61 protein-coding genes and 4 pseudogenes (2 of these 65 cut by a window edge) are annotated in these 56394 nt (G+C 49.7%); 44 read left to right on the top strand and 21 right to left on the bottom strand.

Going from position 1 to position 56394, the window contains the following annotated elements; all coding sequences use genetic code 11:
* A protein-coding gene (locus tag B9T62_RS30840) for an SDR family oxidoreductase (protein WP_087918759.1) crosses the window boundary here: on the bottom strand, nt 1–339 show its 5' portion. 528 nt of this gene lie to the left of the window's left edge; only the first 339 of its 867 coding nucleotides appear in the window; the start codon lies at nt 337–339; its stop codon lies off the left edge, out of view.
* A 97-nt stretch (nt 340–436) separates the two neighbouring features.
* Here B9T62_RS30840 and B9T62_RS30835 point away from each other — a divergent pair, with 97 nt between their 5' ends.
* Nucleotides 437–643, top strand: coding sequence for a hypothetical protein (locus B9T62_RS30835; RefSeq protein ID WP_087918758.1), 207 nt, complete (start codon nt 437–439; stop codon nt 641–643).
* A 195-nt stretch (nt 644–838) separates the two neighbouring features.
* Here the strand turns inward: B9T62_RS30835 and B9T62_RS30830 are convergent, their stop codons facing one another.
* Entirely contained in the window at nt 839–1633 is a 795-nt protein-coding gene (locus B9T62_RS30830; protein WP_087918757.1) for an AIM24 family protein, read from the bottom strand.
* Between the two features lie 457 nt (nt 1634–2090).
* On the opposite strand from B9T62_RS30830, the gene B9T62_RS30825 reads away from it, so the two are divergent.
* The 4 genes from B9T62_RS30825 to B9T62_RS30815 all read left to right on the top strand — a co-directional run bounded on the left by B9T62_RS30825 (nt 2091) and on the right by B9T62_RS30815 (nt 3974).
* Nucleotides 2091–2903, top strand: a complete 813-nt coding sequence (locus B9T62_RS30825; protein WP_169834456.1) for a DNA-binding protein — start codon at nt 2091–2093, stop codon at nt 2901–2903.
* A gap of 12 nt (nt 2904–2915) precedes the next feature.
* Complete coding sequence (locus B9T62_RS39615) at nt 2916–3065, top strand: hypothetical protein (RefSeq protein ID WP_157794076.1); 150 nt, start codon at nt 2916–2918, stop codon at nt 3063–3065.
* A 232-nt stretch (nt 3066–3297) separates the two neighbouring features.
* Entirely contained in the window at nt 3298–3561 is a 264-nt protein-coding gene (locus B9T62_RS30820) for a hypothetical protein (protein WP_087918755.1), read from the top strand.
* A 155-nt stretch (nt 3562–3716) separates the two neighbouring features.
* Nucleotides 3717–3974 (top strand): hypothetical protein, encoded by a 258-nt coding sequence (locus B9T62_RS30815; protein WP_087918754.1) that lies wholly within the window; start codon nt 3717–3719, stop codon nt 3972–3974.
* A gap of 221 nt (nt 3975–4195) precedes the next feature.
* Here the strand turns inward: B9T62_RS30815 and B9T62_RS41000 are convergent, their stop codons facing one another.
* Nucleotides 4196–4396 (bottom strand): hypothetical protein, encoded by a 201-nt coding sequence (locus tag B9T62_RS41000; protein WP_245864159.1) that lies wholly within the window; start codon nt 4394–4396, stop codon nt 4196–4198.
* A gap of 109 nt (nt 4397–4505) precedes the next feature.
* Between B9T62_RS41000 and B9T62_RS30810 the strand changes: the two genes are divergently transcribed.
* The 7 genes and pseudogenes from B9T62_RS30810 to B9T62_RS30780 all read left to right on the top strand — a co-directional run bounded on the left by B9T62_RS30810 (nt 4506) and on the right by B9T62_RS30780 (nt 10959).
* Nucleotides 4506–5120, top strand: a complete 615-nt coding sequence (locus B9T62_RS30810) for a hypothetical protein (protein ID WP_245864157.1) — start codon at nt 4506–4508, stop codon at nt 5118–5120.
* A 70-nt stretch (nt 5121–5190) separates the two neighbouring features.
* Nucleotides 5191–5886, top strand: coding sequence for an MBL fold metallo-hydrolase (locus B9T62_RS30805; protein WP_087918753.1), 696 nt, complete (start codon nt 5191–5193; stop codon nt 5884–5886).
* A gap of 416 nt (nt 5887–6302) precedes the next feature.
* Nucleotides 6303–6485 (top strand): annotated as a pseudogene (locus B9T62_RS30800) (aldehyde dehydrogenase family protein); the annotation flags it as partial.
* An 18-nt stretch (nt 6486–6503) separates the two neighbouring features.
* Nucleotides 6504–7199, top strand: coding sequence for a response regulator transcription factor (locus B9T62_RS30795; protein ID WP_087918751.1), 696 nt, complete (start codon nt 6504–6506; stop codon nt 7197–7199).
* On the top strand, nt 7192–8283 hold the full coding sequence (locus tag B9T62_RS30790) for a HAMP domain-containing sensor histidine kinase (protein WP_087918750.1): 1092 nt from the start codon (nt 7192–7194) through the stop codon (nt 8281–8283). Before B9T62_RS30795 ends, B9T62_RS30790 begins: the two co-directional genes overlap by 8 nt.
* A gap of 674 nt (nt 8284–8957) precedes the next feature.
* Entirely contained in the window at nt 8958–9821 is an 864-nt protein-coding gene (locus tag B9T62_RS30785) for a M15 family metallopeptidase (RefSeq protein WP_087918749.1), read from the top strand.
* Between the two features lie 148 nt (nt 9822–9969).
* Complete coding sequence (locus B9T62_RS30780) at nt 9970–10959, top strand: effector binding domain-containing protein (protein ID WP_087918748.1); 990 nt, start codon at nt 9970–9972, stop codon at nt 10957–10959.
* A 358-nt stretch (nt 10960–11317) separates the two neighbouring features.
* Here B9T62_RS30780 and B9T62_RS30775 read toward each other — a convergent pair whose 3' ends face one another.
* From B9T62_RS30775 to B9T62_RS30770, 3 genes are read right to left on the bottom strand one after another with little or no spacing between them, the layout of a single operon-like run.
* Nucleotides 11318–11818: an SH3 domain-containing protein gene (locus tag B9T62_RS30775; protein WP_157794075.1), complete on the bottom strand. Its 501-nt coding sequence runs from the start codon at nt 11816–11818 to the stop codon at nt 11318–11320.
* Nucleotides 11772–11912 carry a hypothetical protein gene (locus B9T62_RS39610; RefSeq protein WP_157794074.1) on the bottom strand — a complete coding sequence of 47 codons (141 nt, stop codon included), beginning with the start codon at nt 11910–11912 and terminating at the stop codon, nt 11772–11774. The genes B9T62_RS30775 and B9T62_RS39610 overlap by 47 nt, the downstream gene beginning before the upstream one ends.
* Nucleotides 11913–11927: 15 nt before the next feature.
* A complete protein-coding gene (locus tag B9T62_RS30770) occupies nt 11928–12800 on the bottom strand; it encodes an AraC family transcriptional regulator (RefSeq protein WP_087918746.1) in 873 nt (290 codons plus the stop codon).
* A gap of 168 nt (nt 12801–12968) precedes the next feature.
* Between B9T62_RS30770 and B9T62_RS30765 the strand changes: the two genes are divergently transcribed.
* The 5 genes from B9T62_RS30765 (at nt 12969) to B9T62_RS30745 (ending at nt 18265) form a co-directional block, all read left to right on the top strand.
* A complete protein-coding gene (locus B9T62_RS30765; protein WP_087918745.1) occupies nt 12969–14027 on the top strand; it encodes a Gfo/Idh/MocA family protein in 1059 nt (352 codons plus the stop codon).
* Complete coding sequence (locus B9T62_RS30760; RefSeq protein ID WP_087918744.1) at nt 14024–14881, top strand: sugar phosphate isomerase/epimerase family protein; 858 nt, start codon at nt 14024–14026, stop codon at nt 14879–14881. Before B9T62_RS30765 ends, B9T62_RS30760 begins: the two co-directional genes overlap by 4 nt.
* Nucleotides 14882–14910: 29 nt before the next feature.
* Nucleotides 14911–15807, top strand: a complete 897-nt coding sequence (locus tag B9T62_RS30755; protein ID WP_087918743.1) for a sugar phosphate isomerase/epimerase family protein — start codon at nt 14911–14913, stop codon at nt 15805–15807.
* A gap of 140 nt (nt 15808–15947) precedes the next feature.
* Nucleotides 15948–16856 carry a hypothetical protein gene (locus B9T62_RS30750; protein WP_087918742.1) on the top strand — a complete coding sequence of 303 codons (909 nt, stop codon included), beginning with the start codon at nt 15948–15950 and terminating at the stop codon, nt 16854–16856.
* A gap of 44 nt (nt 16857–16900) precedes the next feature.
* Nucleotides 16901–18265, top strand: a complete 1365-nt coding sequence (locus tag B9T62_RS30745; RefSeq protein WP_087918741.1) for an Imm51 family immunity protein — start codon at nt 16901–16903, stop codon at nt 18263–18265.
* A 77-nt stretch (nt 18266–18342) separates the two neighbouring features.
* Here the strand turns inward: B9T62_RS30745 and B9T62_RS30740 are convergent, their stop codons facing one another.
* Nucleotides 18343–18750, bottom strand: coding sequence for a VOC family protein (locus tag B9T62_RS30740; RefSeq protein ID WP_087918740.1), 408 nt, complete (start codon nt 18748–18750; stop codon nt 18343–18345).
* A 49-nt stretch (nt 18751–18799) separates the two neighbouring features.
* Nucleotides 18800–19676 (bottom strand): annotated as a pseudogene (locus tag B9T62_RS30735) (helix-turn-helix domain-containing protein).
* Between the two features lie 520 nt (nt 19677–20196).
* On the opposite strand from B9T62_RS30735, the gene B9T62_RS30730 reads away from it, so the two are divergent.
* On the top strand, nt 20197–21555 hold the full coding sequence (locus tag B9T62_RS30730) for an SMI1/KNR4 family protein (RefSeq protein ID WP_087918739.1): 1359 nt from the start codon (nt 20197–20199) through the stop codon (nt 21553–21555).
* A 37-nt stretch (nt 21556–21592) separates the two neighbouring features.
* Here the strand turns inward: B9T62_RS30730 and B9T62_RS30725 are convergent, their stop codons facing one another.
* Complete coding sequence (locus B9T62_RS30725) at nt 21593–22210, bottom strand: class I SAM-dependent methyltransferase (RefSeq protein ID WP_245864151.1); 618 nt, start codon at nt 22208–22210, stop codon at nt 21593–21595.
* Entirely contained in the window at nt 22168–23520 is a 1353-nt protein-coding gene (locus B9T62_RS30720; RefSeq protein ID WP_087918737.1) for a DUF2252 domain-containing protein, read from the bottom strand. The genes B9T62_RS30725 and B9T62_RS30720 overlap by 43 nt, the downstream gene beginning before the upstream one ends.
* Before the next feature lie 102 nt (nt 23521–23622).
* Between B9T62_RS30720 and B9T62_RS30715 the strand changes: the two genes are divergently transcribed.
* Entirely contained in the window at nt 23623–24099 is a 477-nt protein-coding gene (locus B9T62_RS30715; protein ID WP_087918736.1) for a DinB family protein, read from the top strand.
* Between the two features lie 21 nt (nt 24100–24120).
* On the opposite strand, the gene infC is transcribed toward B9T62_RS30715, so the two are convergent.
* Nucleotides 24121–24636 (bottom strand): translation initiation factor IF-3, encoded by a 516-nt coding sequence (infC, locus tag B9T62_RS30710; RefSeq protein WP_087918735.1) that lies wholly within the window; start codon nt 24634–24636, stop codon nt 24121–24123.
* Nucleotides 24637–24761: 125 nt separating this feature from the next.
* Between infC and B9T62_RS30705 the strand changes: the two genes are divergently transcribed.
* From B9T62_RS30705 to B9T62_RS30695, 3 genes are all read left to right on the top strand, one after another.
* On the top strand, nt 24762–25259 hold the full coding sequence (locus B9T62_RS30705) for a hypothetical protein (protein WP_087918734.1): 498 nt from the start codon (nt 24762–24764) through the stop codon (nt 25257–25259).
* A gap of 419 nt (nt 25260–25678) precedes the next feature.
* A complete protein-coding gene (locus B9T62_RS30700; RefSeq protein WP_087918733.1) occupies nt 25679–27136 on the top strand; it encodes an alpha/beta hydrolase family protein in 1458 nt (485 codons plus the stop codon).
* A 24-nt stretch (nt 27137–27160) separates the two neighbouring features.
* On the top strand, nt 27161–27556 hold the full coding sequence (locus B9T62_RS30695) for a MerR family transcriptional regulator (RefSeq protein ID WP_087918732.1): 396 nt from the start codon (nt 27161–27163) through the stop codon (nt 27554–27556).
* A 440-nt stretch (nt 27557–27996) separates the two neighbouring features.
* Here the strand turns inward: B9T62_RS30695 and B9T62_RS30690 are convergent, their stop codons facing one another.
* Both B9T62_RS30690 and B9T62_RS40315 read right to left on the bottom strand, forming a co-directional pair.
* On the bottom strand, nt 27997–28218 hold the full coding sequence (locus B9T62_RS30690; RefSeq protein WP_087918731.1) for a hypothetical protein: 222 nt from the start codon (nt 28216–28218) through the stop codon (nt 27997–27999).
* A 28-nt stretch (nt 28219–28246) separates the two neighbouring features.
* Nucleotides 28247–28462 (bottom strand): hypothetical protein, encoded by a 216-nt coding sequence (locus tag B9T62_RS40315; protein ID WP_087918730.1) that lies wholly within the window; start codon nt 28460–28462, stop codon nt 28247–28249.
* Between the two features lie 10 nt (nt 28463–28472).
* Here B9T62_RS40315 and B9T62_RS30680 point away from each other — a divergent pair, with 10 nt between their 5' ends.
* The 5 genes from B9T62_RS30680 (at nt 28473) to B9T62_RS30665 (ending at nt 31228) form a co-directional block, all read left to right on the top strand.
* A complete protein-coding gene (locus B9T62_RS30680; RefSeq protein ID WP_087918729.1) occupies nt 28473–28793 on the top strand; it encodes a hypothetical protein in 321 nt (106 codons plus the stop codon).
* 150 nt (nt 28794–28943) lie between these two features.
* Nucleotides 28944–29117: a competence pheromone ComX gene (gene comX, locus B9T62_RS39600; RefSeq protein WP_157794073.1), complete on the top strand. Its 174-nt coding sequence runs from the start codon at nt 28944–28946 to the stop codon at nt 29115–29117.
* Nucleotides 29118–29145: 28 nt separating this feature from the next.
* Nucleotides 29146–29697 carry a hypothetical protein gene (locus B9T62_RS30675; RefSeq protein ID WP_087918728.1) on the top strand — a complete coding sequence of 184 codons (552 nt, stop codon included), beginning with the start codon at nt 29146–29148 and terminating at the stop codon, nt 29695–29697.
* 13 nt (nt 29698–29710) lie between these two features.
* Nucleotides 29711–30814 (top strand): IS200/IS605 family element RNA-guided endonuclease TnpB, encoded by a 1104-nt coding sequence (tnpB, locus tag B9T62_RS30670; RefSeq protein WP_087918727.1) that lies wholly within the window; start codon nt 29711–29713, stop codon nt 30812–30814.
* Nucleotides 30815–30970: 156 nt separating this feature from the next.
* Nucleotides 30971–31228 (top strand): response regulator transcription factor, encoded by a 258-nt coding sequence (locus tag B9T62_RS30665; protein WP_245864149.1) that lies wholly within the window; start codon nt 30971–30973, stop codon nt 31226–31228.
* Between the two features lie 24 nt (nt 31229–31252).
* On the opposite strand, the gene B9T62_RS30660 is transcribed toward B9T62_RS30665, so the two are convergent.
* Nucleotides 31253–32167, bottom strand: a complete 915-nt coding sequence (locus B9T62_RS30660; RefSeq protein ID WP_087918726.1) for a phosphatidate cytidylyltransferase — start codon at nt 32165–32167, stop codon at nt 31253–31255.
* Nucleotides 32168–32264: 97 nt separating this feature from the next.
* Here B9T62_RS30660 and B9T62_RS30655 point away from each other — a divergent pair, with 97 nt between their 5' ends.
* Nucleotides 32265–32807 carry a hypothetical protein gene (locus B9T62_RS30655; RefSeq protein WP_087918725.1) on the top strand — a complete coding sequence of 181 codons (543 nt, stop codon included), beginning with the start codon at nt 32265–32267 and terminating at the stop codon, nt 32805–32807.
* A gap of 455 nt (nt 32808–33262) precedes the next feature.
* Here the strand turns inward: B9T62_RS30655 and B9T62_RS30650 are convergent, their stop codons facing one another.
* Nucleotides 33263–34282: an SDR family oxidoreductase gene (locus B9T62_RS30650; protein WP_087918724.1), complete on the bottom strand. Its 1020-nt coding sequence runs from the start codon at nt 34280–34282 to the stop codon at nt 33263–33265.
* A 406-nt stretch (nt 34283–34688) separates the two neighbouring features.
* Between B9T62_RS30650 and B9T62_RS30645 the strand changes: the two genes are divergently transcribed.
* Nucleotides 34689–35222 carry a GNAT family N-acetyltransferase gene (locus B9T62_RS30645; protein WP_087918723.1) on the top strand — a complete coding sequence of 178 codons (534 nt, stop codon included), beginning with the start codon at nt 34689–34691 and terminating at the stop codon, nt 35220–35222.
* Between the two features lie 658 nt (nt 35223–35880).
* The gene (locus tag B9T62_RS30640; RefSeq protein WP_087918722.1) at nt 35881–36135 is read left to right on the top strand and encodes a hypothetical protein; all 255 of its coding nucleotides are present in this window, start codon (nt 35881–35883) and stop codon (nt 36133–36135) included.
* A gap of 147 nt (nt 36136–36282) precedes the next feature.
* Here B9T62_RS30640 and B9T62_RS30635 read toward each other — a convergent pair whose 3' ends face one another.
* A complete protein-coding gene (locus tag B9T62_RS30635) occupies nt 36283–36612 on the bottom strand; it encodes a C40 family peptidase (protein WP_169834455.1) in 330 nt (109 codons plus the stop codon).
* Nucleotides 36613–36755: 143 nt separating this feature from the next.
* Here B9T62_RS30635 and B9T62_RS30630 point away from each other — a divergent pair, with 143 nt between their 5' ends.
* The gene (locus B9T62_RS30630; RefSeq protein WP_087918720.1) at nt 36756–37550 is read left to right on the top strand and encodes a helix-turn-helix domain-containing protein; all 795 of its coding nucleotides are present in this window, start codon (nt 36756–36758) and stop codon (nt 37548–37550) included.
* A gap of 2 nt (nt 37551–37552) precedes the next feature.
* Here the strand turns inward: B9T62_RS30630 and B9T62_RS30625 are convergent, their stop codons facing one another.
* Both B9T62_RS30625 and B9T62_RS30620 read right to left on the bottom strand, forming a co-directional pair.
* Nucleotides 37553–38848 carry a sensor histidine kinase gene (locus tag B9T62_RS30625; protein ID WP_087918719.1) on the bottom strand — a complete coding sequence of 432 codons (1296 nt, stop codon included), beginning with the start codon at nt 38846–38848 and terminating at the stop codon, nt 37553–37555.
* Complete coding sequence (locus tag B9T62_RS30620; RefSeq protein WP_087918718.1) at nt 38848–39525, bottom strand: response regulator transcription factor; 678 nt, start codon at nt 39523–39525, stop codon at nt 38848–38850. The genes B9T62_RS30625 and B9T62_RS30620 overlap by 1 nt, the downstream gene beginning before the upstream one ends.
* Before the next feature lie 236 nt (nt 39526–39761).
* Between B9T62_RS30620 and B9T62_RS30615 the strand changes: the two genes are divergently transcribed.
* The 9 genes and pseudogenes from B9T62_RS30615 to B9T62_RS41905 all read left to right on the top strand — a co-directional run bounded on the left by B9T62_RS30615 (nt 39762) and on the right by B9T62_RS41905 (nt 48648).
* Complete coding sequence (locus B9T62_RS30615) at nt 39762–40505, top strand: polyphosphate polymerase domain-containing protein (protein ID WP_087918717.1); 744 nt, start codon at nt 39762–39764, stop codon at nt 40503–40505.
* Nucleotides 40498–41180 (top strand): annotated as a pseudogene (locus B9T62_RS30610) (DUF4956 domain-containing protein). The gene B9T62_RS30615 and the pseudogene B9T62_RS30610 overlap by 8 nt, the downstream one beginning before the upstream one ends.
* Before the next feature lie 23 nt (nt 41181–41203).
* On the top strand, nt 41204–43369 hold the full coding sequence (locus tag B9T62_RS30605; protein ID WP_087918716.1) for a carbohydrate-binding domain-containing protein: 2166 nt from the start codon (nt 41204–41206) through the stop codon (nt 43367–43369).
* 848 nt (nt 43370–44217) lie between these two features.
* Nucleotides 44218–44353 (top strand): annotated as a pseudogene (locus tag B9T62_RS40990) (transposase); the annotation flags it as partial.
* A gap of 188 nt (nt 44354–44541) precedes the next feature.
* Complete coding sequence (locus tag B9T62_RS30600; protein WP_087918715.1) at nt 44542–45636, top strand: hypothetical protein; 1095 nt, start codon at nt 44542–44544, stop codon at nt 45634–45636.
* Between the two features lie 552 nt (nt 45637–46188).
* A complete protein-coding gene (locus tag B9T62_RS30590) occupies nt 46189–47190 on the top strand; it encodes an HD domain-containing protein (RefSeq protein WP_157794071.1) in 1002 nt (333 codons plus the stop codon).
* Nucleotides 47191–47269: 79 nt separating this feature from the next.
* Nucleotides 47270–48124, top strand: coding sequence for an AraC family transcriptional regulator (locus B9T62_RS30585; protein WP_087918712.1), 855 nt, complete (start codon nt 47270–47272; stop codon nt 48122–48124).
* 24 nt (nt 48125–48148) lie between these two features.
* Entirely contained in the window at nt 48149–48310 is a 162-nt protein-coding gene (locus B9T62_RS41910; RefSeq protein WP_157794206.1) for a homocysteine S-methyltransferase family protein, read from the top strand.
* Nucleotides 48311–48492: 182 nt separating this feature from the next.
* The gene (locus B9T62_RS41905) at nt 48493–48648 is read left to right on the top strand and encodes a response regulator transcription factor (protein ID WP_425436612.1); all 156 of its coding nucleotides are present in this window, start codon (nt 48493–48495) and stop codon (nt 48646–48648) included.
* 113 nt (nt 48649–48761) lie between these two features.
* Here the strand turns inward: B9T62_RS41905 and B9T62_RS30575 are convergent, their stop codons facing one another.
* Nucleotides 48762–50108, bottom strand: coding sequence for an outer membrane protein assembly factor BamB (locus B9T62_RS30575; protein WP_087918711.1), 1347 nt, complete (start codon nt 50106–50108; stop codon nt 48762–48764).
* Nucleotides 50109–52004: 1896 nt separating this feature from the next.
* Here B9T62_RS30575 and B9T62_RS30560 point away from each other — a divergent pair.
* Nucleotides 52005–52739 carry a hypothetical protein gene (locus B9T62_RS30560; RefSeq protein WP_087918708.1) on the top strand — a complete coding sequence of 245 codons (735 nt, stop codon included), beginning with the start codon at nt 52005–52007 and terminating at the stop codon, nt 52737–52739.
* A gap of 15 nt (nt 52740–52754) precedes the next feature.
* Nucleotides 52755–53414, top strand: a complete 660-nt coding sequence (locus B9T62_RS30555) for an ABC transporter ATP-binding protein (protein WP_087918707.1) — start codon at nt 52755–52757, stop codon at nt 53412–53414.
* Between the two features lie 11 nt (nt 53415–53425).
* Here B9T62_RS30555 and B9T62_RS30550 read toward each other — a convergent pair whose 3' ends face one another.
* On the bottom strand, nt 53426–54319 hold the full coding sequence (locus B9T62_RS30550; RefSeq protein WP_087918706.1) for a diacylglycerol/lipid kinase family protein: 894 nt from the start codon (nt 54317–54319) through the stop codon (nt 53426–53428).
* Nucleotides 54320–54488: 169 nt separating this feature from the next.
* On the opposite strand from B9T62_RS30550, the gene B9T62_RS30545 reads away from it, so the two are divergent.
* Nucleotides 54489–55505: a YdcF family protein gene (locus B9T62_RS30545; protein ID WP_157794070.1), complete on the top strand. Its 1017-nt coding sequence runs from the start codon at nt 54489–54491 to the stop codon at nt 55503–55505.
* A gap of 70 nt (nt 55506–55575) precedes the next feature.
* Nucleotides 55576–55917: a zinc ribbon domain-containing protein YjdM gene (locus B9T62_RS30540; RefSeq protein WP_087920489.1), complete on the top strand. Its 342-nt coding sequence runs from the start codon at nt 55576–55578 to the stop codon at nt 55915–55917.
* 168 nt (nt 55918–56085) lie between these two features.
* On the opposite strand, the gene B9T62_RS30535 is transcribed toward B9T62_RS30540, so the two are convergent.
* A protein-coding gene (locus B9T62_RS30535) for a DUF4352 domain-containing protein (RefSeq protein WP_087918704.1) crosses the window boundary here: on the bottom strand, nt 56086–56394 show its 3' portion. Its footprint extends 267 nt past the window's final position; the window shows 309 of its 576 coding nt (coding positions 268–576); the start codon falls outside the window, past its right edge; its stop codon occupies nt 56086–56088.

The following is a 56394-nucleotide window of genomic DNA, read 5'->3' as shown; positions in this document are numbered from 1 at the left end:
GGAACTCTCGTCCGCATGTCCCACACTGGTGTATACAATGAAGCCTACCCCTGTGCGGACAGCGGCATCCACTGCCGCTTTATGTTGGCGGATCCGCGTGTCATTGTCGCCGTCTGAAGAGATGAGCAGCAGCCGATCTACACCGGCAAAGGCGGTATCCAACGTTTCGGGCTGGTCGAAATCGCCATGCCGCACGTCCACTCCCTGGGCCTTCAAATGTGCAGCTTTCTCCGGGTTTCTTACACTTACCGCCAGATTATGGGCGGGTACCGACTTCAGCAAAGCTTCTGCTACAAACGAACCGAATTGTCCGGTTGCTCCTGTTAATGCAATAGTCATCTTGACACCTCCGCTTGGATTTACATACCTGTACTCTTGAAATTGAGATGATTATTCTATCTGTAACCATTGTAGTTACAATTGGGGGGATTGTCAAATGCTTAAGAGGAATTCCTGGCAGGGCAGATCTTCACTTATCCTTCCATCTGGATGGCTTGCCTATTCCACATCACCAGATGTGCATCCATGGTTCAAGCCGGACACCATGCACATCGCCAAGTTTATCAATCAGCAAGTGTTCGATTATGACGGACTATGCGGCCGTCTGCGTTCGTCGTCCTATACACCTGCCCGGATGCTCTGAATTACGATTTGATGATGAAGGAGCTTCAGCACTTATTTGAACGGAACCAGCAAGAGGACAAGGTATTTTTTGAATATGAGACGGAAGTATATTGGGGCGAGCTTTAACACGGCGGGCTGTGCAGAGCAAAGAGCCGATCGCTAAGGGCGAACGGCTCTTTATACGGTATGGCGGGGTCATACGATGCCCGGTATCTCACTGTGTAGCTGGATCAAACAGACTATTTCTGTAATTCATAAGTGGTGCCAGCCACACCATGCCGGTGCCCCGGTATACATTGACCAGACCCTCACCGGAAGCGGCAGAGCCCATGCGTGTTTTGCCCGATTTCTCGACGGTGAAGTCGAGGGAGTTGGACCACATTAAGGCAAAATTGCCATCGACCTTCAGCACATCATTCTGCAGATCGACCACAATGGCCTCTTCTGAAGGAACAGGTGCCTCCAGTGCCAGAATGCCTTTCCCCTTGGCACTGAGGCTAAACAGTCCTTCGCCGCCAAGGGCGGCAGAGGACAGGTTCTTGCGTGCGGCGACAGCGACATCCAGCGTAGTTTCGCATGCCAGGAATAAGCCATCCTCCATTACAATATGGTCGTTGTCGACATCAATTAACCATATATATTTATAGGTGGTTTCCAGCAGGATCGTTCCCGTACCTTTATAGAGCGGTTTGACTGCACTGGTGCCGGTCGCCGCGCCGGCTATAATATTACGCATCAAACCGCCGACCCCCTTGATGCCTGAGGTCATTTCAATATTGCCAATCATATATTGCATCGCTCCGGCGCTCAGCATCACCTCGCTGTTGTTCAGCTCCACCATCAACTGCTTGTTGCGCATATTGCTTTTGCTCATGAAGAAGTTAGCTTGCGCTTCCGACATGGTGGTACTGCTTAAATCCTCTTTGTATTCGATGACCGAAAATCCGCCAAGCTGTTCTTTAATTACAACATTGTTGTTATCCTTCAAGTTATGGATCGTGAAAGCCATAGTAATTAGTCCTCCTTGGCAGGCAATATTGTGAAGGAAGCGTTCCTTCAACGCCTACATATTCGACGTTAGAGGCTGGTTTCCTTTAGATTGCACGGGCTCCCCTATGCAGCATTAATTATGTTGTGGGGGAGAGAATCATGGATACTTATATAAATATTAATAGAGATGATAGAAGTTTGCTCAAAAAACCGCCAACTCAGAGGGCGGTTTTTTAATTACTCGCACTTTCACTTGAGAGTACGTGGGCACAAATCGAATTAGGTATACATGATTAGATACTGCATTATTTCTATATTATATTATTTTTGCATAAAAAAGACTTAATTAGTGATGTTTCTCACATAATTAATTGGTGAAATAAGGAAAAATGTTATAAAAGAATCTAATTTTTATGTATCTAGTGGAAGATCAACAAATTAAGTTTGTGCTATATTTGACGGAAGGATGGATCATATTGGAGCTGGATCTAAACGGGATCAACGTGGATTCACTGGTTCAAATGCTAAAAGCTTCTTTTACTTTGGACAATTGGGACGGTATCCTCCAGATCGCCGATAGACTATACACCGAGATAAATACTTTCTATAATGTCAATCAGCAGGAGCACGCCCGCGGTCAGAAGGTGAGTCGCCACGGATTAAAACGGAGTATCGTATATTACTTTGGATATAGTATGTGCCTAAAGGGGATCGCTCTTGAAAAGCTAGGCCGCTATAACGAGGCAAGAGAGTGTGTAGCGATGTATGAAGAACTAGGTTGGATCAACGGAATGGATGAAGAGAGATGGGCTGAAGTCGAATACTATCGCGAGATCGCCAAGGCCAACCGGTATATCATTGAGCTGCGTGAAGGAAACATTTCTGTATTACCTGATTACCTAGTGTTCCTACGGAAAAACGAAGAGGAAGTCCTGCCGGGTGTGCTTTACATCCTAGATTCAGCAATAAAGCACGGATACAACGTCGATCACGTCCTGGAAGAGTTTCGAGAGCAGATCGACTCAATGGGCGAGTATTACGAGACAAAAAGGAACGTTCGTTATTACATAGATTACATTTACCAAGAAGCGAGATATTATTCGATACAAGGGAAAATGGAATATGCTATTGACACACTATTACGATCTTTAGAATCATCAGTTAAACTAAAGGATGATACGGGTTTCAGGAAGTCAGCAGCCCTTTTTGAGTTACTCCGGAATCAGAATCAGGCAACCTCCGACCAACTGGACAAGTATCTAAGCTTAATGGAACAAATACTAGACTAGGGAGGATTTAAAATGAAAAAGACGTTTGCACTCATCGTGGTTGTTATTACCCTGCTCGGACTCAATGTTGCAGCAGTTAGCGCGGACGGCGCGATCACCGGCACGGCCACGGTATCAGGTGGCGGCGTGTTCGTACCGCTGGGCCATGGGGTAGACCATTAACTAAAGCAAGAATCGGACGAGCCTCTGCAGCAATGCAGGGGCTTTTTCTTTATGTGGAATCTATCATAAATAAGAAATTTTTAGGAGAAAATTAGATAAATGCTTTAAAAAGTTATATTTTGTAATATTCTAATTTTGGAGACATTTAGTGAAAGAAGGTGTTAAATGGAAAAAATGAATTGTCAGCATGATTTATTAATTTTTAAACAATAGAGCGAAGGAGTTGTTATTCATGATTAAGTCAGGTAAAATTTTCTTTAAAAGTATGGCCGTTATTGCTGTTTTGTTACTTACTTTTGCTGCCCCTACTAAGGTTACTTTCGCCAAGGAAGTTTTAACGGTACCGGAACCTACAAGCATATCCATACTTCCGACTGAAACTTCTGCTGATTACCTCTCTGATGTTAAGGAAATGCTAATTTTGATGCTTCTTTTAACACCGGAGGCGTTTGGACGGAAACTGAAAGTTTTAAGGGGCCGAACACTGGAGGAGTAACTCTCTCTAAATCATGGACTTACTCTAAGCCAGGGACCTACTCAGTCGGCGGAGTCGCTCAAATTTTAACAGATGCTGGATATACATCTTGCTTTGTAGGTCCTAGAATAGTAGTTATTTTTTAAAGAATAATTCTACATTTTAGAGGTGAAGAATTGAAAGTTATCGAATTGGCAATTGTATTAAATGATGAAGAGGGAAACCGCATTGAACATTCTGACCTGGTTGCCTTGCCTTTTGTCCCAAGAGTAGGAGAAATGATTTTATGGAATTATAAATCTTACCTTGTGACAAATGTTTTGTATACTTTTGAAACAAATCCGGCTGATTATAATTATGACGCTAATCCCACTAAACAAAGCACGGTTGCTCATGATATATGCTATAAAGTTTATTTGAAACCTAATAAATAAAAAACTTGTCCTCCAACAGCTGCCACAAATAGGGCGGCTTTTTTATGCCCTCGTAAATATACTGGACAGTCAAAAGTTCTTGTTGAAAAATCGTCGCATAGAAAATAACTCAATCGAGCGAATTATGGTATCCTTTAGTTCTCACACGAAAGGAATAATCGCCAAATGGGTTACAACAAGCAGTTTACCCCGGTACGCCCCGAAAATGGTTCTGTCTACCCTTATTCATAAATCTGCAAGACGGCATCCAAACCATCCTGAGATGGAAGAAAATGGACGATGAGCCAGAAACGCCTTCCCATGTCGTTCAAATGATTGAACAAGGCTTCGAAGCGGCGAAAGGCTTCGGCCAAGCGTTGCTGCTGCTCTTGGATCGCTACTTCTTGTCGGTTCCCGCCTTGCAGCGGCTGCAAGCGTGCCATCTGGGCTCCGAAGCCCGGACGCGGCAGACCGCCCAAAAAAGGCCCGTCCGTCAAACTGAAGGAACTGTTCTCGACTCGTGCTGCCGATTTTCAAACCGCTATCGTTCCCTTGTACGGCAAAGAAAAGAAGGTTCAATTTTTATGCCTGGATCTGCTTTGGGGGCAGGTATGGTATCAGGAATTGCGTTCTGTGCTGGTGATTCATCAGGGCCGCTGCTCCATTCTGGTCAGTACGGATCTCACGCTGGCTGCCACGGACATCATTCGCCTGTACGGTTATCGCTTCAAGATCGAGTGTACGTTTCGGGAAATGAAACAGGTCATCGGCACTTTTGGCTACCGCTTCTGGAGCAAGTCCATGCCGAAGCTAAACCGCTTTCTGAAAAAAGCGGAAGCCCACCCGCTCGAAGCGGTAAAAGACGAACAGGATAGGCGCCGGATTGAACAAACGATTCAAGCGATCGAAGGTTTTGTCATGTGTCAGTGCATCGCGATGGGACTGCTGCAATTGATCGCCTTGCGCTTTTCGGACCGGACGCCGGGTTTCTTCTTTCGCTATCTGCGAACGCCGTCCCTCGCTGTAGTATCTGAGGCGACCGTTGCTGCTTATTTACGCAAGTCTATTTTTCACCTGTTTGTTCAAAATCCGCATTTACACATAACGAAAATAATTCAATCCAAGCAGGAGACGTCCATTGTTGACGAGGAATCGCGGGCTTCTTAGAGGTGTAGAACTTTTCACTGTCCAGATTAATACACGTTCTTATGTGGAGAAAAAAATAGGAGGTTAGGTAATGATACTGGCGGACGGGGTTGCAATGATCAGCCTGCGGCTGGGGGGATTCGTACTAAATCCGGTAGTGCTGTGGGATGAGAAGACTGCGTTATTGGTTGATACAGGCATGCCGGGGCAGGTTCAGGCAATCATAGAGGCACTGCGGGAGCTTGGAGTGCCATTGGAGCGGCTGCATACAGTCATTCTCACACATCAGGATATCGACCATATTGGAAGTCTGCCGGAGCTGCAGGAATCCGTGGGCCACCAGATAACCGTATGCGCACACGAACAGGATCAACCATACATAGAGGGGGAGCAGCCGCTTCTGAAGCTTGAGCTGCCACCGGAAATGCAGCATTTCATTAAGCATCCGCCGCGGGCCAAGGTAGATCGCTTAGTGACAGATGGAGAGTACCTGCCCTGGTTTGGCGGGATTCGTATCCTGTTCACACCGGGACATACTCCTGGACATATCAGCCTGTATTTGCAGCAGAGCAAGATTCTGATCACAGGTGACGCTATGTATTGCGAGAATAATCGACTGTATGCTCCGAGCAGCCGGACGACTCCAGACATGCCTGCCGCTCTGTTGTCGATCCGTAAATTTCAAGAGTATGATATCACCCAGGCGGTATGTTATCACGGAGGGGTATGCTCCAATCGGGTGAATGAGCAGATAAGGCTGATGGGTACTGAGATGAATCCAGACTAGATCTCTCCTGAAGCCGGTGGGAGGTTGTTGTAGGAGTAGGGGGATAATCATATTTTGGCTATTCGTAAGGTATGATGGACAGCTGGAACGTAGAGTAAGGTGGCAGTGTTCGGCGAAATAAAGGGCAAAAAGGCCTTTGAATGCGCCAGAGTGGCGGGGTTCAACATAAAGGGAGAGCTCCTGGTCATCTGGCTGAAGGGACATCCATTTGTCAGGTTAGCCGTTTGACTTTGTGATTATCAAGTGGTAAGAATGGCATGTTGGGTCATATTGGGATATTGCTGATGAGAGGCAGTGTATAGGGAGTTTCTACCACTATTGACCTCCGATCACCTCCGAAATGCCCCGGCGGACAGAATTAGCGGTAAATTTGTTACTACTTAGGACCTACTGAGGGTGTGGAGGGCTACTCCAGAGCCTTCAGAGCAGCGCGTGAGCTGGAAGCTGGGGGCGTGGTCATTTACGATATTCCAAGCTTCCGCATTGACCAGATGCTTTATGGGGGCGTCAAGGACAGCGGCAAGGGAGTGGAGGGTATCGCATACGCGGTGGAGGAGATGACACAGCTGAAGTACATCAGCTTCAACCTGAATGTGTAAAAGGGAGTGAGACCGGCTATGAAGCGTATTACGATTCTGATTGCGGAGGATGAGGCGGAGATTGCCGACCTGATTGCACTGCATCTGCAGAAAGAAGGCTATCATATTGTCAAGGTGGCTGATGGGCAGGCGGCGGTTCAGGCCGTTCAATCCCAGCCGATCGATCTGGCGATTCTCGATATTATGATGCCGAAGATGGACGGGTACGAGGTTACCCGCAGAATTCGGGAGCAGCATCATCTGCCGATTATTTTCTTGAGCGCGCGGACCTCCGATTTCGATAAAATAACCGGTCTGGTCATGGGAGCAGACGACTATATGACCAAGCCGTTTAATCCAATGGAGCTGGTGGCCCGGGTGAATTCCCAGCTGCGCCGTTCCCTCCAGTTCAGCCAGCCTGCTGCAGCCCATAAGCCGGTGCTGGAAGCAGGCGGACTGAAGATTATGCCGGATCAGCACAGTGTCACTCTATACGGCGAAGTGATTGAGCTTACTCCGAAGGAGTTTGATATTCTCTATCTGCTGGCCAGTCACCCGAAGCAGGTGTTCAGCGCCGAGAGTATTTTTCAGCAGGTATGGGGAGAAGCCTACTATGAAGGCGGCAATACAGTTATGGTACATATCCGTACTCTTCGCAAGAAGATTGGCGAAGATCTCGACAAGAACAAATACATCAAGACCATCTGGGGCGTGGGGTATACCTTCAATGAATAAGGGCAGACGCAGCTTCCGCACAACCATGATTCTGTTGCTCGGGCTAAGCATGCTGTTATCTGGCATTATCACATATGGCATTTATAAACTGCTTCAGCTGTATTATGTCGATGTCAGGCAAGAGGACAAGCTTGCGGAATACCGGGCTATCATGAAGGATATCGGCGATATTTATGTGTTCCTGATACTTTTTGTGCCGCTCGCGATTCTATTCTTCTTCTGGTTAACCAAACCGTACGCTACTTATTTCAATGAGATATCCAAGGGAATCCGTCATCTGGCCAATGGCGAGTTCATGAATCGGGTGGAGATCTCCTCGAAGGATGAATTCCGCACGATTGCCCAGGACCTTAATCAGGCCAGCGAGAAGCTGCAGGAGGCGGTAGCCCGGGGTGATTTCGCCGAGAGCAGCAAGGATCAGCTGGTGGTCAATCTGGCCCATGATCTGCGTACGCCGCTGACTTCCGTGCTGGGCTATCTGGATCTGGTAGTCAAGGATGACCAGCTGACGGAAGAGCAGGTTAAACATTTCACCTATATTGCCTTCACGAAGTCACAGCGGCTGGAGAAGCTGATTGACAGCTTGTTCGATATCACCCGGATGAATTACGGCAAGCTGCCGGTGGAGAAGAAGCGGATTAATCTCAGCGAGCTGATGAAGCAGCTGAATGAAGAGCTTTTTCCTATATTCGAGAAGAACCGACTGGTCACAAGACTCAACCTGGAGCCTGAATTGTACGTTGTCGCTGATGGAGAGCTGCTGGCCCGTGTGTTCGAGAATCTATTGGCGAATGCTGCGCGTCATGGCAGGGACGGCATGTATGTGGATCTGAATGGCCGCCTTCAGGCAGGACGTGTAGTGATCCAGGTGATCAACTACGGCGGGAGTATTCCCCAGGAGGATCTGCCCCATATCTTCGACATGTATTATACGGGCGACCGTGCACGGTCGCAACAGGAGGGCGGCACCGGACTGGGGCTGTTTATAGCCAGAAATATTGTAGAGCAGCATGAAGGAACGATTACGGCAGAGAGCAACGTGGTGCGGACCTTGTTTGAGGTAAGCTTGCCGCAGAGCGGATAAACCCAAGTGGAAACGGCGAGAAGTAGAAGGTTAATTGATAACGTGAAAACATATGAATTCTTATATGGCTCAATCTAAAAATCAGCGGTTGACTATACGAGTGAACAGAGCGGAGGGCCTTACGTAGTAACCTATACCTCATCAAATAAACCTCTCTTCCTATAGCGGAAGAGAGGTTTATTCTCACATTTCGTTACTGCTTAGGATTCAGCCAGGATTTAGAGTGTTGCCCTGGAATCTTCGGTCGAATTAGATGCGAAACTGCAACTAATTTCAGCCGAAACACCCATTATCAGGATAATAAGTGCATATCTGCAACTAAATTCGAGTAAAACAAGCTTATTACACTCAAAATCCTAAATTAGGTGCGTTTTCGCACTTATTTCCTCCAAAACAGAAAAAAACGGCTAAATAGATGCAGTTTCGCAACTAATTCTTTGGACTGGACATATGAGACTATCATGGAACTGAATCTGCAGGTTACAATAAGGAAATCGGGCTTTAACAGCGATCGGAAGAACCCTCCTAACCCGTAGCGGGCATCATTCACAAGGGGTCAACCGCTGATTTTGGTTTTGAGCCTCTTATATTTTAAGAAAAACTTTAAAATTGCCCCGCTTTTTTTTAACTAAATCTCTCTATCCTGTAGATATGAGGCAAGGGAGGAATAGTTGATGAAGAAGTGGGGTTTGGTGATTCTGGTGATTCTGCTCGGATATGCAGTGTATGAGTATCGGCATGAGCTACAGCAGGACATCAGGATTGTTATGGGAGAACAGAGTGATCAGGGGGGGTTCGCAGAGCATTCGAAGACGATCAAGATTGTACTGGAGGATCAGGTTCATCAAGGGGATTTGCTGCTGGTCAACAAGGAGTACCCGGTTCATCCGGGAAGCGTGAAGGCAGATATTATTGATCTGATGGAGCATCAGGACATTGTGCAGGGATATGGGCTGCTGGATAATGGAATCCGTCTGTCCAAGCAGGTAGCGGAGAAATTTCAGCAAATGGTCGAGGCGGCTGCCCAAGATGGCGTTACTCATTTTATGATTAGCAGCGGCTATAGATCGTTCGAAGAGCAGGAGCTTCTATACAAGGAAAAGGGTGCAGCTTATGCTCTCCCGGCGGGGTACAGTGAACATAATCTCGGGTTATCCATGGACATTGGCTCCACGCTTAAGGCGATGAATGAAGCTCCGGAAGGGAAATGGCTGCAGAAGAACGCCTGGAAATACGGCTTCATTCTGCGTTATCCCAAGGACAAGATGCAATACACCGGCATTGAGTATGAGCCTTGGCATTTCCGTTATGTAGGGTTGCCCCATAGTGGCATTATGTACGAGCAGGAGCTTGTGCTGGAGCAATACATAGATCTGCTGCAGGAGCAGCGGAGCCTGTCTGCCACCATAGGCGGCGAGCGCTATAACGTCAGTTATGTTGCCGTTTCCGGGAATGCACCCCTAAAAGTGCCTGAAACCGGCGAGGTTGTGCTGTCCGGCGACAATAGAGGCGGAATCATTGTGACGGTGAAGGAATAAGCGGAAGCAGAAAGGAGAGATTCCATTGAAACCTACAGCAGTTGGAGTGAAAATAGGGGTAACCTACTGTTTCCTGTGAAGAAGGAGAAGGCACACTTGACTTTGACGTCGCGTCACACGTTAGGCTGAAGATGGGAGGGAGGATGTTATGGATTTACAGACGATCAGCGAGGTTACCCGCAGCTTCAACATTTCGACCAGGACACTGCGATATTATGAGCAGATTGGATTGATTGAAAGTGTCAAAAAAGACGGCTATGCCTACAGGACCTATGACAAGCCGGCTCTGACAAGGCTGGAGCAGATTCTGCTTCTGCGCAAGCTGAGGATTTCCCTGAAGGACATCCAGCGTATGCTGCTCAGTGAGGAATCCAGCTTGGCGATTGCTATATTCCAACAGAAGATCAGAGCGCTTGCCCAGGAAGCGGCGGCCATATCCACCATCCAAACTGTGCTGGATGAGCTGGTGCTCCGGCTTAGAGGCAGTGTCGAAGTGAAGCTGAGTCCGCACCTATGGACGGACGAATCTATCCTGGAAGCCATTGCAGTCCTCCCTGCGACCCAACTCCATCTGAAGGAGGAAGTAACGATGAAGGAACTGCAGCACGCCGACAATCAGTTATCCAAGCTAAAGGATGTACGTATTATCTTTCTGCCCCCTGCCCCGGTAGCCTCAATCTGCCTAGTGGGTGGAGTGCCGGAGCTGGCAACGGCAGATGAGCTTCGTGAGTTTGTTATTCGCACCAAGCTGGACACCCTCAAACCGGATATGCGCCACTATGGCTTCAACCATCCGGATGGAAGTCAGCCTGACGGATCGGATCATGGATATGAGCGCTGGATTACCATTCCGGCGGATATGGAGGTGGAAGCCCCTTTTGTCAAAAAACAGTTCCCCGGAGGTCTATACGCTGCCCATATGATCCCCATGGGGAGCTTCGAGGAATGGGAGTGGCTCCATCAATGGGTCATGAGCAGCCGTGAGTACGAAGCTGACTGGGTCGATTCGAACATGATGAATGGCCTGCTGGAGGAGCATCTCAATTACATAAACCTCTATCAGCTGAGCCATGAGGTGCTGGATACCTGTATGCAACTGGATCTGCTGATTCCTGTTAAGCCTAGACTAGGGGATTAGTGTCAGATCTGCTGCGAACCAGGGAATTCCCTATAACCTCAGCGAATCCCGGTTCGGGGACCCATTAGGGGTAGGATTTCCCTATAATGAGTCTGCGATGGCAGACTGGGGGTACAATCGCAGGAATTCCGCTCGCGAATTGGAGATCCGGCGTCTAAATCCTCGCTGGGCCTAAGTAGTAACGAGATTTGTAGAACTTTTCTCCGCTTAAATAGCACAGTGATTGGAACAACGGTCTGTTCGCGGAGCGTCCACACCAAGCGCTCACATCTATCCTGCTCCAAAAAACGAGGGGGTGTCCTAAGCAGCCATTTCATGGCTTGTGGGACACCCCCCAGTTGTATGCCCAGCAGGGCGACTAAGGCAGCATATTTATATATTGTCCATATACATAAGCGGTTCGCCCGTTGAACTTAATCTTCACCCATCCATATTTGGCGGGGCCGATCACATCCAGGACGGTTCCTTTTGGAAAGGATGTAAGGATGGCAGCTCTGGATGAGGCTCCCGATCCTACATTCAGATGATCAGCGGTAACCCGGGCTTGTTTCTTGGCGGACTTTACGGTTGCCGGCTTGTCATTGCTTGGAGCAGCCGGTACAGGCGCCGGTACTTGCACTGCAGGTGTCTGAGCTGCTGGGGCTTCCGTTGCCGGCTGCTCTTTCGCTCCGCCGCTGGCCGCAGATTTTCTGGCCTGATTCAGCTTCTGATAGAAGTCGCCTTTGGTCTTCACACCGGCGAATACCGCCGGATTGAGCTGTGCTGCGGAAGAGAGCGTCTGGATCTCCTCTGGAGTAACCGGGTCCAGAATATTAATGGAAGCAATATTGGTGAACGCTGCTGTCTGCAGCTCCGGCACGGGCGGTGCCTTGAAACGGCACAATCAGGTTCAGCAGAAGCAAGCTTGTCGCCGCCAGCTTGCTAGTTGTTCTATCGAAGATTCTGTTGTTCAATATTCTAACTCCTTTTCACATAGGTTTTCTTACCATGGAGGGATTTTTTTGTTTGTATTTCTTGAAGGTGCGGCTGAAGTAATAAATATCGTTGAAGCCGGTGGCGGCAGCGACGTCGGTGACGCTTAGTGAGGTGTGGCGCAGCAGGTAGTCTGCCCGGTCGACACGCACTGTATTGACGTATACCGAGATCGTATGTCCGGTCAGCTCTTTGAACAGCCGGCTGAAGTGATAGCGGCTCAGTCCGGTCTGCGCCGCAAGGTCGTCCACGGAAATCGGCTCAGGGTAATGGACATCAATATAGCGGAGAACAGGAGCGAAACGCTGGAGGGTCTGAGATCGTTTGGTCTGTTCGTCCTCTGAAAGCACGGTAGCGACATGCCTGCGCAGCAGCAGGGTGAGCAGCCGGTACAGTCCCGATTTGATCGCCAGCTCATAGCCAAACTCGCGGCGCTCCATTTCGCGGATGATGGCCAGAATGCAGTCGGTGATGTGCCGGTCTCCGCGGATATGGTTGCGGAGCAGCATCCGGTTCTGCTGGATGGGGGTAATGAACTTCGTCTCGGCGGCATCGGGGGCTGCACTGTGCAGCAGAGAGGTGTCGGCAATAATGGCATAGTAGAGCAAATCCGCCGAGCTGCTTACCCCATAATGCAGCTCATTGCTATTGACGGCGACCAGGTCGCCAGCCCGGACCTGGATGGGCGTTGAGCCGCATTCGAATACGGCTTCTCCCCTTTCAATGAAGAGAAACTCCAGATGCTCATGCCAATGGCGCGGGAACAGCACTACCCCTGCCCGGTCAAACTGCTCGGTATGGACTTTGATCGGGAAGCCGGGGTCAGGCATATCCATGGGCTCCCGCAGGTGTTCATCGTTATTCAGCATCTTTACGTTCCTCTCCCGAATAGCATAATTGTACAAACGAACCGCAAGGCTCTACATGGTGTTTACAGTTGAAATCATTATAATACGAATCATACACCATGCGAAGCAGGGGCTGGAACTGCAGACAAGAGGGCTTGGCAGACTGCGAAGACAAAGGAGAGATCAGCTATGAGTACAATCAGAATTGGAGTGATCGGAGCAGGCTCTATTTCGGACCTGCACTTTCAAGCTTACCAGAATAATCCGTATACTGCCGTATATGCGGTTTGCGACTTGAATGAGGACCGCGCCAGGTTGGCAGCCGAGAAGTATGGGGCACAGCAGTTCTACACCGATTACCGCGAGCTGCTGGCTGATCCGGGTGTCGATGCGGTCAGCATCTGTACCTGGAATAACTCACATGCGGAGATCAGCATTGCCGCGCTGCGGGCCGGCAAGCATGTGCTGGTGGAGAAGCCCTTATGCCGGACGGTGGAAGAGGCGCTGGATATTCAGCAGGCAGTGGAGGAGAGCGGCAAGACGCTGCAGGTTGGGTTCGTGCGCCGTTATGATGACAACGCCCGGTTCCTTCATTCACTGGTCGAGAATGGCGAGTTCGGTGAGATCTATTATGCGAAGGCAACGACACTCCGGCGGCTAGGCAATCCCGGCGGCTGGTTCGCCGACGTTGAACGTTCTGGCGGAGGGCCGCTGATCGATATAGGCGTCCACGTGATTGATCTGTGCTGGTATCTGATGGGTCGCCCGAAGCCGGTATCCGTCAGTGCCAATACGTACAAGAAGCTGGGCAACCGGGCCCATGTGCAGCATCTTTCCTTCTATAAAGCCGCCGATTATGATGCGGCCAGCAACACGGTAGAGGATCTGGCGAATGCGTTGATCCGGTTTGAGAACGGCGCTTCACTGCTGGTCGATGTCAGCTTTACGCTGCATGCCAAGGAAGATGAGCGGTCGGTCCGCCTGTATGGGGAGAAAGGCGGCTTTGAGGTTGATCCTGCAACGGTCATTGTCAGCGAGCGGGCGGACACTATCGTCAATAGTTATCCGCAGACGGATCATGCAGGCTTTGACTTCAACAGTGCCTTTCAGCATGAGATCGATCACTTTATCGACTGCTTACAGAGCGGAAGGGAGCCGCTAAGTCCGGTGCAGGATGGCGTGGAGATCATGAAGATACTCTGCGGTATCTATGAATCCGCGGCCAGAGGAGAAGAGGTGAGACTATGAAGCTTGGCATCAGCACCTACAGCCTGCATGCAGCGTTCTCGGCAGGAGAGCTGACCCTTTCTGGTGTTCTGGAAACCATCGCCGGGATGGGGGCGGAGCACGCCGAGATTGTCCCCCTCGGCTTCAATCTGATTGATCAGCCGCAGCTGATTGAAGATATCCTCAAGACTGCCGGGGGGCTGGGGCTGGAGCTCTCCAATTATGCAGTGGGAGCCCAGTTCGCCGGGCTGCCAGAAGCGGACTGGCAGCAGGAGGTGGAGCGGGTCAAACGGGAAGTCGACGTCTGCGCTGCACTGGGCATTCGGCGGATGCGTCATGACGTGGCCTCGGCAGCCGACCTGTCCATCAGCAATTATCTGCATGAGCTGCCGCGGCTGGTGGAGGCCTGCCGCCAGGTGGCCGATTATGCCGCCGGGTTCGGCATTACGACCAGCGTGGAGAACCATGGCTATTTCATCCAGCACAGCGACCGGGTGCAGGCACTGGTAAAGGCCGTGGACCGGGACAATTTCCGCACGACGCTGGATGTGGGGAACTTTCTGTGCGCCGACGAGAATCCGGTTACGGCCGTGGCGAACAACGTCAAGCTTGCTTCGATGGTTCATGTGAAGGATTTCTATGTCCGTGCACCTCAGCGCCAGCCGGGAGAGGGATGGTTCCCGTCCTCCGGCGGCAGCTGGCTGCGGGGAGCCATCGTCGGACAAGGCGATATTGATATGCCCCAGGTGTTGCGGATCGTGAAACAAAGCGGATATGACGGGTATATCTCCATTGAATTCGAAGGGATGGAAGATTGCCGAATGGGCACCCGGCGCGGTCTGGAATATGTGAAGCGGATCTGGAGTGAAATATAGAACAGGGAACAGGACAGGAGGAATACAGGATGGCTAGACCTATCATGACCAATAACATCGGTGTGATTGTAGACAGCTTCCAGGTGGGTGTGAAGGAAGGGCTGCGCAAGGCCAAGGAAGCCGGGGCAGACGGTGTGCAGATCTATGCGGTGCAAGGGGAATTTGACCCTTCCCATCTGTCTGCGTCCGCCCGCCGGGAGTGGAAAGAGTTCATCGCCTCGCTCGGCCTGGAGATTTCCGCGCTGGTCGGTGATCTGGGCGGTCACGGTTTCCAGGACCCGGCACTTAACCCCTCCAAGATCGATAAGTCGAAACGGATTATGGAGCTGGCCAAGGAGCTGGGCACTGATATTGTAACTACGCATATCGGCATTGTGCCGCAGGACCCCGGCAGCAGAATCTATGAAACGATGCATGCCGCCTGCGTGGAGCTCAGCCAGTTCGCGCATGGGATGGACGCCTATTTCGCGATTGAGACAGGGCCTGAACCCGCAGTGCAGCTGAGATCCTTCTTGGACGGGCTGGGTAGCAAAGGGGTGTCTGTCAACTTCGATCCGGCCAATATGGTCATGGTTACTGGCGATGATCCAGTGCAGGGAGTGCATATGCTGAAGGAATACATCGTGCATACCCATGCCAAGGATGGCATTAAGCTGGGTGAGATTGATCCCCGTGAGGTGTATGGCGAATACGGCTACGAAGGGGCCGCGCTGGATCATGAGAACATAGCGAAGCTGGCCGAGTCGGGTCCGACATTCCGCGAGGTACCGCTTGGAGAAGGAAGCGTGGACTGGAACGGCTACCTGCAGGCGCTGAAGGATATCGGTTATAACGGTTATTTGACCATCGAACGCGAGGTGGGCCGCAATCCGGAGGCGGACATCCGGCAGGCTGTACAATTTCTGAAGGGGTACCGGAAATCATAAACCGGAAATTATATATTTGATTCATAGCTATCCGCCGCAGCAATTTGCGGCGGATTATTCTGTTTGTTGGTGCAGCATTTGTAGGAATTTGCAGATAACTGGAGAATAAGTACAGTAATCAAGAGAGGAGGGTGTACACTGTGGGGTTTGAAGTCATAAATTCGTACAAGTTTGATGCGTTGAATTTCTTGAATGTGCTGACCCAGGATGAGTTCTATGTGAGCCGGCATACGGAGGACCATCACCATTTCGTATCGATACATACAGACAGGAATCATCAGCTGATGTCCGAAATCATTCGGATTCAGGGAGGAACGATGCTTAGCCCGTTTCTGAATCTGGTGGTTTCTTCTCTTCCCAATTTCGATGAGCTGGAGCTGCCGGAGCTATTTCGTTCTACCGAGCTGCTGCAACGGCATTTCAGTCAATCGCCTTATTACAAAGAAGAACAGTGGAAGCAGCGGGAGCCTCTGTTTAGCCTGGTTCCGGAAATCCTGCAAGACCTAGAGAAGCTGTGCTTCAGAGAATATTGGCAGGAGCGGAAGCTCCCGCAGCTGCTGATGAAAACGGAAGAAATCAAGGTATTTGCCAGCCGGCAGTCTATTTTCAAGGAAATCAACGATATGTTGGGCCCTTCCAGCAGCATTGATCATATCCAGTTATATTTGTGCAGCTTCGCAGCTCCGCATGGTATCAAAATTACGGGGCCGCGTTATATATCCGATTGTTCGTTTTCTCTGGAATTGACACTCGGTATTGCGATTCACGAGATGTTCCATCCGCCTTATCGTATTGCTGAGCTGGAGGCGCCCTTTCACCGGTTGAGCGCCACGCCTGCGCTGCTGGCTGCTTTTGAGAAGCAAAAGAACCGGTTTGGCTATACGACGATAGAAAGCTTCATTGAAGAGAATGTGGTGGAAGCTATGGCCCTGTATATTTGGGAGAAGATCGGCCTGGAGCCGAATCCGTTTGCCTATCTCGAATTTCTGCATAGCCTTGGTGGTGATGAATGGTACTGGCTGGAGACCACACGGCAGGAAATGGTATAATCGCTAATAGAGAATACAGGTATCGTAACCGGGAGGCATAAATCATGAGTGATGAGCTAGTGGAACAATTGGAGAAGTGGCTGGATGAGGATGAATTTCAGGAAATCGTAGACGCGGTGCTGGAGGTGCCAGCCGAGGACAGGGACTATGAGCAGATCAGCTATTTGGGCAGAGCCTTGAACAATCTGGAGCGTTATGAAGAAGCGTTGGAACAATTTTTGCTGATCACAGCCGAAGGGCAGGAGGACGCGCTCTGGCATTTCCGTACAGGGTATTCCTACTACAACCTGAAGCGGTACGAAGAGGCTGCAAGCGCCTTCGCCGCCGCCGATGAATTGGAGCCTGACGATGAGGATACGCTCAGCTATCTGGAATGGAGCAAGGAGAGAGCTGCCAAGAAGGCCAAAGCGGCCAAAACGGCGAAGAAGCCCAAGCCATCCCAAGCCCCGCTTAAGCTTGCAGGCGCGTCTGATCTGGGGAATTTATGGAATGACAGGGACCCTGCATCCCAAGCCTATATGTCTGCGCGGCCTACAGACGAACTGATTGAGGCTGTGGAGGAGCGGCTGGTCTTTAAGCTGCCGGCGGCTTACGTTGCCTTGATGAAGTTACATAACGGGGGGATTCCCCGGAAGACCTATTTCCCGGTAAGCGAAGCTGGTGCCGGGAATGAGACCGCTGATTATATTGTCATCTCTGCTATCCTTGGTATCGGGAAGGAGAAGAAGAACTCTCTGGGCGGAGCGGCAGGCAGCCGGGTTATCATTGAAGAAGGCGGTTATCCCGAGATTGGGGTCGTCATCTGTGAGTGTCCTTCGGGCCGTGAGGTGGTCATGCTCGATTACCGCAACAACGGCAATGACGGTGAACCCGAGGTCGTTCATGTGGACCGGGACAATCAATATAAGATTACGTATCTGGCAGCGAACTTTGAAGTATTTATTGCCGGACTGACCAGCCGTGAGGCAGAGCCGACCGCAGCCGTGTCTGCGATAAACGACGAAACGGTAGTGGTGGGAGCTGAAACGGAAACTGAAGTAGAAGCTGAGGCTGAGGCGCCGCTGGATATTGATCCGGAGTCGATTAAACCGTTTATCCTGGTAGAACAGGACAAGGGCGGAATGTCGGTCATCCTGACTGTAGGCACATATAAGGAAGAATTATTCCAACTGCGGGAGAATGAGGGATTCGAAGGCAGCGGATATGACTGGGCATCCTTGGCGGCTGTGTTCCTGGAGGAGCAAATGCCGGAGTTGTCGGGGACGATCCGTTTTGATCCCGAAGCGGACATGTTCTGCGCCTATTCAGCCGACAGAGCAGCACTTCAGCAGTTTGCCGTACGGTTCAAGGCGGCTTGCGAGGATGATGAACTCATGAAAGACCTGTTCTCACGGGCGGAGCTGGATTAAGCGGAGCCGTTGTTCATTGTAAAAAGAGAAGGAGACCCTCCACCGGAAGGTCCCCTTCTTTTTTCTTAAAATAGTCCCTAAAAGGACGGCGAAGCCATTTCTGCTTGAGTAGCGGCGGATTCACTCATTAATGCATGGGTGTTGCCTTCCGTATCCTGAAAGAACGCCATCCAGGTCTCCGTCTGTCCTGACTTCGCAACGAGATGGGGCTCACCTGTGAAATGAACACCCTTCTCCGTTAAATCGGCATAAGACGACAAAATATGTTCCACGTGGAAATAAAGCACGGAGCTTGAATACGCATATTGCTCCTGTTCAGGAAGACTGAGCATCAGCCGCAAGCCGTTGCACTCCAGAAACGCCATGCTGCCGGCTTCGAAGAGGAGGGGAAACCCCAGAACCTCTTGATAGAAATCCGTCGCTCTCTTTAGATCCCGTACCGGAATACCGACTTGTCCAACCTTTTGAATTCCACTACTTCGCATAAGCCTTTCTCCCTTCGAGTCGATCTGTTTACAGCATAGAATAAAAAAATCAGGATTTCTTATCCGATATCACTTTTTTTCTAAATTGCATGGGAGACAGACCGGTATGCTGCTTGAACATTCTGCTGAAGGATACGGAATTGTTGAAGCCCAGCTGATACGCAATGTCGGTCATGCTCGCATGCTGTTCCGTAAGCAGCTTCCGTGCTCTTGCCAGCCGCAGCGCCGTGATCTCCTGATGGGGTGTTCGGCCATAGATCTGTGTGTAATGCCTAACAAAATAGCTGGGAGACAACCATGCCGCCTGGGCAATGTCTTCAAGCCGCAAGGTCTGGGTATAGCAGGAACGTATATAATCATGCGCGATGCTGATCCGTCTATATAACTCATCTCTTGTAGAATGTTTGACCGCAGCAAGGCGCTCGGCTTGTTGGTAAATATCACTCTGTTCAGATAACAGAATCAGCATCAGCTTGTGGAATTGCTCCTCATACCCCAGTGGGTCATCGTACAGCAACGTAAGACTATTCTTGAAAATAGTAAGGTGATGCGCAAGCTTCATCTGCAGCGCATAGGTCTGTTCGAAGAATTCAACGGGTGACGCCACCCTGAACGGGTCGGAGAGCAGCCGGTCAGCGGAATCGCCAAGAGATTACCGCATCTCGGAAGCAAAACCTTCCCGGAAGTAGACACAGAAGGACTCCACCGGCTCCTTCTGGTCGATGGAAAGGGTATAGGGACCTTCATTGAGCAGGAGATATCTCTCTTCCTCCACCGTAAAAAAACCTCTGTCCGTCCGATAATGGGAATTTCCGTTTAAGAAGGTTTTGATGGAGAGTTGCCCCGTGGCCTTCCCAATAAAATTGGTTGCTATATAAGATGAACTTAAGAATGGAATAGTGTAGCGGCCAGAAATCCTGATGCATAGAGCTTTCTGTCCACTTCGTGTGTAACATTCTTCAGTTCACGTTCTATAGCTGCATGCAGAACATAATTCTGCGTCTTGGTTATGCTCAACCTGAACCGCCCCCCATTTGTATTGTAACTATCATATACGTAAACGGGATGGAGGTTCAAATGACCGTTACTGCATGAATACAGCATGTCTGGCAGAGTCAGAGCTGCTGTGTATGGGGAATAGTTAATGAGGATGTTACTACTTAGGTTCCAGCCACGATTAGAGAGTTGCCCTGGACCTAGAGCCTTTGGAGTAATTAGATGCGAATCTGCAACTAAATTCAGTCGAAGCATCTGTCAGGAGGCGAATAAGTGCGAATCTGCAACTAATCTCGAGTAAATCGGGACTGTAACGCTCAAAAGGCCAAATTAGATGCCATTTTGCATCTATTTTCTCTAAAACGGAAAAAATCGGCTAATTAGATGCATTTTCGCAACTAAATCGGTGGATTGAACATATGAAGGATTTATACATAGGAGGCGTTGGAAGTGGAGCAGGACTTGATTATACAGCTGAAAAAGTGGCATGAGGACAATGAATTTCAATCTATTGTGGATACAATTACGGCGATTCCTCCAGAGAACAGGAATTATGAGATCAGGAGCTATTTGGCTAGGGCACTCAATAATCTCGGGTGTTATGAAGAAGGTCTGACGCAGCTTAGGGAGCTTGCCGCAGAAGGGGAGCAGGATGCCCTATGGCATTATCGGGTGGGCTTCTCCCTCTTCTATATGAAGGATTACGCTGAAGCGGCAGAGGCCTTCGGCCAAGCCAACCGGCTGAACCCGCAGGATGCTGAAGCACGGCATTTCCTGTACCGCAGCAAGCGGGCTGCCGAGCGCCAGAGCCGTAAGGAGCGAAGCGCGCTGATGCCGTTGGATCTCTCGGCCTTCTGGGAAGACAGCGCCTATGCACGCGAGGAATATATCTCCGAGCCGCCCAGCGATGAGCTAATCACTTCTGTGGAAGCGGAGCTGGGCTACAAGCTGCCCGGCTTCTACATCGAATTAATGAAGCAGCAGAACGGCGGGATTCCCGTCAACACCGCTTTTGCTACCGATGAAGCTACCTCCTGGGCAGAGGATCATATTGAGATAAGTGCAATTATGGGGATTGGGCGGGACAAGCCATACTCCCTGTGCGGGAGCGACGGCAGCCTCTTTATGATCGAGGATTGGGGGTATCCCGACATTGGTGTGGTGATCTGTGACTGTCCATCTGCGGGGCATGATGTGGTGATGCTGGATTACCGTGCCTGCGGCCGGGACGGGGAGCCGGCGGTGATTCATGTCGATCAGGAGGCGGACTATGAAATCACCTTGCTGGCGAACAGCTTCGAGAGCTTCATTCGCGGGCTGGAGAGCAGCGAAGGTTATGATACCTCTGAGGAGGACAAGCATGAGAGCCTGGAGAAGGTCGCCAGCGGGCGGTTCTCCGCGCTGCTTGCGGAGCTGTGCGCCCGCGTCACCGAGGTGGACGACATCGAAGGCAAGATCCGCAGCATCTGCACCCGGATTGTTGAAGCGAAAGGGCACTTCTCGTTACATGCCGATGACCGCTCCGTCCTGATATACGATTTGCAGTTCTGGCTCTATACCAAGTCTTACCCCGATACTAGTCGGGAGGCTTATCTGGAGGCGTATTCGGAGATGATCGCTTTTGGCGGTGAATTCAGCACCGGGGGGTACGCGCCCGCCTTCATCACTGATTGGCTGGATCAACGCATTCAGGCGGGGATGATCATAGAGCAGCATGGGGTGCTGCGCATGACGGAGCAGGCTATAGCAGAATTGCTGGTGAGGGTGAACGAGGCGGCGGACCCTGGAGAGGGAGCGGCGGTCCAATAGTCAGCTGGTCGTTCTAGCGCAGTTGAACGGGCGAGGCTCAGAACGTGTACACATACAACTTGGTCCGCAGGGAATCGTTGCAGGTTACAGTCCGCACCGGCTGCCTGCCAGGCAGGGCGAAGCAAATGCTGATCACAACCGCCCCGGGAGGCAGCTCCCGCTCGAACTTCTCTGCCAGTCGGCTCATGGCGCCGGGGAACAGATAGCAGAGCACAATATCCGCCTGCCCGTAGGAGGCGGTATAGATATCTCCGCGTTCATAGCGGAGCCTTCCTTGAAGCGGGTCGCGGCCGCTCCCGGCCCGCAGCCAGCGTGTGCCGACCCGGGCCAGCAGCCGGGAGCACCACAAGGGCAGGCTGGAATTCTCAATGCCCAGCAGGCGTTTGCCTGGACAGTGGCGGATGACCTCCAGCCCCAGGGTTCCCCAGCCGGAGCCTGGCTCCACGACACTGGCATAGCCCTGCACCCGGTTCACTTCTCGGGCAGCTGCCAGACGTACGGGCCGCGAAGCGGGCATTGGCGAGATGCCGTTCTTCCAGCTGACCCGTACAATCGACACCACGGATAAGAGAATGAGGAGCGCAAGGAGCCAGAGAAACAGCTGGATCACAATCATCCGCTGGTTCCGGCTCCGCTGCCGCGTTCCTGCAGCCATTCCACAAACAGCGAATAGTCGGTCTCTACCTGATTCGCATAGGCATAAGCCCAATGGGCGAGATAACGGGCAAAAGCGTCGGTATCCGCGCCCATAGCCCGCGAAATCTCCTCCTCGCTGTGGTAGGGCAGCAGTCCTTTGTCTACATCGGCATCGGCCCGGGCGTGCATTTTGGCGGTCAGACCGCCCATCACTTCCAGCACCCGGTTTAGTTCCTCCGCCGTGCCGATATCTTTAGGCTTCAGCCGCTTCTTATAGGGAGAACGCTCCCGTACATAATAATCCCGCCCTGCGACGGTAAGGAATCCGAGATAAGGATCAGCCTTATGGTGCATCGCCTGCTGCGTGGCAGCCACCCGCTTGCCCTGGTGCGCGAACACCTCCCAGAACGATTCCGAATAAGGCATATAATAAGCTGGCACCGGAACCCGGACCTCTTTTACCTCCAGTACAGTGTCATCGAGTTCTTCTTGCTGCATGCCGCCTTCAATCAGCAGGTAATAACGATCCAGCCCTATGGATGCTGTGCCTGAGCCGTGTTTGACGGCAATGTCCTTGATCCGGTAGTGCCCTTGATCCGGGCTGCGGACTGCCACGGTCTCCGGGTAGAAGGCCCAGGCTTGCTCCAGCGCGGCTTGTTCATCTGCCTCGGGGGCCGACAGTTCGGGATTCTCCAGGAAGACGCGGCCTGTCTGCATGTGGGCGGTCACCTTCTCCAGGAAGTGGGCTTGTCTGCGCTTCTCCAGCTTGCGCAGCAGCTTCTTCACCGGGCCTTTGGCTTCCGCTTCATTCATAACAAAATCATCCGGATGGTCCTTGCCTTGGCAGAACCGGCGGATCTGTCTGGCATAAGCCTGGACATAATGCTCAATGCTGCTCCGCTGCACGTTCTCGCCGTGTCCCAGCTGCCGCGCTACAAGCGCGATGCTGACCGTCATGCGCAGCAGATCGTACAGATAGGAGCCGACATACCCTTCATCGAAATCATTGACATCGTATACGATCTGCCCGTCTTCATTGCGGAACGCGCCGAAATTCTCGAAGTGCAGGTCTCCCTGAATCCAGGTCGGGCGTTCGGCAGTGGTATGGTAGGGGAAGAACTGCCTTGTCGCATCGAAATAAAATAAATAAGCGCTGCCCCTGTAGAAGGAGAATGGGTTTGACGACATTTTAAGATATTTCTCCGTCCGCTTCTGGGCCGTCAGGTCCATAATGCTGCCGTCAAATTCGTCAAATATAGAAATCAGCAGCTCTTTGCGGAGTTTCGTGCGTGTGCGGATGACACCTTCGGTGATGGACGGGTTAATCATGGTGGACGCTCCTTTGTGGGCTATTCAGCTTGCGGTCTGTCCAGTTTACTGGATAAGCTGTGCCATGTACAATAAATGAAATATAAGAAGGAGGAGCAGAAAATGAGGGTTCACGCCACAGATGTGCTGGCCAATCAATTATTGGCCAATGCCAATGATCCCAGCTGGCATATTCCGTTCATGCAGGCGGTGGAAGCCGTAACGGAGGAGGAGGCTTTCTGGAAGCCCGACGCGGAGAGCAACAGTATTGCCGAGCTTACCTTTCATTTGTTGTATTGGAACGAGACCTGGCAGAAGCGCTACCTGCAGCGTCATGTGGATGCCGTTCCCCCCATCGCGGATAACAACGTAAGCTTCCTCATCCCGGAGGGCCGTTCCTTTCAAGATTTAAGTTCCAGCCTGCTGGAAGTGCTCCTGCGCTGGCAGGAGCTGTTGTCCCGTGACAGTCTTGAGATGACGGTGGAAGGATTCCCGGTTCCGGCTGCCTGGTGGGAGATTGTCAGCAATGTGACGACCCACAATGCGTATCATATCGGCCAGATCGTTTATATTCAAAAGCTGCACAGACACTTGAAGTAGCGGCGCCACAATTGCTTCCAATCAGCGTGGATTTAATTTGACCTGTGAGCCCTTGCCGCCGGTCTGCAGGCCGGTGTCCTTAACCCCGGACTCCTTCAGATCGGCGACCAGCCGCTCCAGTACCGCTTTGGCTGCGGCGGCTTCCTTAGCGCCCGAGGCCTTCACAACCAGCTGCACCGGCTTGCCGGAGCGCAGATGCTTGTCCGCCTGCCGGAGCTTCGTCTCATAATCATGCTCTTCGATCTGCGCGGTGAACCGCAGCTCCTTGACCTTATCCTTGCTGTTTCCTCTCACCGGCTTGCCGGAGCTGCTCTTGCGAGCAGCCACTTCCTTCTGTGCCGCGGCCTTGGCTCTGCCCTTGGTGATCAGGCTGCACGGCGGCGGACTGCTCATCAGTGAGGTGCATACAAGGTCCGCCCCGTTCGAGCGGGCCAGCGCCAGCGCCTCTTCTCTGGAGACGATGCCAAGCTGCTCGCCCCGCAGTCCGGTCAGCACCACCTCGGATGCTCGAATCTGTTCATTGATCAATACGGCCATATCCCTGAAACCTCCACAATAATAATGTTAGAACCATCATATACGCATCATGCTTGCCGTTCAATCCTGCTATAGCCCGGCGCAGCGTCAAGCTAGTTCATAAATTATCTGAAGGAGCGATCCGCTTGAAATTTCTAACCCTGCTTGTCACGATTTATTTAACGATGTCCCAAGTCCAACCGCTGACCGAAGCCGAGCTTACAGCTTATATCAAGTCCGGCCGGATTGAGGTGGTGGATTACAGAATGCTTGATGAGACGTCTGCGATCCTGCTTGAAATCGACGGTGAGCAAGCCTCGGCGTACAAGGTATTTAAACAGAGCGACAACTCCATTGTCCAGGAATCGGTCAGTTATTCCTGGGGGCAGAAAGATGACGGTATATCTGTCAAAAGCAATAATGGGTATCTGTGCGTAGCTGTCCACGAGCAGGCCCTCCCGCAGAAGATTGAATCCGTTAACGTCCATTATTCCGACGAGGAGGGCAACCGTAAGAAAGACACCTATGAGCTGAACGGCAAACGTGGCCTGCTGATTGAGCTGCTTCCCGAATATGAAGGCGGCGGGGCAGTCAGTGTATACGGCAGCGACGGGTTTGTCGGTGACTATGTATTTTATAACTAAATTGCCTGAATTAGTCGGCTGAATCTGGCAGGGGTTCTGCTCCAGCTTCCGCTTCGGGAAGCTGGGTAAGCCCCGGCAGAGGTGAGAAGAGAATCCACAGCACAGCAGACAATGCACCCACCGCCCCAACCGCCCCAACCACCAAGGTGAGCCGCAGTCCACGATTACGGTGCCAAGCCAGCCGCCCAGAAGCGCCACGATGGGGGTGACTCCGGTTACCACGAACCGGTAGCTCGCATTCATCCGGCCGGAGCAGGGAAAAGGCATTGCCGCATCGAATACTTGACCCCCACCTGCACTTCCAGCGGCTGCGTATTTAAGGCTTGACCTTGAAGTATACTTCAAGGTTTATGCTTGATCTATCATCACTACAGTCTTCCCCCCGGGCGGGCTGAAGATCAAGCAGGAGGTATGACAGTATGAGAGTGTTGGAAATATTGGTTATCGTATCGGTTGTTGCTGCAATAGCAGGGGTTCTATTTGTCAAAAGAAACCGGCGCTTGGATCAGCTATTACTTGCTTTCACCGGACTATCCATGCTGCTGCATGGCGTCATTGAACATCTGCGCATTCAGATGGTTCCGGCTTACGCCGTGGCTGTGGTCCTGGTGGTTGTATTCATTCGCAGATTGCTAAAGCCGGATGCCGGGCAGCAGTTTAAGCCGTTGCTTGGGAAACTTCTGCTGTCTCTGGCAGCCCTGGCTGTCACGGGAGTCGCAGTCTATCTAAGCGTGTTGCTGCCAGTGTTCTCCCAGCCTGAACCTACAGGCAGTTATGCGATAGGCACAGTCTCCCGCCAGCTGACGGATGAATCGCGTGAGGAGACCTTAAGCGCTGAACCGGATGATAAGCGGAAGCTAATGATCAATATCTGGTATCCGGTGGACCCGGAAGAGGCTTCGGGCAGGTCTGTAGAGCATTACCCCTCCGAGCTTGGAGAAGCGATCAGCCTGGTCTTTGGGATCCCGAAGCAGCTGTTCAGTCATGTGACAGAAATTCCTACCCATGTTGTCGAGGGGGCAGCGCTGTCTGCGAAGGAAACCGGCTATCCGGTGCTGCTGTTCTCGCCAGGGGTCCGCTCGACTCGTTTTCAGAGCATGAGCGCTGTTGAGGAACTGGTCAGCCAAGGGTATATTGTGGTCGGTATGGATCATCCATACACATCGGCGAAGGTGACTTTCGAAGATGGACATTCTGCACTGTATGAGCCTGACCCGGACTATGCTACTTCGCAGGAGCTGTACGAGCACAATATCACAGGAGTGAGTATCCGCGTAGCTGATGCGCGGTTCGTGCTGGATAAGCTTACGGAATGGAATGCTGCCGATCCTGACGGATTGCTGCAAGGCAAGCTGGATCTGGAGCGTGTGGGCATCTTCGGACATTCCTACGGCGGGGCAACGACGGCTGAAGCCCTCGCACAGGACAGCCGCTTCAAGGCCGGGGTCAGTCTGGAAGGCGGATTCTGGGGCGATGTGGCTCACACAGGCCTGCAGCAGCCCTTTATGTATATGATGTCCGGCGGCACTGCGGAAAGTCTTGATCCGGCAGCGACGAAGAAGGACAAAGTATTCTATGAAGAGTTCGCTCCTGATCTGGATTCAGCCATGAAGCATAGTACAAGCGACACTTATTATCTGACCATCGACCATTTTATCCACCAGAGCTTCACGGAGATTGCACTGCTGTCCCCGGCCTTGTTCGCCAAAGACATTGATCCAGTGCATAATGTAGACATTACCCGATCGTATGTGAGAGCCTTCTTTGATCAATACTTGAAGAACGAGCCGCAGCAGCTTCTGGAAGGGCCGTCGCCCGATTACCCTGAGGTGCATTTCGACAGCCCCTACACGAAGAAGGCAGTAGAATCAGAATAAACACCTTGGAGAGGAGACAGGCACTTGGAAGGGATGACACGTGGTGAGCTGGCGAAGCAGACGGGCTTAAGCACAGCCACAATCCGCTACTATGAAGACAGTGGCATTCTGCCTGCACCGGATCGGACCGCGAGTGGTTACCGGACCTATTCGGAGGACTATCTGGTGAAGATTAAGTTCATCAAGGATTCCAAATCGTTGGGATATTCACTGAAGGAGATCCAGGATGTGCTGCAGATGCTCAGTCATGACATGGACCCGGAGACGCTGAAGAGGCTGGTCCGTGAGAAGAGCCTTGAGATTGATGAGCGAATTGCCATGCTGCATACCATTCAGACTGTGCTTGCCAACCTGCTGGAGACGCCCAAAGAGGAGATTCATGAGTATCTGCAGTCCTTTCGTCAGGAACCGAAGCGCTAGCTTCTCTGAAATATATAATTCTACCCGCCAATGGGTCGGCATACCTGTATTTATTTGGATTATAATCCACTGATTTAATAGCGAAACTGGATATAATTATCTTTTTTTCTGTTTTAGAATAAATAAGTGAGAAGGCAGTTACTACTTAGGTCCCACTGAGGATGTAGAATGCTACACTGTGAGCTTTCAGAGAAATTAGATGCGAGAATGCATCTAATTTCAGCTGGAATGCCTGTTATCGGGCAAATAAGTGCGAATCTGCAACTATTTTCGAGAAAAACGTTTGTTTAACGCTCAGAATCCGAAATTAGATGCGTTTTCGCACTTATTCGCTCTAAAACGGGAAAATTCGGAAAATTAGATGCAGATTCGCAACTAATTCAGTGGATTGGATGGTGGTAAAATATCTTTATCATTCCTCGCAGACCTGCTCCTACAATCTATAAGCCCCAGCTCCAGCTCCAGCACTTTCCCAGTTTGTACAAGTCCCTGCTCAAAGTATTCAACCAGGTTCTCATCCGGACTATCCACGAAAAAGGGAATTCTTTTGGTCCGGTCTGGTAGAATTTATCCCACCATTCCCCCTCTGCCCGGAATAAGGAATCGAGCATGCTCAGAAGATCATCCACGTTCTTAATCGTTTCAGTGGCTTCGTTATTCATGCTTCACCACTCCTTCATGTTACTTAGTTTACCCGTAGATCAGAATAGAAAGGGACGGATAGGCCGACAGAAGCTGCTGCCTGCGTTCCTCCAGCTGGACGCGATTAAATCCCCGGCCGAACATTTCCGTTTCCGGTTTGAAGGTGACACTGGTGCCGGTATCCTGCGTTAAGCCAACCGTTAGAAGTCCGGTCTGAGGGATGCCCTGCTTGTATTCCTGCCGGAAGACGGAGGAGCTGGGCATCGCCGCTCAGATGAAGAACGATATCCGCGATTTGGTGAGCTGGGAGAACAAGAATGATTTTCTGAACCGCAAAAAGACATTGCCTACCTTATACCTGCTCCAGTCCATCCCGGAGGAGCAGCGCTGGGTGGCAGATTATTTCGAAGAACGTCTGCAGCTGCAGGATGTGATGCACCGCAAACCAGAGATTGAGCAACTGATCGAACAGTCTGGAACCCTTCTTTATACCTCCGTGCGAATGAGGATTCATTACTATAACTATCTCGATTTAGTAAGCAAGCTGGGACTGGATAGCCAGTGGCAGGAACAGATGCTTGCCATGGCGGAATGAGCGCAAGACACCCCGCAATTCCCGCAACCCTGACCGCAACTAGATTTGCGGAAACTACTGGTAGAGTTGTCGTTTCTAGTTCTGCCAGCAGCTGGTATATTGAATTCAAGAGAGGCATACCTCTTAATAAACCGAATGGGGGAATATTCAATGTTGAAGAATATGATTCAGAAGTTAATGGCAGAACCAGGGGCTATGGCTCGCCTGCAGAACGGACAGCTTCAATTGGCGGGTGTCAGCGAGATCGAACGTAGAGCACTGGTGGACGTAATCGGCAGCCAAGGAACCAAGAATGAACCGATGAAAGCGATGTTCTGGTCTTAATTCAGCAGTATATCTGGAGGAAATCGGGTTGATAACAAGGCTCAAGATTATTGCGTTCTCCATGCTTCTCGTCATCCTTACGATATATCTGTCCTACAATATTCTGAATCAGAGAATGATTGGCACGGGTGTACTTAAGGATGACGAAGGCCAATACATAGCGCTGGAAACTCCTGCCGGATATTGGGGTTATGGACGCATTCTGGCGGGAGACATCATTCAGGAGATTGACGGAGATCCAGCAGCTGGGTTTCATTCAGTCAGGATATATAGCGGCATAGAAGGGGCTTCCAGCATTGGCTTGATTCGGGTGCAGCCCGGCGGCGAGCAAGAGCACATTCAGCTTAATGTAGCCAAGGGGATCGATACTGAGGATCTGCTGCTGGAATTTATTCTTCCTATATGTACTGTGTTGTTATTTGCCGGTTTTTCATGGTTTGTGTACCGCAGCAAGCAAGGGGATTCGGCTGCTGTGTACCTTATTTTATTTTTCCTCTCGACAGGACTTGCCTATCTAAGCTCTTTTTCAGCAGGGAGAGCGGACCCGGTAGGGAAACTTAAATCCAAAATCAGAAAGTGAAGTGAGAACAGCAATGGTAGTGAATAAAGCTTACAAATTCCGCATCTACCCCACGCCAGAACAAGCAACACTCATTAACAAGACGATGGGATGCGCTCGATTTGTGTTTAATCGTTTTCTAGCCCTGTGGAGCGACACCTATAACGAGACAGGAAAAGGCTTATCTTATGGTGCATGTTCTGCTGAACTCACAAAACTAAAACAAGAAATAGACTGGTTGAAAGAACCGGACAAATTTTCATTACAAAATGCACTGAGAAATTTGAGTGATGCCTACCACCGCTTTTTCAAAAAACAAAACGATGCACCTAAGTTTAAGAGTAAAAAGAATCCGGTACAGTCTTACCAAACCAACTACACCAATGGAAATATTGAAATGGTAGGTAATCAGATCAAGTTACCTAAACTTGGACTTGTGAAATTTGCGAAAAGCCGTGAAGTGGAAGGACGAATCCTGAACGCTACGATTAGACGCAATCCAAGCGGCAAATACTTTGTATCTGTGCTTGCAGAAGCCAACATCCATGAGTTGCCCAAAACAGGCAAAGAAGTTGGCATTGATGTTGGCTTGAAAGATTTTGCCATTCTATCGAGCGGGATAGTCGTTGGCAACCCTAAATTCTTTCGCAGACTGGAAGAAAAATTGGCAAGGGCACAGCGTAAACTTTCACGCAGGATGAAGGGCAGCAGCAATTGGAACAAGCAACGCATCAAAGTAGCGCGTATTCACGAGAAAATCACGAATGCTCGTACGGACTACTTGCAAAAGAATTCAACGCAACTTGTCAAAAACCACGACATCATTGCGATTGAAGATTTACAGGTAGCCCATATGGTCAAGAACCCTAAGTTAGCCAAGGCAATTACCGATGTTTCCTGGTCGATGTTTCGCTCCATGCTAGAGTACAAAGCGAAGTGGTATGGTCGCAAAGTTGTGGCTGTGGGTAAAACATTCGCATCTTCGCAGCTATGCTCCTGCTGTGGCTATAAGCACAAAGAGGTAAAAGACTTAAAGTTGCGTGAATGGGACTGCCCGGAATGTGGAGCACACCATGACCGAGACTTTAACGCAAGCCTGAACATTCTTGCCGAAGGCAAAAGACTTCTTGGGGTGTAATCCTTACACGAACTGTCGGAACGACAGAGTTAGCTTGGTACATTTCTCTTCGTTAGAAGGGACTACCCAAGAATCTCGTGACTTTAGTCATGAGAGGTTCAAGATAAAGAGAACCAAACCAAATATTATCTGGATGAACTGGGCTGGCTCAAGACCTTGGCTAATTACAGTACGATTGTATATGAGAATCTATATCTGATCGAGAGTCTGATTGAAGATCTGGAGCAGGAGATTCTGCAGGAGGTCTCCAATGGCAACAGCAATAAGGATATTGCCGCCAAGCTGCTGATGAGCCAGCGCACGGTTGAATATAATTTGACGCGGATATTTGAGAAGCTGGGAGTCCGTTCCCGCGTTGAGGCGGTAGTTGAAGCGAGACGGCTGAAGCTGATCAATTTCAGTGATTCCATGTAGCCGGATGCTCTTCTGAGCTGTCTGCTACATGAAATCAAAGAAGTAACGGATCACGTGAAAAAAGACCGGCGACGTATAGGTCAGGCTGTCGACGCGGCTGATGTAGCTTCGCTTCAGGGCATCGAATTTATCATCATCTCCGATCAATAAATCCCGCTTCAGTACGGAGATGGTTAAGCTGCCGAAGAAGCCGCTGAGGCTGATCAGCATCCCGGATACATAACCAAACGTCGGCGTCAGCGGCGTCAGGTAAGGATAGATTAGATGGGAAACGGCTGTTGTTGCGACAAAAGCGCAGGCGAAGCCCTCCCAGGTCAGATAGGGATTGGCCGTAGGTACCAACTTCCGTTTGCCGAAATAAATCGAAGCCAGATGGTGCACCACATCATTCAGCTGGGTCAGTACGACCAGGAACAGCACAAGCCCTCCGCCGTACTCCGGGGTGGCGAACTGGAAATAGGCCAGATGGCTAAGCCCGAACACCATCAGCATCAGCCCCCACTGGGTAGAGCTGACGCTGTGCAGGAATCCGACGGTACCCTTGTTGATCAAGCGCGGCATCGGCAGGAACAGGAAGACATAGATGGGAATGAAGACAATAAACATCCCGTACCAGCCGATATAGATCCAGTAGAACTGCGCGGGAATCGACAGATAAGCCCACAGAAACAGCCGGCGGTCGGCTTTGCGGGTCTTGATCATCGAGAAATACTCCTTCAGGGCGAAGAAGGTCAGCACCATCAGCGACAGCAGGGACACGAGCGGATTAAAGAGCGTCGCCAGGCCGAAGATCACCAGCATGCCCCACCAGGTTTTGATGCGAACGCCGATGGCCTTATAGTCTTTGTCCGGCTGAATTCTGCCCATCAGCAGATACATCAGATGAATAACAGATAAGGCTGCAAAGATTAGTAGGATTGTCCATAATGAGCTGTTCAAGCCTGATCACCAACTTATCACGAGGTAGGATTCCATTACAGGCATCATATGCTATTATTAAACAATAGTCCAAACTTGATAAGGGGAATTTTGTAAAATGGCAGCTGATTGCTCGGTGTTTATTTTACTCACCAATACCGGAACGCTTTTTACGAAGATCATTCAAGGCTACACCAAAGCACCTTACAACCATGCCTCTATTTCCTTCGATGCGCAGCTAACGGAGCTGTATAGCTTCGGCAGGAAGAATCCCAACAATCCGTTCAACGGCGGGTTTGTGAAGGAGGACCGCATGACAGGCACGTACAGCAAATATCCGGGTACCACGTGCGTGATTTATGAGCTTCAGGTGACGGACCGTGAGGTGGAGAAAATGAAGCGGGTGCTGCATATCTTTATCCGCAGCCGCCAGAAATACCTGTACAATATTCTGGGCGTAATCGGCATCGCCTTGAAGGAGCCGGTCGAATTCAGCAATTCCTACTTCTGCTCGCAATTTGTAGCGGAGATTCTGGAACGCTCGGGTATTAAGCTGTGGAATAAGCTGCCTGCGCTGGTTACCCCGGATGACTTCCGCCAGAGCGAACGGCTACAGCTGGTCTATCAAGGCAAATTAAGCGAATACGAGCCAACTCCGTAACATGGGCTGGTGCTGGGCGGGACGAAGCCAGAAGAGCTGAAAAGTAAGGAATATATCTCTTAAATCCAGCGTACAGAGCTAAGTTACATGTTAGTCATGTACGCTGCCGCTGAGCATCCCACAACTTAAAAAGCAGCGAGAATCCGTTATCGGAAACTCGTTGCTTTTTGTTATGGGTCTATTGCGGCTTGCTTCAAGCGACTCCTTATTAAGGAGATGAGATATCATTTATTGGCCTGTAAGGCCCATATAGATCCGTTCAGCCGGGTCTTGCTCTTGTACCTCCAGCTCCAGAACGACAATCGGATCGAAGTTGATAGCGGATAACGCTCAGCCAGAATATTGGCGAAATGGGCAGGAGTTACCAGTCCCTCAACCATCTCCTTGCGGGAAATATTCCGTTTCTTGCAGAGATATTCAATCCGTTCCTTCAGTATGAAGGTCCCCCCAGTTCGTTATTCTTGCAGGATGTTCAAGCGGGCTGTCTCCAGGGCAGCGATCACCTTGTCACACCAAACATCGAACTTGGCATCCTCCTGCTGGTATTCCGGATGATCCAGAATGTAACGAATGGTCTCCTTCATCCCCTGATCCAGTCGGACTGTGGCAGCAAAACCTGGCACCAGCCGTTTCAATTTCGAATTATCAAACACCACGGAGTTCGCTTTGTCGCCCAGTAGTCCGCCGCGCAGATCGTAATCACTGCAGGCAGCGAGGAACTCTGAGGAGACATGAACTGCCTTCAGCTTCACGCCAAGGGCATCCGCGATCACTTCATAGATCTGGTTCCAGGTGACCGATTCGTCGGAGGTGATGTGCACCGCTTCCCCGATAGCGTGGATATTGCCCATCAGACCAATGAACCCTCTGGCGAAATCACTGTTATGGGTCATTGTCCACAGTGAGGTGCCGTCCCCATGAATCAGCACGGGTTTGCCTGCCAGCATGCGGCGGGCGACCTGCCAGGAGCCGCTATTGCCATGGACGCCAAGCGGAATCGAGCGTTCATCATAGGTATGGCTGGGTCTGACAATAGTGACGGGGAATCCGTCTTCACGGTATATTTTCAGCAGATACTCTTCACAGGCGATCTTGTTGCGCGAATATTCCCAATACGGGTTGGAGAGGGGAGTTCCCTCGGTAATTCTATAATCGGACAAGGGAGTCTGATAAGCAGAAGCTGAGCTGATGAAGATGAATTGCTTGGTCCGGCCCCGGAACAGGCGATAATCCCGCTCCAGCTGTGCCGGCTCAAAAGCGATAAAATCAGCAACAACGTCGAAATGGTGCTCCTCAATCAGCTGGGCAACCCGGCTCTCATCGTTGATATCTCCCTGCAGAAGCCGGGCTCCCTGCGGCAGCTCCTGATTGCGGGTTCCGCGGTTCAGCAGATATAACTCATGTCCCTGTTCCAACAACTGCCTAGTAATCGCAGAGCTGATGGTTCCCGTACCTCCAATAAATAACGCTTTCACAGCTGCACCTCCAGTAATCGAATGGTTGACAATTCTGTACATGCTTAAGATAGCATGGGGGCAGGGGAAAGACAATTATGGTGGCACTTGCGGGTGGGCGAGGCTAATTTCTCCCAGTTAAATCGCTGCTTCGCTTGTATTCGCTGCCTGGTGCATTTGCAAGAGTTGCCGGGAGCAGGGTCATGGTGCTTCCTTGTAGTATTCGTATTGTGTGATGAATGCCCCTAGCCAAACACTGTATCGTACTATCATTGGCATACTTTTCGTACTGTTGACTAATTAATCTTCTAAAAAAATCTTTGAACTATGTTATTATTGAATAATTACAGTATTCGAAGGGACTGAATTATGCGCAGATATCAATACTTAAATCCACTAATTAATTTAAAATTGGAGGTTAAGATAATTGATACCCGATTTATTACTTACAGAAAGATTGTATTTAAGAAAAATGACAGAAGCCAATTCCCCCTGTTTATTTAAAATTTGGTCAAACCCAGACGTTACAAAATTTATGAACATCGAGAACTTTTCAGATGAAAACCAAGCGAAAGAAATGATTAATTTTCTAAATGAACTTTCTGCTCAAAACAAGGCTATGCGCTATACGATCATTGAGGCAAAAACAAATCAAGTCATTGGCTCATGCGGATTTAATACACTTGACTATGAAAACTTTAAAGCAGAAATCGGCTATGATCTTGATAGCACTTTTTGGGGTAAGGGCTACGTAACTGAAGCCGTTTCTAGTCTGTTAGATTACGCATTTGAACATTTAAATTTCAATAGAATTGAGGCTAAAGTAGAACCTCAAAACCTTAATTCAATTAAAGTACTGCAAAAATTAGGCTTTACATTTGAAGGTACACTTAGAAAAAGCGAGAAATCTAAAGACAGATTTATTGATCTTAATATTTACTCAAGACTTAAAACAGATTAACCATTTTTCAGTCTCTATTTTTTAAAAATAGAGACTTTTTTGTGGAATTCTTGATAAATAATTTATAGTTTGTGTCTACTCCGTCTTTGCGCTTGCGTCTTCGATCCGACCTCATTTTCTCTAATCTCTCTTTGCGGCGAAACCCCTGTTTTCGGATTTCAGATTGACTATGGCGTGCTGTGCCTCTTCTGAGAATTTACCCATGAATTTACAAAACTGATGTAGTGTCGTATTGTAGTTTAAAGGAGTGGATCTTAATGGGTCTACTGAATTGTTTTAGTTATAAGCATTGTTGTAGTTGGTGGCTTATATGGTGCTAAGAGACGAAAGTGAGGTGCTGAATTGTGAAACTTGCACTTTGGATAGCTTTTATAATTATTTTGCAAGTTACAATTGGATACTTTAATTTGCGTTGGCGCCGTAAATAGTACGGTGCTTATTTATTGAAGCAGAACATATTCCGCCTTTCTTACAAGCTGCTCGACAGTATGATTATATTTACTGGAGCTTTTTCAATTTAGTTCACGGCATTAAGTTTCAACAGTACTAGATTTGGATAAATAGCGGGAGATTCAGGGAAAATTTACCTGAAATACATACTATGCAGAAGCTTGACCCAAAACCATCTATTCGCCGCAGTCCGGCCTGCAGGCCACCTATGACACTATATCAACAATGGCCTGATATCGATTCAGACTATGGTGGGTACAGGCAGAAGACGCAGGCGATCAGCCATGGAGCCAAGGTTACCGGCAAAAAAATAACATTCCCCGGGGCCAGCCAAATCATCGAAATCCGCTTCACCAAAGACATTTCGCTTTTTTTCAGTAGTCTTAGCCAGCTTCTTTTCACTTTCACTGGTGGACTGTGTAAGGAAGCGTATAGCTCGACCCATAGCTTGCCGGCAGAATGAATAGACTGCGGCTCCGACTGGCTGGGTGTCTCGAATCCTGCGGCCTGAAGGGCAGTAGGAAAGGCATCTGAATCAAAATCACCACTGGTAATAAACTCACGAATATCCTCAAGCGCCCAGTCTTGCGGAGAAACAACGTAGCCGTCCTCACCAAGACCACCGCGCTTCCCTCTCCATCAAGTCATTTCCGATATACATCCCTACATGAGACGGGCCTTTCTTATAAGTTTGGAAGAATATAAAATCCCCAGGCATAATATCTTCTTCACTGATGGAGACTGTCTTGTTGTACTGTGAAGCCGCTGAACCGCTAAAATCAATCCCCATCTGGCCGAAGGCATATTCCAGGATACCGGAGCAATCAAAGCCCGGCGCTTTCGGAGAACGCCCACCAAAATAATAAGGCGTTCCCATATACTGACTCATAATATCCAAAGCAAGCTGAACATCAAAGCTCTGTCCTTCTCCACCAATCACCTCCACAAGCATGCTACAAACGGTGGTTGCGCGGCTGCAACTCCAAGTTGACACAATGTAACCGGTAAATGATAGTCTGTTCGAGTGTGATTTGATATCCTGTACTCAGTAGATTGAATAATCAATAAGGAGGATATTCGAATATGGGTTTTGGAGAGAAAATTTACAAACTTAGAAAAGAGCATGGCTTGTCCCAGGAGGCATTGGCTGAGAAATTAGACACCACGCGGCAGGCGATCAGTAAATGGGAGAATAATCAGGGGTATCCTGAAACCGAAAAATTGCTTCTGCTAAGTAATATTTTTGAAGTGTCGGTTGACTATCTGTTAAAAGATACTACAGAAAACAGGGTTGAACATGACAAAGGGTACTATGTCAGCAGAGAGATGGCGGCCGGTTATTTGTTGTCCAATAAGAAGCAGACCCAATACGTGGCGGCGGGAATTAGTCTGTTGATTTGTTCCGCTATCCCTTATTTCCTGTTCAGACACTCCGTGCCTACGTACATCGTTTCGGGTCTGGTCCTTGCCACGCTTGGTATTGTGTCTTTCGTTGTTGCCGGCTTTGCAGATAACAAGCAATATACAGCCATAACTAAAGAACCGCTGATCTTAGACCCCGTTACATTAAAAGAGCTGAAGGACGAACTCGCACTGCTAAAGCGCAAGCATGTAGTTCTTTCTATCCTTGGTACCGTTTGTGTTGCGTTTAGCGGACTGTCCTTCCTTCTTACACGAAAAGGGTTCTTAGACATTACCGAACAGTCGGCTCCTTATTATGCACTCTGCGTATTCCTGTTTGGTGCGGGTGTATATATCTTGTGCAACGTAATAGTTTCCAGAGATACCTATGCTGTTCTGCTCGAGAACGATCAGTATGTTAATCGGTTCAGTGCCCGTCTGGCAAGAAAATCAAAAAAGGTTATAGAAAAAATTTGAGCTTAACCTAGCTGCACATAAAAAGTGGCAGACTCTCCGACCACACTTTTGGCGTAGATTCTGCCTTTGTGCTGGTCCACGATCGATTTGGCAATGGCGAGGCCCAGGCCGTAGCCGCCTTGCTTACGTGCACGGGAAGCATCGGTCCGGTAGAAGCGGTCGAAGATCCGGGTCAGATGCTCAGGTGCAATGCCTTCGCCGGTGTTGGTGACCGAGAGCACAACGTCATTATGCTGCCGGGTCAGAGACAACGTAACGGCTCCCTTGGGGTTCGTATATTTCACAGCGTTGTCGAGCAGGATCATGACCACCTGCTGGAGCTGCTGGCTGTTGCCCTGCACGGTCAGACCGGGCTGGATGTGATAGTCGAGGGCAATGTTTTTCTCGTAAATAACGGCTTCCATCGTAAGAATAATGTTCTCAACCGCCTCGCTCAGATTGAACCTCGCAGCAACCATCCCGGTTCTGGAATCATCCATCTCGGTCAGATACAGCAGGTCATTGGTCAGTTTGGTCATCCGCTCCGTCTCCGACTTGATATAATGCAGCCATTTCGACTGGTTATGAATCGTGTCCTCCCGGTTCGACAGCAGAACATCGGCGTTGGTGTTGATAATGGTCAGCGGTGTCTTCAGCTCGTGGGAGGCATCGGCGATAAACTGCTTCTGCTTGTTGAAAGCCTCACGGACCGGTCTGATCGAACGATTGGCGAAGAATCGGCTGGTAAAAAAGAGGATAATCAGCATCGCCAATCCGACCACAGTGAAGGTATAGATCAGCTTGGTCAGGATTTCCTGCTGCGCCGTAATATCCAGAAAGACCAGCTTATAGCCTTCATCGTTGGGCTGTACGGTATAAATCCAGTGGTTCCCGTCCAGTGTGAACTGTCCGGTATCCTTATTCCGGCTGTTATTCTCAGCCACCGCTTCCGCCAGAGCCAGAGCATAGAATTCTGTATCTATCTCAAAACGGGACTCCTTGCCCGTAAGCTTCCATTCCTTGTCGGTCTGTACCATGAAGGAGATGAAGCGCTCCGGTGGATTATAGGCTTTGCCGCCCTTATCAGGCAACTCGCCAGCCGCAGGGGTCAACGGAGAATCGGCTCCGCCCATTCGCGGCCCCAGGTATTTGCCGGACTCCCGTCCATAGGAATCGGATATGCGGTAGAGATCCATGTTAATCTCCCCTTGCACATCGCGGTACATAATCACGTAAATGGCGGCGAAAGCGACCAGCATGATTACAGAGATCGTGACCAGATTAACAATCAGGAACCGGTTGCGCAGCTTCTTGAACATCAGGAGGCCCCCTCCAATACATAACCTACACCCCGGATCGTACTGATACGTACCTGTGAGCCGAGGAAGGTCAGTTTTTTGCGTAAAAATGAGATATAGACTTCCACGTTGTTATGCTCCGCTTCCGAGTCGAAGCCCCACAGCTTCTCAATAATCTGCTCCTTGGAGGTTACGGCCTGTTTCCGCAGAATGAGCAGCTCCAGCAGTCCGCATTCCTTCAGGTTCAGCTTGATTTCCTTGCCGCCTACGGCCAGCCGCAGACTTGCGGTGTTCAGCTCCACATCCCCAAATTTCAGCGTATCATCCGGTATTACCTCGCCCTTACGCCGCAAGGCCGCCCGGATACGGGCCAGCAGCTCCTCCGAAGAAAAAGGTTTGGCTATATAGTCATCCGCCCCCTGATCCAGCCCGGTCACCATGTCGGTAATCTCGCCTTTGGCGGTAAGCATGATTACAGGTGTCGATACCCCTTCCTTGCGGAGGGCGCGCAGCACGCTGATTCCATCCATCTCAGGCATCATAATATCAAGCAGCAGCAGATCATAGATCCCGCTCAGGGCATAATCCAGCCCCGATCGGCCGTCGTGGACAGCGTCTACGGAGTAATGTTGTTTTTTTAAGATTTGCGATAAGGCCTCTGCCAGATGAATCTCATCTTCTACGATTAATATTCTCATCGGTTTGCCATCCTCTGTATGGATTGTGATGCGTTATACCTGTTTCTTTACACATTATATCAAGCTTACCTTTAGTCAACCTTAATTGAAGGAAGTCGTCCGGAGGGGTGTCTGTGTTAAGGCAATGTAAAAAAAGTTAAGCCAGTGTAAAAAGCATTTAAGATTCATTAAAGGTTTGGGGGCTAAGATACAGACATGAGCAGGAGAGACGCACCAACCGAAAGGAATGAACCGATATGGCGATCGAAGTATTTAACCGTTATGAGAACAAATATCTGCTGGATAACACAGCTTATAACCGCTTCTATATGGAGCTGCTGGCGCATATGGAGCTGGACGCTTACAACAAGCAGCACGAATTCTATTCCATCACCAACCTATATTATGACACGCAACATGATGCTTTGATCCGCAACAGTCTGTCGAAGCCCAAATATAAAGAGAAGCTGCGTTTAAGAGCTTACGGAACACCCGATCAGGAAGCCAGAGTATACCTCGAAATCAAGAAAAAGGTGTTCGGCCTGGTCAACAAAAGAAGAACCGCACTTAAGCTGAACGAGGCCTACGAATTCGTCCGCACCGGTGCCGCGCCGCAGCTGCGGGATTATATGAACAAGCAGGTGGTGAACGAGATCAGCTATTTCCTGGAACGGTACGAGTTGATGCCGAAGCTGTATCTCTCCTATGACCGCAAGGCAATGTTCAGCAAAGAGAACCGGGACCTCAGAATAACCTTTGACACCAATATCCGCTGCAGACGTTATGATCTGTCGCTGGAACAAGGGCCTTACGGTGAACAGCTGCTGGAGCCGGGTCAGTGGCTGATGGAAGTGAAGGCGGAGAATACGATTCCGATGTGGCTGTCCAGGCTGCTCTCCGAACACCAGATGTATCGTACCAGCTTCTCCAAATACGGCAATGAATACAAAAAAATGCTCAAGAACAGCACAATTGAACAGGAGAGTGTCCTCTATGCTTGATTCGTTATTTTCCACCGATCTAGTCAGTACCGAACTAACCTTCACCAGCGCTATCTTAACTATTCTAATCTCGGTGGTCCTGGGGCCATGATCAGCTGGACTTATATGAGAACCAACCCAGGCAGCTATTCCCAGAGCTTCACTCTTACGATGGTGCTGCTGCCGGTCATCGTCGCGATCATCATTCTGCTGATCGGCAGCAATGTCGCCAGAGCGTTCAGTCTCGCCGGAGCCTTCTCCATTATCCGCTTCCGCAGCGCGCCTGGTGATCCGAAGGACATTACGTTTGTCCTGTTCACGATGGCCTCGGGTCTTGCCTGCGGGGTCGGTTCCTTCGGCTACGCTGTATTGTTCACCCTGATCCTCTGCGTGCTGATGTTTGCCCTGAACCGTCTGAACTTTGGCGTCAGAACAAGCCTGCAGAAGCTGCTTAAAGTAACGATTCCCGAGAATCTGGGGTATGAGGAAGCTTTTGCAGAAGTATTCAATCAATACAACGTGGCTTATGAACTGAAAAAAATCAGAACCACCGAGCTGGGCAGCCTGTATGAGCTGGTCTACGCCGTAAGCATCAGTGAGCAGACGAGCCAGAAGGAATTCCTCGACGCGCTCCGCTGCCGCAATGGCAATCTGGATATCTCCTTAACCATGACGCCCACCTACACAGACTATTAACCCATAATGAGAGGAAGATTACGATGAGAAACTTTATGATAAACAGTAAATGGGGAGTGCTGCTGTTAAGCGCCGTCCTGGTGACGGCTTGCGGCACTAGCTCGGCCACATCATCGGCCGTACAAGCTACAGCAACAGCTGCCGCTACCACGGTGCAACAGAATACAACCCCTTCAGGAGTGCAGCTGGCCAGTGCGAAGCTTGCCGATCTGGTGACCTTTGACGAAGAAGATACACTTACAACCTGGAGTGCCGATAATTCAACCACCATCGCACTGAATGGAACGAGCGCAACGATTAGCGGCTCTGGCGCTGAAGCCAAGGCTGGACTGGTAACTATTAATGCAGCCGGAACTTACGTGCTCAGCGGAAAACTTACGGATGGGCAGCTTGTCGTAAATGTGCAGGATAAAGGCACCGTTCACCTGGTCTTTAACGGAGTGGATATTCAGGATAGCGACAGCGCACCTGTCTATATTAAACAAGCGGGCAAAGTCATCCTCACGCTGCAGGAAGGCACTGAGAATACGCTGACCGATGGAGCAAATTATGTTTTTGAGGATGCGGCTTCCGATGAACCCGGTGCGGCGCTCTTCAGCAAAGCCGATCTGACGATCAACGGGACCGGCAAGCTGACAGTCAATGCCAGCTATAAAGACGGCATCACCAGCAAAGATGATCTGAAGATTATGAGCGGCACGATTGAGGTGCACGCGGCGGACGACGGCATTATTGGCCGCGACATGGTGGCTGTTCAAGAGGGGACAATCACCATCACTGCTGATGGTGATGGAATCAAATCCACCAATGACGAGGATGCAGCCAAGGGGTTCGTAGCCATTGCGGCCGGAACCTTCGATATCAAGGCCGGAAATGACGGTATTCAGGCGGAAACTGCGCTGCTGACGGATGGCGGAACCTACACTATTGTCAGCGGCGGGGGCAATGCCAATGGTGGGGTGAAGACCGAAGACAGAGGCGGCATGTCAGCGCCGCCGGGCGGTTGGACACAAGGAACAGTGCCGGCAGCACCTTCCGGTACGGCAGCAACTACCGATGCAACTGCAGATGCAGTAGCGGATGCGGCAGCAACAGAGGCAGGAGCAGATGAGGCTGCAGCTGCAGAGACGGAGTCAACCAGCGCCAAGGGGCTGAAGGCGGGCGGGAATATGACCGTCAATAGCGGCAGCTTCACGATTGATGCTGCGGATGATGCGGTCCACAGCAACAGCAATGTAACCATCACAGGTGGGGAGCTGACGCTGGCTTCCGGCGACGACGGCATCCATGCCGAAGCCACAGTAACGATTGCCAGTGGCAAGATTGAGATTACCAAGAGCTATGAGGGCATTGAAGGCGCGAATATTATAGTATCCGGCGGGGAGACGAAGGTGGTTGCCTCCGATGATGGTGTGAATGTGTCTGGCGGGAATGAGCAATCAGCTGGCGGCGCACAGGGCCAGTCCACGGATACTGCGGCCCACGTGCTTACAATCAGCGGCGGTGATTTGACCGTAGACGCCACTGGCGACGGACTGGATTCGAACGGTTCCATCGTAATGACCGGCGGTAACGTGATTGCTAACGGCCCTACCAACGGCGGCAATGGAACCCTTGATTATGACGGTACCTTCGAACTCAGCGGTGGGTACCTGGTAGCTGCGGGAAGCTCGGGCATGGCCCAGGCACCGTCGGAAGACTCCAGCCAATACTCGCTGCTGATGACCTATACTGCGGCGCAGGAAGCCGGAACCCTGGTCCATCTGGAAGACAATGAAGGCAATACGCTGCTGACCTTCGCTCCGTCGAAGACATATCAGACGGTGGCGATCAGCTCACCCGAGCTGAAAGAGGGAGCTACGTATACCCTGTACACAGGGGGCACCTCTACCGGTACTGAAGTGAATGGACTTTATGCGGATGGACAATACAGCGGAGGCACCAAGGTGACCGATTTCGAAATTACCAGCAGCGTCACTTACCTGTCCGAGTCGGGCGTAACGACTGGAAATACCTCTAACCGCGGCGGCGGTGGCGGCTTCGGAGGAGGCGCTCGCCCTGAGGGCGGAACACCGCCGGAGGGTGGAACCTGGCAGGGCGACGGAACGCCACCTGATAGAGGAACTGCACCTCAAGGCGGAACACAGCCGCAGGCGACAACAGGAACGGAAGGAACCAGTTCGATGTAACAGCAATGAGGCAATCTTGAATTAGCGCGTCCGGTTGGGCGGACACTAAATAAGTGGTTCTTGTTTAGGCCGGCGGGGTTTGGAATATTGCCCTGGAACGTTCGGAGCAAATAGATGCAAAAGTACATCTATTTGCTCTGAATCTCCAACTAGCGGGCCAATAAGTGCAAATCTGCAACTAATATCGAGTAAATAGGCTCTATAACGCTCAAAAGCCCATAATAGATGCGTTTACGGTTACTACTTAGGACCCTGCGACACTCCAAACCCTTGAACTAGGTAACCTGCATTTTAGCGGACCGTATAGCCCCTATTTCCTCCTATCAGCGATCTTTTGACGTCTTACGGACCGTATAGCCCCTAAGTCGTCAAAACAGGCTCTAAAGCGAGTGTTTTCTGTGATATAGAGGCTCCTGGGTCCGTTAATCCTGCAAAACGGCCTATGTACAGCAAATAGAGGCTCCTGAGTCCGCAACCGTCTGAAATCGAAGTGAGGGTTACGAGCGAAGAGGGCTAGGGGACCTAAGTAGTAACCGTTTACGCATCTATTTCCTCCAAACCGGAAAAAATCGATTAATTAGATGCGTTTTCGCAACTAATTAAATGAATAAGAACAACATGACAAAGATAAGCGGAAGTCCCAATTTACGGACTTCCGCTTTAGTGCGTATAACGCAATTAGTCAATATTCTCAATTGCCCAATCACTCGCTTTATTTTTGATGAAGAAGTAGGTGATGCCTTCATTCCCAATCTTTCCGTCACTGGATTTTCTCGCAAAACGAACCCTAACTCTTATTTGCTCAGGGTCAGATAGTTTTTCTAGAAGATCCAAGTCGGATGAAGCATAAAGAGCTTCATGGGTTTCGCTATTGCCGTTTTGCGCGGACTCTCAAACGTCAGGGAACATGCTTTGATGACGGCAGCCGTGCAGAATATGAAGAAGATGGCGATCCACTTGGATCGCCTGGAAAAGCGAGAGTAACCCCTCCTCTTTTTTCGATTTTACAGCTGCCTGAACATGTAAAGAAACCCAGGTGTATAAATTGACCTGGGTTTCTCGACAAGCTGAAGCTACTATTCTCTCAAGAATAGTAGCTTTGTCGTTACACTGGAGTATATAATTAGACGCGCTTACAATTAAAAGACTTACTTTTGAGGGGGAGCTTATCATTGAAAACAGTAACTACTAAATTCATAGTAAATTTAGTCCTTATTTTAGGAATACTTTGCCTTCCACAATCCTCTTTCGCTGCTCCAGTCAGCTTCACAAAGGATATACTCAATGATCAAAACACCGTATATCCAATTAGTGCTACACAAGTCCTAATTAAAACAAAAAATAAGCTGGAACTAGTCGACGTCCAGACAAACACTCTGGTTAAGCTGGTTAGTGTTAATCAAAAAATTCTAGATGTCCAAATATTATCAAATCCAAACAAAATCATTATCATAACCCAGACAGATGCAGGCAAGATTCAAAAAGGCGTCTTCAGTGTCCAGGGCATTCAAACCAATGAATTTCAGTATCGCATGAATTTTCCCAAAGACGTAGAAGCCAGATGGTCACCGCCTTCCGGAAAGGTGAACGAACGTCTCATGGTACGTCAAGGTAATCGATTCAACCTCTATTCAACAACGAAAACACAACCTTTGCTCACCTACAATGCACCAGTGGATAAAGGTATCTATGAATATGTCAGCCTGGCGGATTGGGATTATAGTAAATACCCTTATCTCGTGACCAAATACGTTAGTGACGGAATTATGGCATCCGACTATGAAGTGCGAGTTCTTAATTTATTTACTAAAAAAATAACCGTTATCGACCGACTTCCAATTGATACCGGCTTTAAGGTTAGCGGAAATGACAAATTGGAATTATGGAACTCCTATATCTATCAAGATGTCCAGCCTGCGAATGCCCCTCATCCTGACCCAACAAAACCACAGGCTTTCTATTCTGTACACAGCTTGGCGTCTGGAGCAGAAATATCAAATTATTCTTCCGTATTCAAGCAATCTTTTGGTCAAACTTCCGGTTGGAAAACACAAATTGCAGGCAAATATGTATGTGTTCAGGACTTAAGTACAGGGTTGTGGAATTTGTATGAGAACAATGGTTCAACTGTTGCCATGGCTCAGGCAGGACTTGGAAAAGGAACCTGGAAATTTCTCGGCTACAATATCAGTGAACGCGTATGTTATTTCATCGTTATGGAAGAGGGTGACCCCGCACCCATCATTAAATCTATAAAAATTAAGTAATAGTATCAAACAACGACATGTTAAACGATTCATTTATTGCAAAGCAACAATACGCAAAGGCGCATAGTTTGGGTAAAGAGTAGTAACGGAGTTTATGCAGAGGCTTAACAGAAGCGCTACCGCAAGCTGGCCCGCAAAAGCGCGTTGAAGCTGGAGAAGGCGGGGCGTCGCTAGGACTGTTGGGACCCCGATAGGATGATAAAAACCGCTGTCTGCAGTTTGCAGACAGCGGTTTTTTGCGTATTCCGCAGGAACAGCCCGCCTTTGCTGTTAAGGTCTTGCGCATTCCGCAGGAACAGCCTGCCTTTGACCTTAGCCTCCGGCGCGCATCCCGTCAGGGATCGCGTGCCGTACATTGCGGCGTTCAAGCGGTCCCGCAGGGATAAGCGCTCCCCCTCCCAGCCTCCCTAATCACCGTACCGCCAGACTCATTCACCAAACTTGCAGGTGTCCAGAGGGTGCAACCCTTTGGGGCCCTCCCTTGGAAGGGAGGGTTTGGGAGGGATCGATGTGTTATATTTTGCTAAGAAAGAAAAAGGAGGCACAATGAACATGATGAACCAAGCATACATAGCCCAACTGAGCGGAACGGGCGAATTATGGGAGCCGCTATGGGGGCTGCGTATAAGGCTGACAGAGATGGAGCAGCGTCTGCTGCAGACCTCCGTTGTGCGCAGGCTGCATTTCATCCATCACAATGGCGGCAGCTACATTAATACTCAGCACGTCGATACCCGGCTGCAGCACAGCTTGGGTGTATTTGCACTGGGGGCTTATTATTGTCCGGATCAGCCGGAGCTCCGTGCGGCGGCCTTGCTGCATGATATCGGACATCTACCCTTCAGCCATACACTGGAGCAGATTGAAGGACTGAACCATCACCAGAGAACAAGGGAGCTGCTGTATGGCGAGGAGATTAGTGGGATTCTGGCAGCTTATGCGATAGATCAAGGCCAGATTCTTAATCTCATTGAAGGCCGCATCCCCAGCCCCTTGCGCAACAAGGAGAACCGTCTGCACCTGGATCATCTGGATTCCTGGGTGCGGAGTGGCCGAACTACAGGACTACTGCAGTCTGCGCATGCGCTTGTGCCGCGGATCAGCCTGGCAGGTCCGAATCTCTCCACAGATGCCGAAACGGCAGACCTTTTGCTGCGGCTGATTATCTCTGAAGCTGAATTTCATGCTTCTGCCGTCAATATAGGAACGAATGCTGTGCTGCTGGAGCTGGTTTCCGTGCTTATCGAACAGCAGGCAGTTTCTCTAGAGTCCATAACCGCCATGACAGATAACAGCCTGGAGGCTCTACTATTAAGTTCTCCACATACGCAAGAAGAAGCGCAGCGTTTATATTATGGTTCTTATCCATTAAAAATCACGCGCGATCGTGACAAAGCTCCGGTGGACGCCTATCATGCTACCTTATCCAAGCTGTATTTGTCCTTGCCGCTAATAGATCAGGGGCAGGTCTCCGTAGAATCGCTGCCTTCGTATCCGCTGCTGAGCGGGCTGACTGCGCGTTTAGGCGAGTATTACATTTATTGGGACAGTTGAACCGTGCTGTATGGTGCATGAAATGCAAGGTGCCCGTCAGGGAGCTGCTGTATCATGAGAACGGAAAGGAAGTGTAAGGATGGATTGGGTGACAAGAATGAACCGGGCAGTCAGCTATCTGGAGGAGCATATGGACGGGGAGATTGTTTATGCAGAGGCGGCGCGGATTGCGTGCTGCTCGGTGTATCATTTCCAGCGAATGTTCTCTTTCATTACGGAGGTGTCCTTGTCGGAATATATCCGGCGACGGCGGCTTACCCTGGCGGCGTTTGAGCTTCAGCAGAGCAGAATCAAGGTGATTGATCTCGCCCTGAAATACGGCTATGACTCCCCCGAGGCGTTCACACGCGCCTTCCAGCAGCTGCATGGGTCTACTCCGACCGCTGCACGAAATGCCGGGACCCCACTCAAGGCTTATCCAAGAATGTCCTTTCAAATCTCAATCAAAGGGGCGGCTGAAATGAACTACAGAATCGAACAGGTTGGCGGGTTTAAGATCGTGGGCATGAAGGAAACTGTCCATACTGAACAGGCATTCAGTGAAATACCTGCGATATGGGACGCTGCAAGGGAAAAGGACGTCTTCGGGAGGTTATGGGAGCTTCATGATCCTGAACATGTCATCAGGGGCATTCTTGGCATATGTGCCAATGGGGAATTTGGAGCCAATGAAACCTTCGATTATATCCTGGCTGTGGTTTCCGATGAAGCTGCGCCGGAGGATCTGACAACACTGGACTTTCCTGCGGCCACCTGGGCTGTATTTGAAGCACCGGGCCCGCCCGATGCGCTTCAGGAGATCTGGAAACGGCTGTACACAGAGTGGATTCCTGCTTCTGCCTATGAGCTGGCCTATCTGCCTGCGATTGAATGTTATCTCCCGCCGGAGGAGAATCGCAATGAGCTGTGGGTTCCAGTGCTGAAGAAGGCATAGGCGGTTGTCAGACGGGTCAGAAGAATTCCGGGTTCACAGCAACGGCAGCAGCCCCCGATCATTGGGGGCTGCTGCCGCACGACGCCTCACCAGATTCGTGAGCTGGCGCAGAAGTGGCGCAGCAGCCCGAACGACATAGGTACGCTTCCGGCCGGACCGCTTGCACGGCTTACTTATTCCGTGTGACGGTCCCGCCAACCTCTCCAATGGGAATCTTGCCATTGCTGGTCTGGGCAATCAGGGCGTCGCCTGAGATCTGGAAGCGGAACGATGATCTCCCAGGATGTGGCCCGGCGTCTGTTCCGTGAGCAGAATCCTGAAGCCCTGCCTAATCCGTATGACCTGACAGACCGGGAGCTGGATGTGCATTGACGGAAGGTCTGCGCAACAAGAGAATCGCCCAGAAGCTGCATCTGTCCGAGGGCACAGTGAGGAACTACATTTCGTCCAGCTATCTGAAGCTGCAGGTAGGCAGCCGGGAAGAGGCTGTTGAGAAGAGCAGGAAGGAGCAGCTGGTGATCTAAGGGTGTATGGCAAAAAGGGTCCTTGCGGATAACTAACCTCTGCAAGGACCCTTTAATTATTCATACAAAAAAACAGCAGATAATCCAGGGCTGTTTACTACGCCCAGAGCTGTTTATTTCAAAGCTGAGGGTAACCTCACTCCCATCAGCTTGCCGCCCGTCTGGATCAGGAGCATGCCGCCCGTCTTCAGCAAGGGGGAGAACTCACGAGATCCGGTCTTGACTGTGAACACCTGCTTCGTGGTCAGGAGATCATAGGCATGAAGCAGTCCGTCGGTCTGGCCTACATATACTCCTGTGCTGAACACTGCGGCTTGGGCCGTGGGATTGCCTCCCTGATCGAAGCTTACATATTGTCCGGTGGCGGTCTTCATCACAATCAGACCATGGGTGTGGTCATCGGTGAAATAGAGTCTGCCTTGATGAAGCAACTTCAGCGGCGTCCGCTGATCATAAGCTTCCTGATTCCACTTCTGCAGCGGGGCTGCACCCGCCACATAATTATTGAAGTCATATCTCACGATACGCTGTCCCTGGAAAATATAAAGGTCATTCCCGCTAAGAAACGCGGTCGAATACGCACCACCGCCATGGAAGACACCATCGGTATTGGCGGTATCCTTCCAGCTGTAGAGACGTTCCCCCTTGATGGCTCCGCTCTTCAGGTTGAAGGCGACGATTTCGACCTTGCGATTGACGGGATCGTCATCCAACATAAAGGTCTCTTTCTCCGAATACAGGATGCCGTCTTTGATTGCAAGCGGCGGAAGCTGGCGCGAGCTCTCCCACAGCTTACGTCCGGTTGCTGTGTCGTATACCGCAATGAGCGGCACCGTAATGGCTCCGCTTACGCTGTAGTTGCGGACAAGTGTACCCTCCGCCTCAAGCGCAGGCGAGCCGTTGTAATAATTGCCGGGATCTTCGGCAATCCGCCATTTAATCTTGCCGCTGGCTGCATCCACTGCCGCCATTTTCTGCGCTTGGGTAACGTATACGGTAGAGCCGGAGACAACCATACTGTCCGCAGTTGGATATTCAAGGGCTGCTGTCCAGGCCGGGCTGCCGTTCTCCTTGATCTTGTACAGTGAACCGCTTGCGGTCATGCCATAGACCGCGTCCTTGTGATACATGAACTGCTGTGCCAGCTTGCTGCCATATTCCCACAGCTTCTTGCCGTCCGTGGCCCGCAGTGCGGCAAGCTTCCCGTTTGGCTGCAGCATGAACACCTTGCCGTTCTCGGCCACAGCGGTCACCGGGTCCATGACTGGTGCGTTGCTCGGCTTGGCGATGGCTGTGCTCCAAGCTGGCTTGACAACATTGCTTTCTGGTTCGCTGTGGTAGATCGTGCCGGTACTTACTGCAGGCTGCTCGGCATAAGCTGCCGATCCGCTGCCAAGTGGCAGCAGCAAGGCAGCGCAGACGAGGGATGCCAGCCGTTTCATTGCTGTTCCTGATAACATTAGGATTCCTCCATAACTTGTAGTTTCTTGCCGTCATCCATATCCTGGATGAGGCTTCACTTAATTAGACTCTCATTTAATATAAAATGTCAAAAATTTTTAACCAAAATTTATATGTAAAATTATTTAGTTAAATCCATAATTATAATTGGAAAAATTAAACAATAAAATACTATTTTTTATTTTCCTCTTATGTTATGTTAATAGCACTGTTTATTTCCATGTATATCATGTCCTAAAAAAGGTATTGAAGATTACTTGTACGGGCTTGAGTGAGGGTAGAATTAGTTTAATATAGAAGGGGTGGAAAAATGCTCAGAGAAGTAATTAGGGAAGTTAGAAGTAAGTTAACACCCATCTTTCTATTTCTTTGGATGTTAACGACTATAGCTCTCATTTCTTTTGCCGTGTACAGAAGCCGGGCTTGGGATTTTAGGGATTCATTAGAGTATTTCACATTTATTTTAAATGGAGCGTTACCCATTACTTTTCCGATTATAGCCGTTTTGGTATACGTAGCTTCATTTTCGGAAGAAGTTAACAATCGTTTTCTGGTCTATACCCGAATGCGTAGGTCTATAATGGGAACCGTGTATATCAAACTAACCGCCAATATTATACTGACGTGTTTATTCTTTTTTAGTCTTACTTTTATTTCATTCCTTTTTGCTTATTATATTGAACCTCATTTGGGAATTGCTAATTATGACCCAGCCGGGTTTGGACTAACCAAAGATAATATAGCAGCAGATACCTACACACGATATACGTTTACACAACTCCTTCGATATGGCACGTTTACATACAGCATTCTATACTCGCTTTGGATTGCAATAAATGCATCCCTATATTCAGCAATAAGCTTTTTTCTAGTATTGCTTATAAGGAATCGTTTCCTAGCTCTAAGTCTACCTTATATCGGTTACATTATTGCCGGCCTCACGATCTCTTCAATGGGTTCATATGCTTATCGGCCTAGCTATGTGCTCTTCCCTTTCGACTATATACAAAGTCCGATATGGACTGCGTTTGTTCCATTTCTGGTTCTTGCTGTTGTTCTCGTCTGCCTAATGATGTATGTAAAGCGAAATACTTCTAAAGTAGGTAACTTCACATGAAATTTTGTAAAAAGCATCTTGGTGAATTGCTAACCTGGAAGTGGTCATTATTTTTTATTCTTATGTTTATTGTTGGCTTCAGTCAGCGTCACAATATCATCGATTCATCTATATTTATACAATCGGGAATAAATCAGTGGGATATCTTAATTGGCATTACCGGTGACCCCTTTTTGTGTCTTTACCTGATTCTCCCTTTCATGCTTCTCCTATCCTGTCTAACCATTAGGGAAACATTTAATATAACCTACTTGGTGCGTGTGCACAGCTGGTGGCAATGGGTTGTATATTCGGTAAAAATATTTAGTCCGGTCGTTGTGGTCAGTACAACGTTATTGTTGATTACCTCACTTCTGCTAACTTTGGGGTTACCTTATGAATCGAATTGGAGTTCATTTAGTTCAGCCGAGCTCTCTACATTTAATGAAATGAGTTCATTTTCTAGGCAATCTAATTTGTCACCTTACCTAGTGATTATTTTTCAACTGTCCTTACTTTATATTTTCCTGTTATCTGTACATGCTTTTATTGCGACTCTATATCTTTACTTTTCCAATCTGTTGTATTTAGGGATCATTAGTTTCGCCATCTTTTTATATTCTCTGCTATCTTTTAGATATATTCCAGACTTTCCGAAACTGATCGCTTTCAACTATATGACATTTCACTCGAGTTATGGAACGTATCATGCTGTTTATCCGGCATTTGCAATCTTAATAGGAATCTTAATTATTAGTATCTATGTAATACCTCTTCTAAAAAAATGGCGGTGATAAAAATGTGGACGAAAGCTCGCTATCCGTATGTAGGTTATGCATTGTTATGTCTGCTGGGCATCGCCAGTCCATATCTTAATCCATGGGAGAAATCAGTTACAGTGTGGGATGCGCTTTATCTTCGTTTCTACGGTGTTTCGCCAGAAGGTGCGTTTTCTTTATTGTCCTTTCTGTTCTATGTTGTTGTATTTATGGGCTTTGTGTATCTGTTTCAGGTGTATATTACAGAATATTTATCCGGCCGTTTCTATTATGTTGCGATCCGCTATCGATCACTGCTCAGCTTATTCTCCCGTCTAGGGAGCAGAATTGGACTGGGGGCTGTTACATTGCTTGTAGCATTAATTGTCCTGACAGTGGTCGTCGGCCTAATCACCGGGCAAACCCTTGAGCCCAAAATTACGGTACAGCCTAATGTGAATTTTAATCAAGTATTGTATCAGTTCCTGATCAATGGCTGGTTGCAAATCATGAGTGGGATCATGATTGTATTTATCACGGCCTGGTTGTTCAAGGATGCGTCCTATAGTCTTATAGCGCAAGGCGTGCTAGTACTCGCAGTGTTACCGATGTTCAATGTCGGGGGCTTGCTGCCGGCAGGGCTCAATAGCATGGGATACATTAGCGGACAGTGGGAGGATTTACTGCGGATTACAGGAGCACTTGTCGTATACCTACTAATCGAATTCGGCATAATTATGTATTTGTTTAGGAAGAAGAATATAGCATTTTATTAATAGGGGGACGATGAGATGAAGCTGATCGAGGTTGTGAATGTTAGTAAATCTTTCAAAGGGAACCAATTGCTGAATCAGGCAAACGCAACCTTTGAACAAGGGAAAATATACGGAATTACAGGTCCGAATGGCTCGGGTAAATCCGTTTTATTCAAGCTTATCTGTGGATTTATCAAGCCGGATCAGGGAGAAGTACATATTCATCCCAAATATCGCAGTAAGCACGCTGATTTCCCAAGTAACTTTGGGATTATTATTGATCGTCCAGGTTATTTAGCGGGTCAGACAGGCCTTGAAAATTTGCAGAGATGGGCAGAAATCCAGCACAAGATTAGTGATCAGGAGATTCAGAGTACGATGCGTCTTGTCGGATTAGATCCTACTACTCGCCAAAAGATGAAAAGCTATTCGCTAGGAATGAAGCAGAAAATTGCACTTGCCCAAGCGATTATGGAAAATCAAGAAGTGTTGATACTGGATGAACCCTTCAATGCACTAGATATTGATAGTGTAAAAAATATTCGTGAGCTGCTCCTGACCTTTAAGCAAGACGGAAAGACCATCATCCTAACAAGCCATAATCAGGAAGACATTGATCTGCTATGTGATCAGGTTTTTCAAATCCGAAATCAAAAGCTAGAAATTGTCGAGCCCAAAGTTACGGTTGGATCATAGATGTGAAACGATTAAATGGGTTCTTCCGGTACAATCACCTGAATATGGCGTGGAATAATGCCCAGCTGGATGGGCAGCGGCGGGCCTTCTTCGCCGTCAACGTTGGTGCGGACGGGTTCCGTCGAGCTTACGCTGACTTCTGTGGCTGTGAAGTAAATAACATCCTTATGATTCTTCAGGTTGCCTAGCAGCAGAGAGAGGCTGACGGTCAGTGTGTTGAGAATTGTAAGGTCCTTGATAATGAAGCAGTGCAGCAGGCCGTCGTCAACAGCAGCTTCGGGTGCCAGCTTCTCGAATCCGCCAACCGAGTTCGTCAAGGCTGCGACAAAAAGCGGAGATTCGCCTTCCCACACCTCGCCGTCATGGTCGATCACTAGCGGATGGGTGGCGGTGCCCGTAAGCTCCTTGAGGCCTTCCTTCAGATAGGCCAAGGCGCCCAGCCTGGATTTGTCCTCTGACGACACGGAAGAAAGCGCCTCGGCCAGCGAACCAGCGGCCACGACATTGACGAACAGCTGGTCGTTCAGCCGGCCCATATCCACCGTTACCAGCCGGGAAGAAGCCAGCGTCTGAATGGCCTGATCGGGAACAAGCGGAATCTGCAGGGCACGGGCATAATCGTTGACTGTTCCAAGCGGGATGATGCCCAGCTTAGGCCGGTGAATCTGGTCGGCGAAGCCGTTTATAGTCTCGTGAAGCGTGCCGTCTCCACCGATGCAGACAACCAGATCGTAGCATTCCTCACAGGCGCTGGTGCAGAAGCGGGTGGCATCCAGCTCTTTTGCCGTCTCGTTGACCTTAACCTCGTAACCTTGCTGGCGAAGAATCTCTTCGACATTTCTGACATGCTGTGGCGCATCCTCTTTGCCGGAGGAGGGATTGATGATGATCATGGCCTGCTTCATATCCATAGTCCTCTCTGTTTGTGTTTAATACCATATACCCAAAAAATCCGCTGTTGTTGTTATCATTTGCAGGTATAGCAGATTGGCCTCCCCGGCAGTTGTTTAATGACTAGTAGGGAATAATATCCAGAGTCAGATGCCACAAGACGAATTCTCGGGGGGCAGCGTTATGGTTTATTTATATGCAGTGTCGGCAAGCTTGCTGGTTCTGTTCGGAATCAGTTTTGCGGCAGAGAGGCGAAGGCTTCGCAACGGCATTTTCCTGACCTTGGGTCTATTGCTGCTGGGCATCACCGTGTTCGTGGATATTCTCGTCAGCGTGGATGGCCTGCTGGAGGCTGTCGACGGATTCCTATCCGTGGTCATGCTTGTGTTCACCCCTATTCTGCTGTTTGCGCTGGGAACGGCGTGTATTGAGAACGGTCGTATTCTGTTGTCAAAAGAAGGGAGAAAGCTGCCCAATCTGCTGACACTGGGCATTGGTGTCGGATTGATCGCATTCCTGCTGCTTACCTTGGTTTCGGCATCCGAAGCCAGTATACAGCCTGTAGTGACTCTGCTATGGCTGCTGGTCGGATATTTCAGCTTCCTGCTGGTCTGCTATCTGGTCTCCTCCATCCTGTATAACTGCTATCAACCGAAGCTGGACCAGGATTTCATTCTTGTGCTAGGCAGCGGGCTGATTGGCGGACGCGTTCCGCCCTTACTGGCCGGACGCCTGGAGCGGGCGATCAGCTTCTATTATAAACAGAACAAGGTGCATACGCCGCCCAGGATTGTGGTATCTGGTGGTCAGGGCAGCGATGAACAGCGGGCGGAAGCGGTGGCGATGAAGCAATATCTGCTGGAGCGGGGGATTCCTGACGCGCAGATTCTGGTGGAAGCCGAGTCTGCCAATACCCTGGAGAACATGGCCTACTCCAAAAAAATAATGGATGCAGCGCAGCGCCCGGCCAAAGGTATTTTTGTGACCAGCAACTTTCATCTGTTCCGGGCAGGGATCTACGCGCGCAAGGCGGGAATCCGGGCTAATGGGCTGGGGGCGCGGACTGCGTTTTATTATCTGCCCAACGCTTTTATCCGTGAATATCTGGCGGTGCTGGCCCTGCATAAACGGGTTCATTTCATCGTTACTCTGATGGTGGTGCTGATTGCCGTGTCGCTGGCTTTTCGAAATGGAAGTTAGGACAGGGTTTGTCAACAGCGGAGGAGTATGGGAGAATATAGGCAACACATATGAATGGGGAATCAATGAAATGAATGAACTGCCAAACTGCCCGAAATGTAATTCTGAATATACGTATGAAGACGGGAGCCTGCTAATCTGTCCGGAATGTGCCCATGAATGGACCCTGGCCACCGATGATGAAGCCGAAACCGGCCAACGGGTAATCAAGGATGCCAACGGCAACGTGTTAACCGACGGGGATTCCGTAACAGTAATCAAAGACCTGAAGGTCAAAGGAAGCTCCTCTGTCCTCAAAATAGGCACCAAGGTCAAAAACATCCGCCTGGTGGATGGGGATCATGATATAGACTGCAAGATTGACGGCTTCGGAGCGATGAAGTTAAAGTCGGAGTTTGTGAAGAAGAGTTAGGTTGGATTCATCGTGTTCATCAAAAAAACCACCTATATAAGATGAACTTAAGAATGGAGTAGTCGGGTTGCCAGAAAACCTAATGCATAGGGCTTCCTGGCAGCTCCGTTAGTAACATTCTTAAGTTCACGTTCTATAATGCTAGAATGCTGCACCAGGTGGTTTTAATTATTTCAACTCAATCTGACCTTGCTCCGTACCCCAATACCCTGTCTGTACATTCAGGATAAAGTCTTTCATATCTTCAGGTATTTCAAAAACTACGTTTCCGGTTTGAGCTAATCCGGGGTTAATTCCCTCATACAAAAAGTAGTCGCCTGAGGTTGTAATTAATGTTGTAGGAGTGTACTTAACATCGCCTTTACTGAGTCCAAAGAAAGAGGAGTCTGTAGTTATCATCTCATTGCCGGCATTTTTTACAGTCGCATTTACCACAAGAAACACACTTCCCTCCGAACTTGGCGAGTAGGAAAGATA

Source organism: Paenibacillus donghaensis, assembly GCF_002192415.1.
Lineage (GTDB): Bacteria > Bacillota > Bacilli > Paenibacillales > Paenibacillaceae > Paenibacillus_AQ > Paenibacillus_AQ donghaensis.
Note: the sequence above shows the minus strand (reverse complement) of the source record. Positions and strands in the feature narration are given on the sequence as shown.

What these genes read in the sequence shown, in the direction of transcription:
- B9T62_RS30835 (WP_087918758.1), top strand. Translation starts at nt 437, where the DNA reads ATGCTTAAGAGGAATTCCTGGCAGGGCAGATCTTCACTTATCCTTCCA.
- B9T62_RS30830 (WP_087918757.1), bottom strand. Translation starts at nt 1,633, where the DNA reads ATGGCTTTCACGATCCATAACTTGAAGGATAACAACAATGTTGTAATT.
- B9T62_RS39615 (WP_157794076.1), top strand. Translation starts at nt 2,916, where the DNA reads ATGAAAAAGACGTTTGCACTCATCGTGGTTGTTATTACCCTGCTCGGA.
- B9T62_RS30820 (WP_087918755.1), top strand. Translation starts at nt 3,298, where the DNA reads ATGATTAAGTCAGGTAAAATTTTCTTTAAAAGTATGGCCGTTATTGCT.
- B9T62_RS41000 (WP_245864159.1), bottom strand. Translation starts at nt 4,396, where the DNA reads ATGGCACGCTTGCAGCCGCTGCAAGGCGGGAACCGACAAGAAGTAGCG.
- B9T62_RS30805 (WP_087918753.1), top strand. Translation starts at nt 5,191, where the DNA reads ATGATACTGGCGGACGGGGTTGCAATGATCAGCCTGCGGCTGGGGGGA.
- B9T62_RS30795 (WP_087918751.1), top strand. Translation starts at nt 6,504, where the DNA reads ATGAAGCGTATTACGATTCTGATTGCGGAGGATGAGGCGGAGATTGCC.
- B9T62_RS30790 (WP_087918750.1), top strand. Translation starts at nt 7,192, where the DNA reads ATGAATAAGGGCAGACGCAGCTTCCGCACAACCATGATTCTGTTGCTC.
- B9T62_RS30785 (WP_087918749.1), top strand. Translation starts at nt 8,958, where the DNA reads ATGAAGAAGTGGGGTTTGGTGATTCTGGTGATTCTGCTCGGATATGCA.
- B9T62_RS30780 (WP_087918748.1), top strand. Translation starts at nt 9,970, where the DNA reads ATGGATTTACAGACGATCAGCGAGGTTACCCGCAGCTTCAACATTTCG.
- B9T62_RS30770 (WP_087918746.1), bottom strand. Translation starts at nt 12,800, where the DNA reads ATGCTGAATAACGATGAACACCTGCGGGAGCCCATGGATATGCCTGAC.
- B9T62_RS30765 (WP_087918745.1), top strand. Translation starts at nt 12,969, where the DNA reads ATGAGTACAATCAGAATTGGAGTGATCGGAGCAGGCTCTATTTCGGAC.
- B9T62_RS30760 (WP_087918744.1), top strand. Translation starts at nt 14,024, where the DNA reads ATGAAGCTTGGCATCAGCACCTACAGCCTGCATGCAGCGTTCTCGGCA.
- B9T62_RS30755 (WP_087918743.1), top strand. Translation starts at nt 14,911, where the DNA reads ATGGCTAGACCTATCATGACCAATAACATCGGTGTGATTGTAGACAGC.
- B9T62_RS30745 (WP_087918741.1), top strand. Translation starts at nt 16,901, where the DNA reads ATGAGTGATGAGCTAGTGGAACAATTGGAGAAGTGGCTGGATGAGGAT.
- B9T62_RS30740 (WP_087918740.1), bottom strand. Translation starts at nt 18,750, where the DNA reads ATGCGAAGTAGTGGAATTCAAAAGGTTGGACAAGTCGGTATTCCGGTA.
- B9T62_RS30725 (WP_245864151.1), bottom strand. Translation starts at nt 22,210, where the DNA reads ATGGCTGCAGGAACGCGGCAGCGGAGCCGGAACCAGCGGATGATTGTG.
- B9T62_RS30720 (WP_087918737.1), bottom strand. Translation starts at nt 23,520, where the DNA reads ATGATTAACCCGTCCATCACCGAAGGTGTCATCCGCACACGCACGAAA.
- B9T62_RS30715 (WP_087918736.1), top strand. Translation starts at nt 23,623, where the DNA reads ATGAGGGTTCACGCCACAGATGTGCTGGCCAATCAATTATTGGCCAAT.
- infC (WP_087918735.1), bottom strand. Translation starts at nt 24,636, where the DNA reads ATGGCCGTATTGATCAATGAACAGATTCGAGCATCCGAGGTGGTGCTG.
- B9T62_RS30700 (WP_087918733.1), top strand. Translation starts at nt 25,679, where the DNA reads ATGAGAGTGTTGGAAATATTGGTTATCGTATCGGTTGTTGCTGCAATA.
- B9T62_RS30690 (WP_087918731.1), bottom strand. Translation starts at nt 28,218, where the DNA reads ATGAATAACGAAGCCACTGAAACGATTAAGAACGTGGATGATCTTCTG.
- B9T62_RS40315 (WP_087918730.1), bottom strand. Translation starts at nt 28,462, where the DNA reads ATGCCCAGCTCCTCCGTCTTCCGGCAGGAATACAAGCAGGGCATCCCT.
- B9T62_RS30680 (WP_087918729.1), top strand. Translation starts at nt 28,473, where the DNA reads ATGAAGAACGATATCCGCGATTTGGTGAGCTGGGAGAACAAGAATGAT.
- comX (WP_157794073.1), top strand. Translation starts at nt 28,944, where the DNA reads ATGTTGAAGAATATGATTCAGAAGTTAATGGCAGAACCAGGGGCTATG.
- tnpB (WP_087918727.1), top strand. Translation starts at nt 29,711, where the DNA reads ATGGTAGTGAATAAAGCTTACAAATTCCGCATCTACCCCACGCCAGAA.
- B9T62_RS30655 (WP_087918725.1), top strand. Translation starts at nt 32,265, where the DNA reads ATGGCAGCTGATTGCTCGGTGTTTATTTTACTCACCAATACCGGAACG.
- B9T62_RS30640 (WP_087918722.1), top strand. Translation starts at nt 35,881, where the DNA reads ATGACACTATATCAACAATGGCCTGATATCGATTCAGACTATGGTGGG.
- B9T62_RS30630 (WP_087918720.1), top strand. Translation starts at nt 36,756, where the DNA reads ATGGGTTTTGGAGAGAAAATTTACAAACTTAGAAAAGAGCATGGCTTG.
- B9T62_RS30625 (WP_087918719.1), bottom strand. Translation starts at nt 38,848, where the DNA reads ATGTTCAAGAAGCTGCGCAACCGGTTCCTGATTGTTAATCTGGTCACG.
- B9T62_RS30620 (WP_087918718.1), bottom strand. Translation starts at nt 39,525, where the DNA reads ATGAGAATATTAATCGTAGAAGATGAGATTCATCTGGCAGAGGCCTTA.
- B9T62_RS30615 (WP_087918717.1), top strand. Translation starts at nt 39,762, where the DNA reads ATGGCGATCGAAGTATTTAACCGTTATGAGAACAAATATCTGCTGGAT.
- B9T62_RS30605 (WP_087918716.1), top strand. Translation starts at nt 41,204, where the DNA reads ATGAGAAACTTTATGATAAACAGTAAATGGGGAGTGCTGCTGTTAAGC.
- B9T62_RS30590 (WP_157794071.1), top strand. Translation starts at nt 46,189, where the DNA reads ATGATGAACCAAGCATACATAGCCCAACTGAGCGGAACGGGCGAATTA.
- B9T62_RS30585 (WP_087918712.1), top strand. Translation starts at nt 47,270, where the DNA reads ATGGATTGGGTGACAAGAATGAACCGGGCAGTCAGCTATCTGGAGGAG.
- B9T62_RS30575 (WP_087918711.1), bottom strand. Translation starts at nt 50,108, where the DNA reads ATGTTATCAGGAACAGCAATGAAACGGCTGGCATCCCTCGTCTGCGCT.
- B9T62_RS30560 (WP_087918708.1), top strand. Translation starts at nt 52,005, where the DNA reads ATGTGGACGAAAGCTCGCTATCCGTATGTAGGTTATGCATTGTTATGT.
- B9T62_RS30555 (WP_087918707.1), top strand. Translation starts at nt 52,755, where the DNA reads ATGAAGCTGATCGAGGTTGTGAATGTTAGTAAATCTTTCAAAGGGAAC.
- B9T62_RS30550 (WP_087918706.1), bottom strand. Translation starts at nt 54,319, where the DNA reads ATGAAGCAGGCCATGATCATCATCAATCCCTCCTCCGGCAAAGAGGAT.
- B9T62_RS30545 (WP_157794070.1), top strand. Translation starts at nt 54,489, where the DNA reads ATGGTTTATTTATATGCAGTGTCGGCAAGCTTGCTGGTTCTGTTCGGA.
- B9T62_RS30540 (WP_087920489.1), top strand. Translation starts at nt 55,576, where the DNA reads ATGAATGAACTGCCAAACTGCCCGAAATGTAATTCTGAATATACGTAT.